At 52.8% G+C, this 50040-nt stretch carries 42 protein-coding genes and 3 pseudogenes; 12 read left to right on the top strand and 33 right to left on the bottom strand.

Annotated features, from left to right (window positions below):
- The 6 genes and pseudogenes from DPA2511_RS22265 to DPA2511_RS20640 all read right to left on the bottom strand — a co-directional run.
- A pseudogene (locus tag DPA2511_RS22265) lies at window positions 1-586 on the bottom strand (formyltransferase family protein); the annotation flags it as partial.
- Window positions 583-1563: an undecaprenyl-phosphate 4-deoxy-4-formamido-L-arabinose transferase gene (gene arnC / locus DPA2511_RS20660; protein ID WP_015855659.1), complete on the bottom strand. Its 981-nt coding sequence runs from the start codon at window positions 1561-1563 to the stop codon at window positions 583-585. The gene arnC and the pseudogene DPA2511_RS22265, both read right to left, overlap by 4 nt.
- A gap of 3 nt (window positions 1564-1566) precedes the next feature.
- Entirely contained in the window at window positions 1567-2706 is a 1140-nt protein-coding gene (arnB, locus tag DPA2511_RS20655; protein ID WP_015855658.1) for a UDP-4-amino-4-deoxy-L-arabinose aminotransferase, read from the bottom strand.
- 743 nt (window positions 2707-3449) lie between these two features.
- Complete coding sequence (locus DPA2511_RS20650) at window positions 3450-4109, bottom strand: DUF799 domain-containing protein (RefSeq protein ID WP_015855657.1); 660 nt, start codon at window positions 4107-4109, stop codon at window positions 3450-3452.
- A 3-nt stretch (window positions 4110-4112) separates the two neighbouring features.
- On the bottom strand, window positions 4113-4466 hold the full coding sequence (locus DPA2511_RS20645) for a DUF4810 domain-containing protein (RefSeq protein ID WP_015855656.1): 354 nt from the start codon (window positions 4464-4466) through the stop codon (window positions 4113-4115).
- Between the two features lie 18 nt (window positions 4467-4484).
- Window positions 4485-5156: a CsgG/HfaB family protein gene (locus DPA2511_RS20640; protein WP_015855655.1), complete on the bottom strand. Its 672-nt coding sequence runs from the start codon at window positions 5154-5156 to the stop codon at window positions 4485-4487.
- An 813-nt stretch (window positions 5157-5969) separates the two neighbouring features.
- Between DPA2511_RS20640 and aegA the strand changes: the two genes are divergently transcribed.
- The 3 genes from aegA (at window position 5970) to DPA2511_RS20625 (ending at window position 9819) form a co-directional block, all read left to right on the top strand.
- Complete coding sequence (gene aegA, locus DPA2511_RS20635; RefSeq protein WP_015855654.1) at window positions 5970-7985, top strand: formate-dependent uric acid utilization protein AegA; 2016 nt, start codon at window positions 5970-5972, stop codon at window positions 7983-7985.
- The gene (locus DPA2511_RS20630) at window positions 7982-8512 is read left to right on the top strand and encodes a 4Fe-4S dicluster domain-containing protein (RefSeq protein ID WP_015855653.1); all 531 of its coding nucleotides are present in this window, start codon (window positions 7982-7984) and stop codon (window positions 8510-8512) included. Before aegA ends, DPA2511_RS20630 begins: the two co-directional genes overlap by 4 nt.
- Before the next feature lie 566 nt (window positions 8513-9078).
- Complete coding sequence (locus DPA2511_RS20625) at window positions 9079-9819, top strand: 4'-phosphopantetheinyl transferase family protein (protein WP_015855652.1); 741 nt, start codon at window positions 9079-9081, stop codon at window positions 9817-9819.
- A 68-nt stretch (window positions 9820-9887) separates the two neighbouring features.
- Here the strand turns inward: DPA2511_RS20625 and DPA2511_RS20620 are convergent, their stop codons facing one another.
- Complete coding sequence (locus DPA2511_RS20620) at window positions 9888-11225, bottom strand: NCS2 family permease (protein WP_015855651.1); 1338 nt, start codon at window positions 11223-11225, stop codon at window positions 9888-9890.
- A gap of 229 nt (window positions 11226-11454) precedes the next feature.
- Between DPA2511_RS20620 and yieH the strand changes: the two genes are divergently transcribed.
- Window positions 11455-12123 carry a 6-phosphogluconate phosphatase gene (gene yieH / locus DPA2511_RS20615; RefSeq protein WP_015855650.1) on the top strand — a complete coding sequence of 223 codons (669 nt, stop codon included), beginning with the start codon at window positions 11455-11457 and terminating at the stop codon, window positions 12121-12123.
- Window positions 12124-12132: 9 nt separating this feature from the next.
- On the opposite strand, the gene DPA2511_RS20610 is transcribed toward yieH, so the two are convergent.
- The 11 genes and pseudogenes from DPA2511_RS20610 to DPA2511_RS20560 form a co-directional block, all read right to left on the bottom strand.
- Window positions 12133-12867, bottom strand: a complete 735-nt coding sequence (locus DPA2511_RS20610) for an amino acid ABC transporter permease (RefSeq protein ID WP_015855649.1) — start codon at window positions 12865-12867, stop codon at window positions 12133-12135.
- A gap of 1 nt (window position 12868) precedes the next feature.
- Window positions 12869-13609 carry an amino acid ABC transporter permease gene (locus DPA2511_RS20605; protein WP_015855648.1) on the bottom strand — a complete coding sequence of 247 codons (741 nt, stop codon included), beginning with the start codon at window positions 13607-13609 and terminating at the stop codon, window positions 12869-12871.
- A gap of 285 nt (window positions 13610-13894) precedes the next feature.
- The gene (locus DPA2511_RS20600; RefSeq protein WP_015855647.1) at window positions 13895-14731 is read right to left on the bottom strand and encodes an ABC transporter substrate-binding protein; all 837 of its coding nucleotides are present in this window, start codon (window positions 14729-14731) and stop codon (window positions 13895-13897) included.
- A 303-nt stretch (window positions 14732-15034) separates the two neighbouring features.
- Window positions 15035-15769, bottom strand: a complete 735-nt coding sequence (phoU, locus tag DPA2511_RS20595; RefSeq protein WP_015855646.1) for a phosphate signaling complex protein PhoU — start codon at window positions 15767-15769, stop codon at window positions 15035-15037.
- Window positions 15770-15782: 13 nt separating this feature from the next.
- Complete coding sequence (gene pstB, locus DPA2511_RS20590) at window positions 15783-16559, bottom strand: phosphate ABC transporter ATP-binding protein PstB (RefSeq protein WP_015855645.1); 777 nt, start codon at window positions 16557-16559, stop codon at window positions 15783-15785.
- A gap of 52 nt (window positions 16560-16611) precedes the next feature.
- On the bottom strand, window positions 16612-17499 hold the full coding sequence (gene pstA / locus DPA2511_RS20585) for a phosphate ABC transporter permease PstA (RefSeq protein ID WP_023638539.1): 888 nt from the start codon (window positions 17497-17499) through the stop codon (window positions 16612-16614).
- Window positions 17499-18458 carry a phosphate ABC transporter permease PstC gene (gene pstC, locus DPA2511_RS20580; RefSeq protein ID WP_015855643.1) on the bottom strand — a complete coding sequence of 320 codons (960 nt, stop codon included), beginning with the start codon at window positions 18456-18458 and terminating at the stop codon, window positions 17499-17501. Before pstC ends, pstA begins: the two co-directional genes overlap by 1 nt.
- Window positions 18459-18574: 116 nt before the next feature.
- Window positions 18575-19615, bottom strand: coding sequence for a phosphate ABC transporter substrate-binding protein PstS (gene pstS / locus DPA2511_RS20575; protein ID WP_015855642.1), 1041 nt, complete (start codon window positions 19613-19615; stop codon window positions 18575-18577).
- Window positions 19616-20042: 427 nt separating this feature from the next.
- A complete protein-coding gene (gene glmS, locus DPA2511_RS20570; RefSeq protein WP_015855641.1) occupies window positions 20043-21878 on the bottom strand; it encodes a glutamine--fructose-6-phosphate transaminase (isomerizing) in 1836 nt (611 codons plus the stop codon).
- A gap of 259 nt (window positions 21879-22137) precedes the next feature.
- Window positions 22138-23502 (bottom strand): annotated as a pseudogene (gene glmU, locus DPA2511_RS22260) (bifunctional UDP-N-acetylglucosamine diphosphorylase/glucosamine-1-phosphate N-acetyltransferase GlmU); the annotation flags it as partial.
- 113 nt (window positions 23503-23615) lie between these two features.
- Complete coding sequence (locus DPA2511_RS20560) at window positions 23616-23807, bottom strand: hypothetical protein (RefSeq protein WP_023638537.1); 192 nt, start codon at window positions 23805-23807, stop codon at window positions 23616-23618.
- A 142-nt stretch (window positions 23808-23949) separates the two neighbouring features.
- Here DPA2511_RS20560 and pelX point away from each other — a divergent pair, with 142 nt between their 5' ends.
- Window positions 23950-26154, top strand: coding sequence for a pectate disaccharide-lyase PelX (pelX, locus tag DPA2511_RS20555; protein WP_015855639.1), 2205 nt, complete (start codon window positions 23950-23952; stop codon window positions 26152-26154).
- 465 nt (window positions 26155-26619) lie between these two features.
- Here the strand turns inward: pelX and DPA2511_RS20550 are convergent, their stop codons facing one another.
- From DPA2511_RS20550 to ravA, 15 genes and pseudogenes are all read right to left on the bottom strand, one after another.
- Window positions 26620-27042: a F0F1 ATP synthase subunit epsilon gene (locus tag DPA2511_RS20550; RefSeq protein ID WP_015855638.1), complete on the bottom strand. Its 423-nt coding sequence runs from the start codon at window positions 27040-27042 to the stop codon at window positions 26620-26622.
- A 20-nt stretch (window positions 27043-27062) separates the two neighbouring features.
- On the bottom strand, window positions 27063-28445 hold the full coding sequence (atpD, locus tag DPA2511_RS20545) for a F0F1 ATP synthase subunit beta (RefSeq protein WP_015855637.1): 1383 nt from the start codon (window positions 28443-28445) through the stop codon (window positions 27063-27065).
- A gap of 48 nt (window positions 28446-28493) precedes the next feature.
- Entirely contained in the window at window positions 28494-29357 is an 864-nt protein-coding gene (gene atpG, locus DPA2511_RS20540) for a F0F1 ATP synthase subunit gamma (protein WP_015855636.1), read from the bottom strand.
- 53 nt (window positions 29358-29410) lie between these two features.
- Window positions 29411-30952, bottom strand: coding sequence for a F0F1 ATP synthase subunit alpha (gene atpA, locus DPA2511_RS20535; protein ID WP_015855635.1), 1542 nt, complete (start codon window positions 30950-30952; stop codon window positions 29411-29413).
- Between the two features lie 12 nt (window positions 30953-30964).
- Window positions 30965-31498, bottom strand: coding sequence for a F0F1 ATP synthase subunit delta (gene atpH / locus DPA2511_RS20530; RefSeq protein ID WP_015855634.1), 534 nt, complete (start codon window positions 31496-31498; stop codon window positions 30965-30967).
- A gap of 14 nt (window positions 31499-31512) precedes the next feature.
- Entirely contained in the window at window positions 31513-31983 is a 471-nt protein-coding gene (atpF, locus tag DPA2511_RS20525; RefSeq protein WP_015855633.1) for a F0F1 ATP synthase subunit B, read from the bottom strand.
- A 66-nt stretch (window positions 31984-32049) separates the two neighbouring features.
- Entirely contained in the window at window positions 32050-32289 is a 240-nt protein-coding gene (gene atpE, locus DPA2511_RS20520; RefSeq protein ID WP_004093904.1) for a F0F1 ATP synthase subunit C, read from the bottom strand.
- Between the two features lie 48 nt (window positions 32290-32337).
- Window positions 32338-33120 carry a F0F1 ATP synthase subunit A gene (gene atpB, locus DPA2511_RS20515; RefSeq protein WP_015855632.1) on the bottom strand — a complete coding sequence of 261 codons (783 nt, stop codon included), beginning with the start codon at window positions 33118-33120 and terminating at the stop codon, window positions 32338-32340.
- Between the two features lie 22 nt (window positions 33121-33142).
- Window positions 33143-33526, bottom strand: a complete 384-nt coding sequence (gene atpI, locus DPA2511_RS20510; RefSeq protein WP_015855631.1) for a F0F1 ATP synthase subunit I — start codon at window positions 33524-33526, stop codon at window positions 33143-33145.
- A gap of 627 nt (window positions 33527-34153) precedes the next feature.
- Window positions 34154-34774, bottom strand: coding sequence for a 16S rRNA (guanine(527)-N(7))-methyltransferase RsmG (rsmG, locus tag DPA2511_RS20505; RefSeq protein WP_015855630.1), 621 nt, complete (start codon window positions 34772-34774; stop codon window positions 34154-34156).
- A gap of 72 nt (window positions 34775-34846) precedes the next feature.
- A complete protein-coding gene (gene mnmG / locus DPA2511_RS20500; protein WP_015855629.1) occupies window positions 34847-36736 on the bottom strand; it encodes a tRNA uridine-5-carboxymethylaminomethyl(34) synthesis enzyme MnmG in 1890 nt (629 codons plus the stop codon).
- A gap of 378 nt (window positions 36737-37114) precedes the next feature.
- The gene (gene mioC, locus DPA2511_RS20495) at window positions 37115-37558 is read right to left on the bottom strand and encodes an FMN-binding protein MioC (RefSeq protein WP_015855628.1); all 444 of its coding nucleotides are present in this window, start codon (window positions 37556-37558) and stop codon (window positions 37115-37117) included.
- Window positions 37559-37648: 90 nt separating this feature from the next.
- A complete protein-coding gene (asnC, locus tag DPA2511_RS20490) occupies window positions 37649-38110 on the bottom strand; it encodes a transcriptional regulator AsnC (protein ID WP_015855627.1) in 462 nt (153 codons plus the stop codon).
- Between the two features lie 86 nt (window positions 38111-38196).
- Window positions 38197-39676, bottom strand: a pseudogene (gene viaA, locus DPA2511_RS22255) (ATPase RavA stimulator ViaA).
- 5 nt (window positions 39677-39681) lie between these two features.
- Complete coding sequence (gene ravA / locus DPA2511_RS20480; RefSeq protein ID WP_015855625.1) at window positions 39682-41181, bottom strand: ATPase RavA; 1500 nt, start codon at window positions 41179-41181, stop codon at window positions 39682-39684.
- Between the two features lie 256 nt (window positions 41182-41437).
- Between ravA and kup the strand changes: the two genes are divergently transcribed.
- From kup to rbsR, 7 genes are all read left to right on the top strand, one after another.
- Complete coding sequence (gene kup / locus DPA2511_RS20475; RefSeq protein ID WP_015855624.1) at window positions 41438-43306, top strand: low affinity potassium transporter Kup; 1869 nt, start codon at window positions 41438-41440, stop codon at window positions 43304-43306.
- 407 nt (window positions 43307-43713) lie between these two features.
- Window positions 43714-44133 (top strand): D-ribose pyranase, encoded by a 420-nt coding sequence (gene rbsD, locus DPA2511_RS20470; protein ID WP_015855623.1) that lies wholly within the window; start codon window positions 43714-43716, stop codon window positions 44131-44133.
- Window positions 44134-44140: 7 nt separating this feature from the next.
- Entirely contained in the window at window positions 44141-45646 is a 1506-nt protein-coding gene (rbsA, locus tag DPA2511_RS20465; RefSeq protein WP_015855622.1) for a ribose ABC transporter ATP-binding protein RbsA, read from the top strand.
- A gap of 7 nt (window positions 45647-45653) precedes the next feature.
- Complete coding sequence (gene rbsC, locus DPA2511_RS20460) at window positions 45654-46622, top strand: ribose ABC transporter permease (protein ID WP_015855621.1); 969 nt, start codon at window positions 45654-45656, stop codon at window positions 46620-46622.
- 25 nt (window positions 46623-46647) lie between these two features.
- A complete protein-coding gene (rbsB, locus tag DPA2511_RS20455; RefSeq protein ID WP_015855620.1) occupies window positions 46648-47538 on the top strand; it encodes a ribose ABC transporter substrate-binding protein RbsB in 891 nt (296 codons plus the stop codon).
- Window positions 47539-47606: 68 nt separating this feature from the next.
- Entirely contained in the window at window positions 47607-48533 is a 927-nt protein-coding gene (gene rbsK, locus DPA2511_RS20450) for a ribokinase (protein ID WP_015855619.1), read from the top strand.
- Between the two features lie 3 nt (window positions 48534-48536).
- Window positions 48537-49553 (top strand): ribose operon transcriptional repressor RbsR, encoded by a 1017-nt coding sequence (rbsR, locus tag DPA2511_RS20445; RefSeq protein ID WP_015855618.1) that lies wholly within the window; start codon window positions 48537-48539, stop codon window positions 49551-49553.
- The last annotated feature ends 487 nt before the right edge of the window (window positions 49554-50040 follow it).

The raw sequence follows: 50040 nt of genomic DNA, 5'->3' as shown, positions 1-50040 counted from the left end.
CGCCAGGCTTTTCATCCTGCGCATGCTCTTCAACACGGCCGGCGGCAATGGCGGGCAACGCCTGAGCCAACAGTTGAGCGGCACTCTCACGCAGTTTGTGGTGCAGACTCAGCGCGGTATCGGCGTCGTCAATCGCCACCTGCTGCTGCGCCACGATATTGCCGGCATCGGCGCGGGACACCATGCGGTGTAACGTCACCCCGGTTTCGGTTTCACCGTTAACCAACGCCCAGTTCAACGGCGCGCGTCCGCGGTAACGCGGCAACAGGGAACCATGCAGATTAAACGCGCCGTGCGGCGCGCAGCGAAGGATGTCGTCGCTCAGCAGGTTGCGGTAATAGAAAGAGAAAATCATGTCCGGCGCCATGGCCGCAATACGCTCCACCCATAACGGGTGATTGACGTCTTCCGGTGCAAAAACCGGAATGCCCAGTTCGGCCGCAGTACGCGCTACCGACCCGAAAAACTGATTTTCCGACGGATTATCCGCATGGGTAAAGACCGCTTCAATCGTATAACCGGCCGCAGCCAGCGCGCGAAGACCGACACAGCCCAAATCGTGATAGGCAAAAACGACAGCTTTCATTCTTCATTATCCTGTTTAGAGAATCGTGGATCATTGCCAACAATACGTTGAATAAAGTAACGGGGACGCGCGCGAACATCGTTGTAAATACGGCCGATGTACTCCCCCAGCAACCCCATGCCGACAAACTGGGCGCCGATAAAAGAAAACAGTACGGCAAACAGCGTAAACACGCCGTCCGCCGCCCAGGCGGCGCCGAAAAACAGCCGCAGCGCAACCAGAACCACCGCCAGCGCGAAACCGGCGATGGCGATCACACTGCCGACCACGCTCAACAACCGCAACGGCGTGGTGGTCAGGCACGTCACCAGGTCATACATCAGATTGATCAGCTTCATAAAGCTGTATTTGGAATCGCCGAACTCACGTTCGGAGTGACGCACCAGAATTTCCGTGGTACGGCGGGCAAAGGTGTTGGCCAGAATCGGGATAAAGGTGCTGCGTTCATGGCAGTGCAGCATCGCTTCCACGATATGCCGGCGGTAAGCACGCAACATGCAGCCGTAATCGTTCATGGCCTTGCCGGTGGTGCGCTGGATCAAGTGGTTGATCATGCGGGATGCGGTTTTGCGAAACCAGCTGTCCTGACGGTTTTCCCGAATCGTGCCGACCACGTCGTAACCCTGCTCGGCGGTATCCACCAGCCGGGGGATCTCTTCCGGCGGATTTTGCAGATCGGCGTCCAGCGTAATGATCACATCGCCGGATACATGGCTGAACCCCGCCATGATCGCCGAGTGTTGGCCGTAGTTGCGGTTCAGGATCACCGCCACGACATGGCTGCCCGGTGTTTGCGCCGCATCCGTCAGCATCTGGGCGGAATTATCGCTGCTGCCGTCGTCCACCAGCAGAATTTCATAATCCCGGTGCAACTGCTCGCACGCTGCCGTTGTACGCCGAATCAGCTCCGGCAGACTATCCTGTTCGTTGAAAACCGGGATCACCACCGACACTTTGTTGATAGCTTCATTCTGCATATTTTATTTTCCCGCCAACTCCGTCAGTGCCGCGACTACGCGGTCAACATCGTCATCGTGCATGTCCGGGAACAGCGGCAGCGAACAGATACGCGCCGAGTTCCAGTCCGTGTTGGGCAGATGCGGATTCGGGAAGCGCTCACGGTAATATTTTTGAGTGTGGGCCGCGCGGAAATGCAAACCCGTGCCGATATCGCGTTCTTTCAGCGCCTGCATCAACCCGTCGCGGCTGATGCCGCAACGCGCTTCATCCACGCGGATGATGAACAGGTGCCATGCATGCTGGTGCGGCCAGTCAGGCAACGCCAGCGGTTGATAGGGCAGCGCCGCCAGCTTTTGCAGATAACGCTGCGCCAGCGCTTCGCGGCGAGCATTGTTGGCCGCCAGTTTTTGCAGTTGTACCAACGCGATGGCGGCGCTGATGTCCGGCAGGTTGTACTTGAACCCGGGTGAAATCACTTCCGCCTGCGGCGCGCGGCCTTGCACCATACGATCGAACGCATCTACGCCCAACCCATGAAATTTAAGGCTACGAATCCGGCTGGCCAGCGCGTCATCGTCAGTAACGACCATTCCCCCTTCGGCGCAGGTCATGTTCTTGATGGCGTGGAAAGAGAAAATCGCCGTACCGCTGCCGCCAACGTGGCGACCGCGATAGTAGGTGCCGGCGGCGTGGGCGGCATCGTCAATCACCGGGATGCCATGACGGCGGCCGATGTCGTGAATGGCGTCGATATCGACAGGCGCGCCGGCATAATGCACCGGAATAATCGCTTTGGTGCGCGGCGTAATGGCGGCTTCAATCGCTTCCGGCGTCACCATCAGCGTATCTCTGTCCACATCCACCATGACCGGCTCAGCGCCCAGAAGTACGATCATGTTCAACGTCGAGACCCACGTCAGCGAGGGCGTGATCACCTCATCGCCAGCGCCAATCCCCAGCGCCATTAAGGTAACGTGCATCCCCCCGGTTGCCGAACTGACCGCAATGGCCTGTTTAGCCCCAGTCAGAACGGCAAACTGTTGCTCCAGTTCCTGATTTTTGGGGCCAGTGGTAATCCATCCGGAACGAAGAACCTGCCCGACCGCGACAAGTTCTTCCTCACCTAACGCGGGGCGTGAGAAAGGTAGAAAATCAGCCATGTAAAAATTCACTCTCAGGTTAAATCGATGATTATTGGTGTGGCGAGATAATTTTTTGAGCACTCGGGTCACATCGCCGTCCCGCCATCAGAATCGGATATGGGGATAAATACGTCAGGGAAAACCGCTCCTTAGTCCTTGCGAGGGATAAGTAGAAAAGCAATTAATGACAGTAATATGATCATCAATAATATTGTTCATCTGACCTTGGTAGATGAGCATAACGAAGATTTCTTAGGTGAATATTAAGATGCTTCTTTTTAGCCGATGTTCAATCCGCGAGAAGAATAACAAGCGATGTTTAAACTCATCATCAATAAAATGGTGTTCAACGACAAACATTTCATCCATCCTCACCATATATAAACACACGAAAAATAAGATTTTTTTTCGTGATACAAATCACACTGAAATCAAAACGACAAAAGAATTACGATTTCTTGCAAAATAATTAAAACTATCAACGTGGGAATAAATCCCATTCATACAAATTACTTATCTTGCTATAAAATATGAGCGGAGATAACCGTGCGTTCTTGTTCATCACTGACTCGCCCCCCTCTGCACCTCCTCATATTCTTTAATTATCATGAACAAAGCATAGTAAGATTTTCTGATATGGCAACAGAACAGGTCCCCATTTGGGGGATATAACATCAGAAATGATATGCATAAAAAGCAAAAAAACCGCCCATGCAGCCATGGACGGTTTTCTAGGTTGTACGTTTAAGAAAATAATATAATTACTTAGCTTCTTTCCCGTACATCGGTGAACGTGGACCATATAACAGGGAAGAAGAACCACCAGCCGTCAACAGACGTACACTGGTAATACCCGCAATATCGTGGCCTTTATCAGCAATAGTATCGGCAATCTGTGTAACTGCCGCCTGAACTAGCAAGCCGATAACGCCTCCGTTAGAATTCGACTGCTGTTCGCTACTGGAAGCAGTCGCACTGCCTTTCCATAACTCCTTGCCATTACGCAAATCAACCAAGCGCGCATTAGCAGTAACACGAGTTTCACTATTTATGACCATGTATTTTGAACCATAGTCAGTGATATCAAGATACAGAGCCGCATCCGCTCCGAAAATCTGGTGCAGCTTCGCTACGCTAACTGCCTGAATATCCTGAGCTGTTGTCAAACCATTCTGTTTAAAAGTCTCGTCCGTTACCGCAACAGGCAGCACGTAGTATCCTGATTCAGCTAACGGGTACGTCACTTGACTAAGGAAGCTGGTCCCTGCTTTCACATCCGGAGAGTGGTTCAGTGGTGGCAATACCAGAATCGTTCTCGGTTTGCTCTGCTTGAACGCAGTATAATCATAGGGTTGCGGCTTGGCACAACCAGTAAGAACCAGCACACCCATCAAACTGATTAATGCTAAAAAACGGTTCATTGCTTATTTTCCTTTATTCTTGCTCAACAGAAAGTCCATGAAAGGGGCGGATTCGGGGAATAATGATTTTTCCGTCTCGAACTGCTGACGAGCATCCACACCGTGGCCTGTTTTTGCATACAGCAGACCCAATTGAGCATGTAATCCTGGGGGCACGGGTTTGTTCTGCGATTTGGCAACCTCTACTGACTTCTGCAAAGAAGCAATCTGCTCTTCAGGGCTGCTTTTATCCTGCTGATAATATTGATAAAGTGTAGTCTGGTAATTACCCCAGCTATAAATGGTCTTGGGCGCTGAAGCACACCCAGCCAGTAAAGTTGTGGCCAATAACAGCGCTGTCTTTTTATTGAATAACATTATTATTTTCCCATTCCTTTAATTTGATGGACGCCATGCGCCGCTCTCAATACCTGCAACCAGGTTGTTAACCGCTTCACGAATCGCCAAATCCAGTACTTTGCCATTCAGCGTCGAGTCATAACTGGCTGTACCGCCAAACCCGACAATCTCACGATTGGACAACGCATATTCACCAGCCCCCTGCACGGAATACACGACTTCAGATGTCTGGACATTTACGATATTCAATGTGGTCTTAGCGTAGGCGATCTGTGATTTGCCTCTGCCAAGAATGCCCCACAGTTGATGATCGCCAACTTCCTTACGACCAAACTCAGTTACATCCCCTGTCACAACGTAATTTGCGCCTTTTAAGGTCTGAGTCTGACCTTTAATACCTGCTTCTGTTTTCAACTCGTCCATGTTGGTGCGATCCAACACATTAAAGCGGCCAGTTTGCTGTAAGTGGCTAACAAGAATGGTTTTTGCTTGATTTCCCAAACGGTCTACACCATCAGAGAAAATACCATTCATATAGTTGGAGCGATTTTCAAATTTCCCTACCGAAATGGGGCTGCGGACGCCTTGATAAGGCGTGCTGTAGGACGCAACTTTAGGAGTTTCCACGGTACGTGAAGATTCTGTGGCACATCCGCCCAACAGGGTGGCGGCAATGACCATAGAACAAAAAACGACCTTTTTATTCATAGACCAATCCCTTACTAAATTATTGTTATACCGGTCAGCGTTTCTCATGAATGAGGTAGATGCCTGATAACGCCAGCATCCAGCCAACGGCGGGAGTTATTATGCTTAACGTTAAGATAAGTAACCACATATTTCACATCTAAAACTAAATTAAATATCCCGAACAAACATAAATATTCTCACGATCATTTTTCGATTAATAAAACTCTCATCATGTATTGCTGCGAATGGCTGCTTTTGTCTTTTTTGATAACTGCATGAAAAATTTTGGTTATTTTTACCCCACATTATCTGTTCTATATCAAGATTCATGCTGACCCGAGTCGTTAGGATAACCCTCAATAATTGAAGGGAACGTTATTTTTTCTCCTGACGAGACAAGTACCCACCCCCTTCCAGAATCACTTTCTAAGAACCTTTCTCAATAGGCGCAATTGGCGTAGCCAGTTTGGACTCGGACAGCGCGGAGACAACATGCAACGCATGTTGAACGGGCAATTGCTTTGTCCGGCCCTACGGGCGAACGCAGCGAGCAAACCAGAGCGTACACGTAGTACGTGAGGGTTTCGAGCACTGCCCAGGTTCAAAATGGCAAGTGAATTAGCCTTATTGGGATAGGCTCTAAGTGACCCGCTCAGGCTGGTTTCGTTATTTCTCGCCTGCCCGGCAGGCAGTTCCGGCGCAACACAGCCTGTAATCACAACAGACACCCCATTAATTAAGTGAGTACACACTTACTTAATTAATGGAGGCACGCCTGAAAATGACCGGCGGGTTATACGCACACCCATGCTGTACATGTCGGGAGAGGATATGAATCAGTTTGTTATCGCAAATACAAAGGATTGTATGGGCTGCAGAGCCTGCGAGATCGCCTGCGTTATTTCCCATAACCAGGGGGTTTACCCGGAAAGTAAAGAGCACTTCAAACCCCGCATCAGGGTGTTCCACCAGGCCGAACGTCACACCGCCGTGACCTGCCGCCATTGTGAAGATGCGCCGTGCGCCAGTGTTTGCCCAACTCAGGCGCTGGTTAGAAAAAACGAGAGTATTCAACTTATTCAGGAAAAGTGCATCGGTTGCAAAACCTGTGTACTGGCTTGTCCGTTTGGCGCGATCAGCGTTGAAACCCAGCAAGGTACGGCCACCGCGCACAAATGCGATCTGTGTGCTGACCGCGCTGAAGGCCAGGCGTGCGTAGCAGCCTGCCCGACTCAGGCTCTCCAGCTAGTCAGTGAGCGTTCACTAGAAGAACAACGCAGGGAAAAACAGCGCCGCAGCGCATTGAGCGCCGGGCCGGGGATACAACGGCCACTGCCGACCCTGACAGACATAACCCGTCATCCGCACCCGTTGGAAAAACGTAAAAACTGGCCAAGACTGGATGCGGAGAAAAAGCCGCTTACCGAGCGCATTTCCACTTTTAATGAGATTTATCGGGGCTTTACCCCCGTCCAGACGGAAGATCAGGCCAGCCGCTGCATGCGCTGCGGCAATCACGCCGTTTGCGAATGGACCTGCCCTCTGCACAACAATATTCCAGAGCTATTGAAGCTAGCGCGGGAAGGAAAAATCATGGAGGCGGTGGAGCTTTCCCATCAAACCAGCAGCTTGCCGGAAATCTGCGGTCGGGTTTGCCCGCAAGACAGGCTATGCGAAGGCGCCTGTACGCTAGGTAAAAACTATGGCGCGGTTACGGTGGGCAACATCGAGCGCTACATTACCGATACCGCGCTGAAAATGGGCTGGAAGCCCGACCTTAGCCAGGTCAAATCGACCGGGAAACGCGCCGCCATCGTCGGCGCAGGGCCTGCCGGCCTGGCCTGTGCCGATGTGCTGGCGCGCCATGGCGTTCAGGCGGTAGTGTTCGATCGTCATCCGGAAATCGGCGGATTGCTGACCTTCGGTATTCCGGCATTCAAGCTGGATAAATCCCTGTTGATTCAACGCCGGGCGCTTTTTTCGGCCATGGGCATCGAATTCCGCCTGAATACCGAAGTCGGACAAGACATCAGCATGGCGCAATTGCTTGATGAGTTTGATGCCGTCTTTCTGGGCGTAGGTACCTATCGTTCGATGAAAGCCGGTATCGATAATGAGGACTCTCCCGGCGTTTACGACGCACTGCCCTTTCTGATCGCCAACACCAAACAGGTGATGGGATTGCCGGAACTGGAACACGAACCTTACATATCCATGGCGGGTAAACGAGTCGTGGTTCTGGGCGGCGGCGATACCGCCATGGACTGCCTGCGCACGTCGGTTCGGCAGGGGGCGGCTTCCGTGACCTGCGCCTACCGCCGTGATGAAGCCAACATGCCGGGTTCGAAAAAAGAGGTAAAAAATTCTCGTGAAGAAGGCGCTGAATTTCTGTTCAACGTGCAACCACAAAAAGTCTGCCTGAATGAAAACGGCGAAGTGTGCGGCATCAGCCTGATCCGAACCGAACTGGGTGAGCCGGATGCCGGCGGCCGACGGCGGCCGCGCCCGATCCCCGGCTCCGAGTTCATCCAGCCGGCGGATGCCATCATTACCGCCTTTGGTTTCCAGACGCACAGCATGCCTTGGCTGCAGGAAGCGCAGATCGGTTTAGATAAATGGGGCCATATCACCATTCCGGCACCGGGCAGCAATGGCAAACTGGCTTGCCAGACCAGCCACCCGCGCGTCTTCGCCGGCGGCGATGCCGTGCGCGGCGCCGACCTGGTGGTGACAGCCATCGTCGACGGCCGTAAAGCGGCGCTGGGCATGATTCAGGTGATGGGGATAGAAGAGCACGCCGGGGCACCCGCCGGCATAAACGCCGTTGCGGGAGCGACACAGTTATGAATCAGTTTGTTATCGCCGACTCGTCAAAATGTATCGGTTGCCGCACTTGTGAGATCGCCTGCGCCGTCGCGCATGCCGGCCGGGATCAGCGCGTATTGAGTAAAACCGCGTTTTTCCCTCGTCTGAAGGTCATCAAAAGCGCCAACGTCAGCATGCCCGTACTGTGCCACCAGTGTGAAAATGCGCCCTGCGCCAGCGTGTGCCCGCATGATGCGCTCATTCGGCATCGGGATAGCATTCAGGTGATCCAATCCCGGTGGATTGGTTGCAAAAGCTGCGTCATTGCCTGTCCGTTTGGCGCCATTGATGTGGTGAGTACACACTCACAATCAGAAAATGGCACAACACAAACCGGGAGCGAGGTGCATAAATGCGACCTGTGCGTCGATGTCGCAGACTCGCCGTCCTGCGTCAGGGTATGCCCGACATCAGCATTAACGCTGGTTACGCAGCAGGAATTGCACCAGAAGATCGCCGCGAAGCAACAACAATCCGCCTGGAGTCAGGCGGATATTCGGCTGAGCTGAAAACATCCTGCCCAGGGGCAGGCTGTTTTCATTCCTCACGCTTTGTTCGCAACCCAACGCCGCGAACAAGGTGGCGCAGTGAACACAGGATAATCCCTGAGCGCTTAAACGAAGTTTTTTAGGGGCACGCAAGCAGGGCGAAAGGTTTTACTACGTTCCAGCACAGTTTGTCGGGATCCCGCCAGGCTGTGCGGCCGCCGCCGGCGTCCCCCTATCATTGCCCATCGTGGTGAGACACGCCTTTGCGCCGCTGGCTCAACATGGAGCCCAACCCCATTTACCGGCGATAAAGTCAGAGACCTTCACGGGCATGTCTGGACGACACCACGAAAAACTCCTCATAATGAGGCGATACACACCTGAGACGGTTTCAGCAGAAATAAAATCAAGTTCAATAGAAAGTGTTTTTTGACGTATTCTTTTCAGGGAAGGATAATCGTCGCCGATTTATCCACCAGTTTTTCTTTAGATCATATATTAGTCTGATAATATGCAGCTGTAATATTCTTAATACAGCAGTTATTCCATAAATAATTATTAGGTTTCGTTGTCATCATGGAGTGAATATGACCTGCCATTTCGTCAGGTGGACAAGCACGGAAGCGCTACCCGATCTGCAGCGGTTATCGGATGACCTTATACTATCCACGCACAGCTTTTCAGTGAAACGCCGGGAACGTTATCTGAAAAGCCGCGCGCTGCTAGCAGAAATGATGTTCTATTTTTTTGGCTATCCGGTTCTCCCACCTTTAATGATTTCCCCTAATGGAAGACCTTGTTTTGTTGATCCCCACCTGCCCGATTTCAGTCTGGGCTATGCCGGCAATACCATTGCGATCCTGCTCAGCGAGGAAGGGAAAGTCGGGATGGATGTGGAGATAGTCCGCTTTCGTTCCCAGCAAACGCCGCCCGAACCGCTGCAACCCTTATCGCATGCGGAGAAAGCCTGGATCGATGCTCAATTAGATCCGCTAGAGGCCGCGACACAACTGTGCACGATCCGCCAGTCGGTGTTGAAAATCCCCGGTTTTCGCAACGGCCCAGAATCACTGAAACTTCATCCGGCTTCTGGTCGGCTGCGCGCCAGGCATATTCCGGACGTGGAAGTCATCAGCGATGTCGATGACTACCTGGCCTGGGCTTGCGCCCACACGCCCAGACTCAGCCGTCTGGTGTTGTGGAACTACACCTCGGCCTACGGTATGCGGAAATCGGGAGAGATTGTCCATCAGCAGCATCAGTCCAGACGCTACATGCGGCTTATCAGCCATTCGGCGGAGAAAGTCTCGCCGCAGTACGTGATCTGAACGCCGCTACGCCGGCTCAGGGCAACACATTTCGGCGCCGTATCCCGCGATCGAGATACGGCCCGTTATCAGTGCGCGTCGATAAAAACGATTTTCAGCAGGAATAATGCGGCGACCACCATGACGCACGGGCTGATTTCACGCCAGCGTCCGGTTGCCGCCTTCATTACCGCATAAGAGATAAAGCCCAGCGCAATCCCTTCGGTAATGGAAAAGCTGAACGGCATCATAACGGCGGTTACAAACGCCGGTACGGCGTCGGTCAGATCGTCCCAACGCACACGCGCCAGGCTGGACGTCATCAGCACCCCCACATAGATTAACGCGCCGGCGGCGGCATAAGCCGGAACCATTCCCGCCAGCGGCGACAGGAACATCACCAGCAAAAACAGCAGCCCGACGACGACTGCGGTCAGGCCGGTGCGCCCGCCGATGGACACGCCGGACGAACTTTCGACATAGGCTGTAACGGAAGAGGTGCCGATGAAAGCGCCAACGACAGAGCTGATGCTGTCGACATACAGCGCCCGCTTCATGTTCGGGAATTTGCCGCGAGCGTCAGTAAGACCCGCTTTATCGGTGACGCCGATCAACGTACCGGAGGAATCGAACAAATTAACCAGCATGAAGGAAAAAATCACACCGGACAGCCCCAGATTTAGAGAGCCCGCCAAATCCACCTGACCCACCACGTTGTTGACGCTCGGTGGTACCGAGAAGATCCCGGTATAGTTCACATCGCCCAGCGCCAGACCCAGCATGGTGGTAACGGCAATGGAGATCAGTACGGCTGCATGAATATTACGGGACGCCAACACCACAATGATGAAAAAACCCAACACACCCAGCAATACGCGATGAGACATCAGTTTCCCCACCGCCACAATGGTTTCCGGATTAGGAACGATAATGCCGGCATTTTTCAGGCCGATCATCGCAATAAACAGACCGATACCGCTGGCGATCCCCAGACGCAGGCTCTGCGGGATATTGGCTACCATCCAGTAACGCACCTGGAAAATCGTCAGCAACAGGAAACCGATCGCCCCCCAGAACACAGCGCCCATCGCCACCTGCCACGGCAGCCCCATCGTACCGACCACCACAAACGCAAAGAAAGCGTTCAGCCCCATCGCCGGCGCCAACGCGACCGGAAGGTTAGCCAGCATCCCCATGAAAATACTGCCAAATGCAGCAATCAGGCAGGTAGTGACAAACACGGCTTGCGTGTCCATACCGGCCACGCCCAGAATTTGCGGGTTAACAAATACGATGTAGACCATTGTCAAAAAGGTAGTAAACCCCGCAATGATTTCCGTGCGTGCCGTAGTGCCGTGTTGTTGCAATTTGAACATGCGCTCCAACAGCCCTACCCCAACGGCAGAGCCCGTCTGCGATTTATCCATGATTAAGACCTAAAGAAAGGAAAGAAAAACGCCGGGTATCCTATAACAAAAGGTAAGGACGTTAACATGCATCCCGGCTTTTTTTACAGCCGACGGATAGGGCTGCGAGTCGTCGCCAATTCCCGGCAGGAAACCGTTTTTCGCGCCCGGCCATGCCGTTGTTGAACGCATCGCCTCTGGGGTAAAGTGGCAATCTGTTTCTGTCCATCCCTCCACAAAGGCAACAGCCATGTCCCACATTGAGTGCGTTTTTTTCGACTGCGACGGTACGCTGGTCGATAGCGAAGTGATTTGCTGTCAGGCATACGTGAATATCTTTATTCCACATGGCATCGAGCTGCCGCTGACGGACGTCATCAAAGAATTCAAGGGAATGAAACTGTATGACATCATCGATCGCGTCAGCGCCCGCTTCGGTCTGAACGCCTCGGTAGAACAACTGGAGCGTCATTTCCGGCAGGAGGTGGCCCGTTTATTCGAAGAATCGCTCGAACCGATCCCCGGCGTGCGCCAGGTATTGGAAAAATTGCAGGTGCCGACGGCGGTGGTATCCAACGGGCCGGTAAGCAAAATGCAGCACTCTCTCGGGCTGACCGGTCTGCTGAGCTTTTTCGAAGACCGGCTATACAGCGGTTACGATATTCGTAAATGGAAGCCCGACCCGACATTGCTGTACCACGCAGCGCAAGCGATGGGCGTAACAACCGAAAACTGTATTTTGGTGGAAGACTCGGTATCCGGCACCCAGGCGGGCATCGCCGCCGGCATCCCGGTGTTTTATTACTGTGCTGATGAACACAATGCCCCCATTCATCACCCGCTAGTAACCATGTTTGACGATATGCACCAGCTTCCGACGCTCTGGCAAGAAAGGGGCTGGCGCATTACCGCGAACTGATCGCGCAGCTCAACCGCCCTGCGGGGCCGGTTGAACAGGCGCCGTCGACTGCCGACTCTGCCGAAGGCGATGGTGAAAGCGGCGGCTGACGGCGTTGGCCGCCAGATCGAGCGTCAGACAAAGCAGGAAGTAAACCAGCGCGACAAACAGAAACACCTCCATCGGATACACCATGCTGCGATTGTTGACCTGCGTCGCCAGAAACGTCAGTTCACCCACACCTACGATGTACGCCAGCGACGTATCCTTGATCAGCGAAATCCACTGATTGATAAAGGAAGGCACCATCATGCGCAGCGCTTGCGGCAGGACGATATAACGCAAAACCCGCCAGCGACCAAACCCCAGCGACAACCCCGCCTGCCACTGGCCGCGACCTATTGCCGCAATGCCGGCTTTGACGCCATGCGCCAGATAAGCAGACGCGATCAGCGCCAGCGCGCAAACTACCGTGGTTATTTCCGGGATATCCACGCCAAATAGCATCGGCAACAGGAAATACGTCCAGAAAATCAGCATGATGACTGGAATAGCGCGAAAAAATCCCAGTACCGCCGCCAGCGCCGCGCCGGGCCAGCCTCGGCTCATCGCCAGCGCAACGCCCAGCAGGGTTCCCAACAGCGCCGACGCCGTACCGGCCATCAGGCTAAGCGCCAACGTCAACGCCGCACCGCCTAACGGCCCATCGGGGAAAGTGCCCCACATCAGATAGCCAACGTTATCGCGGATAATGGTGAAATCCATCTCAGTGCCCCTTTATCGGCTGCCGGTGCTGACGCCACATCCCCCACCCTTCCAGACAGGCGATGACGGCAATGTATAACACGGTGGCGACGCCAAACGCCTGGAACGTGCGCAGCGTTTCGGTTTCCACCTGGCGGGATGCGTAAGACAGCTCCGCTACGCCAATCGCCATCGTCAGCGACGAGTTCTTGATGATATTCATGTACTGTCCCAGCAGCGGCGGCAACGCAATCTTCAACGCCTGCGGCAGCACCACATAGCGCATCGCCTGCCAGTGAGTTAACCCCAGCGCGCAGGCAGCGTACTTTTGCCCACCAGCGACACCGGCGATCCCGGCCCGAACCTCTTCGGAAATAAACGCGGCGGAATAGAGCGTCAGGCCAAACAACCCGGCCAAAAACTCAAACGATGGCCAGCTCAGAAAGGAAAACAATAAGGTATGAGGCGTATTCAGCCACTGCATCAGGCATTCCGGCAACAGTTGCCCGGCACCGAAATACCAGAAAAACAGCTGCACCAGCAACGGCGTATTGCGAAACAACGCGCAGTACGCCACGACCAGCCAACGCAGCGGCAGCCACTGGCTGTCACGAACGGCGGCCAGCGCCAGCCCCAGCAGGGTAGCCAGCACGACAGTGCCGGCAGCCATCCCCAATGTCATCAGAAAACCCTGCCATAACCACAGCAGGTACTGCGGAGCCAGCAGCCATTCAACAATGTGTTGTGCGGATTGAGTCAGCATAATCAGAAAAAAATAAGGCCCCCACGACGGGGGGCAAAGCCACGACAATCAATGACGGCGTGTTTACATTCATACCCAAACACTTCGGGTTGCGGGAAAACGGTGGCCTTACACCTCTCCAGACGTCGATGAAAAGACGCTCGGGAGCGGATTTACTCGCATTGGCCCCAAAAGGACGAGTCATAAAGCCAATCACCTGCAACATTCGATATGACGGGTACATATAAACAACAGAAGGAAAACGTTAACCGCGCCGCGCTGACGATCTCACGAGGCGCGCGCCCATCAGGCTTTTGGCTGCTGATCCAACGGTGCGAATTTGAAATCGCCGCGCGGCTGGGCAGATTTAGTGTCCGGCCCGAACCAGCGGTTGTAAATTTTCACGGCATCACCCTGTTTTTCCAGATTCAGCAGTACCTCGTTGATTTTTTGGGTCAGGCGATCTTCCCCCTTCGGCACGCCAATACCTTGATATTCTTTGGTAATGCTGAACGGAGAAATTTCGAAACCGGCTTTCTGATCGGCGGGCAGGTTCCCCAGCAACCCGACCAACTTGGCGTCGTCCTGAGTAATCGCCTGAACGTTGCCGTTACGCAGCGCGGCGAATGCCAGTGGGGTATCGTCGTAGGAAATCACCTTCGCGCTGGGGAAATGCTCACGCAGCGTAATTTCCTGCACGGTGCCTTTATCTGCGCCGATACGCAGGGTTTTGATATCGTCCGGTGTTTTCAGCGCACCTTTGCGGGCAATGAATTTTTGCCCGGTTGCAAAGTAGGGAATGCTGAAGTTCACCTGTTTGGCGCGCTCATCAGTAATGGTGAAATTGGCGGAGATCAGATCCACTTTTTTCGACGTCAGCAGTGGGATGCGGTTTGCCGGATTGGTGGCGCGCAATTCGACCTTGACGCCCAGCGCCTTGCCGATGGCCTCTGCGACATCCACGTCATAACCCACCAGTTTCTTGCTTTGCGGATCCACATAACCGAACGGCGGATTGCTGTCAAAGACCGCCACCTTCACCACACCCGCTTTCTGAATATCATCCAGTTTATCTGCCTGCGCGGCGCCAGAGAGAAAAACCAACCCCGCCAAAAGCGTTAATGCAAAAACCTGCTTCTTCATTTTTATTCGCCTCTAACCTGCTGTTAATTTGTCTAATTGCAGGCTATCAGCGGGGAATATACGCAGGAAATAACATAAACAGCCATAATATAACCTTATGTTATATCCAGAAGGCGACGACAAAGCATGGCGACGCGGTCGTGCATCACACACCGACGACAAGCCCGCGGCATCGGCTGACGGTCGTTATAACCAACCGGCACGATCGGAAAACAATCACCACCTCCCGAGGAGGTGGTTTAACGCTGACAATAAAAAAAACACTCTGCGGAGCAGAGTGTTTTTAGTCACTTCGGCAAAAGATTATTCCGGCGTTTGCCCGCTATCTTGCCGCGACAGCAGTTTCTCCAGTGCATCGCCGCCCAGATGCCGGAAATCCTGCCCTTTCACGAAATAGAAAATGAATTCGCAAATATTCTGGCACCGGTCGCCGATGCGCTCGATGGAACGGGCGCAGAACAGTGCAGTCAGCACGCTGGGAATGGTGCGCGTATCTTCCATCATGTAGGTCATCAATTGACGGACGATACCCTCGTACTCTTTATCTACCTTTTTATCTTCCAGGTAGATCCGCTTGGCTTCATCCAGATCCATGCGGGCGAATGCATCCAGCACATCGTGCAACATCTGGACAGTGTGGTTGCCCAACGACTCCAGGCTTACCAACAACGGCTGATGCTGATGGGAGAATTTCTCCAGTGCGGTACGGCAGATTTTATCCGCCACGTCGCCGATGCGCTCCAGTTCAGAAATGGTCTTGATGATCGCCATCACCAGCCGTAGATCGCTGGCGGTTGGCTGACGCTTGGCGATGATACGCACGCACGCCTCGTCAATGCTCACTTCCATCATGTTGACTTTGGCGTCGCCTTCAACCACTCGCTGCGCCAGTTCTGCATCCTGGTTGTGCATCGCGGTGATGGCGTCTGTCAACTGCTGCTCCACCAGCCCGCCCATGGTCAACACTTGGGTACGAATGCTTTCCAGCTCGGCGTTGAACTGACCGGAGATATGTTTGTTCAGATTAAGATTGTCCATGGTACTCCCGTAATCAACCGTAACGACCGGTGATGTAATCTTCGGTCTGTTTCTGCCGTGGCGTGGTAAACAGGGTGTCGGTATTGTTGAACTCAATCAGCTCACCCAGATACATAAACGCCGTATGGTCGGAACAACGCGCCGCCTGCTGCATGTTATGCGTCACGATCACCACGGTGTAATCTTTCTTCAATTCGGAGATCAGCTCTTCGATGCGGCCCGTTGAGATGGGATCCAGCGCCGAACAAGGCTCATCCAGCAACAACACTTCCGGGCGGATGGCGATACCGCGGGCGATACACAACCGCTGCTGCTGGCCGCCGGACAAACTGTAGCCGCTCTGGTGCAGTTTATCCTTGGTTTCCTGCCACAACGCGGCCTTCGTCAGCGCCCACTGTACGCGCTCGTCCATTTCCGCACGGGACAGCTTTTCAAACAGGCGAACCCCGAAAGCGATGTTATCGTAAATCGACATCGGAAACGGCGTCGGCTTCTGGAACACCATGCCGACCTTGGCGCGCAACAGGGCAATATCCTGTTTGTCGGTGAGGATGTTGCTGCCATCCAGCAGTATTTCCCCCTCAGCGCGCTGCTCCGGGTAGAGCTGGTACATTTTATTCAGGGTGCGCAATAGCGTGGACTTGCCGCAACCGGAAGGGCCGATAAAAGCCGTCACCTGATTTTTAGCAATCTCCAGCGAAATATTCTTCAGCGCGTGAAACTTTCCGTAATAGAAATTCAGATCGCGCACCTGGATTTTACTGGTGGATGTCTCGGTAGCCATACTCATTAAGACGTCTCTCTTTTTTAGCGAGTGCTGCTCGGCAACACGTTAAAAATCATCAATATTTTTTATTGGCAAACAGCACGCGCGCCAGAATATTCAGCAGCAGCACACACAGGGTAATCAACAATACGCCTGCCCAGGCCAGCCCCTGCCACTCCTTGAACGGGCTCATAGCAAACTTGAAGATAGTGACCGGCAGGTTGGCGATCGGATACATCAGATCCGTGCTCCAGAACTGGTTCGACAACGAGGTGAACAGCAGCGGCGCCGTTTCACCGGCGATACGCGCCACCGCCAGCAACACCCCGGTGAGAATCCCAGACACCGACGCTTTCAGCGTGATGGCGGAAATCATCTTCCACTTCGGCGTCCCCAGCGCATAAGCCGCTTCACGCAGGCTGTCCGGTACCAGTTTGAGCATGTTTTCCGTGGTACGAATCACGATCGGCACCTGCAACAACGCCAGCGCAATCACCCCGGCCCAACCGGAGAAATGCTCCATTTTGGCCACGACCAGGGTATAGACGAACAACCCGACCACGATGGACGGCGCCGACAGCAGAATATCGTTGATAAAGCGGATGACTTCGGCAATCAGCGATTTGCGGCCATACTCCGCCAGATAGACGCCGGCCAGGATCCCCAGCGGCGTACCGAACAGCGTCGCCCACAGGATCAGCAGCCCACTGCCGACGATGGCATTCGCCAGACCGCCGCCCGCCGTATTGGGCGGTGGTGTCATTTCGGTAAACAACGACAGCGTCATACCGTCCACCCCTTTGGTCAGGGTGGAAAACAGAATCCAGATAAGCCAGAACAACCCAAAGGCCATGGTCAGCATGGACATACACAGCGCGATACGGTTCTTCTGCCGCCGCCAGGCCTGCATTTTGCGGCGCGTTTGCGCCACTTCGGCGCTATTTTCAATGCCAATCGATGCCATCATCGCGTTCCTTCATTTTTCGCCAGACGCATGATCATTAACTTCGAACACGCCAGCACGATAAAGGTGATCACGAACAGAATCAGCCCCAGTTCCATCAACGCGGCGGTATGCAGACCGGTATCCGCCTCAGCGAATTCATTAGCCAGCGCCGAGGTGATGCTATTACCCGGCATGTATAGCGAGATACTGTCCAGTTGGTAGGTGTTGCCGATGATAAAAGTCACCGCCATGGTTTCACCGAGCGCGCGCCCCAATCCCAACATGACGCCGCCAATCACCCCGTTTTTGGTGAACGGCAGTACGATGTGCCAAATCACTTCCCAGGTGGTGCAACCGATGCCATAGGCCGACTCTTTCATCATTACCGGCGTCTGCTCGAACACATCACGCATCACCGCAGCGATGTAAGGAATGATCATGATGGCCAAAATGACCCCAGCGGCCAGAATGCCGATGCCGAAGGCCGGGCCGGAAAACAGCGATCCCACCAGCGGGATGCTGGAAAGTACGTTGCCAACCGGTTGTTGAAAATATTTAGCGAACAGCGGCGCGAAGACGAACAGCCCCCACATGCCGTAAACGATGCTGGGAATTGCCGCCAGCAGCTCAATGGCCACGCCCAACGGGCGCTTCAGCCAGCCCGGCGCCAGTTCAGTCAGAAACAGAGCGATGCCGAAACTGATGGGAATGGCGATGATCAACGCAATCAACGATGTCACCAGCGTACCGTAGATAGGCACCAGTGCGCCGAACTGCCCGGCGGGGGCGTCCCACTCTTTGGTCCACAGGAACGATAGCCCGAAGGTTTTGATACTCGGCCAGGAAGCAAAAATCAGGGAAACGATAATTCCGCCCAGCAGCAGCAGCGTCAATAACGCCGCCAATCTGACCAGCGCGCTAAAAATCATATCGCCCTGTTTTCCCGGAGGAGTAATGGTTGGCTTGTATTCAGCCATACGTCTCTCTTCTTTCCAATATGGGGTTTCCCCCCCAAGCGTTTCAGAGGCGGATACCCCTTTTCGGTTTATCCGCCCCTGTGACTTACCTAACAACCCTGTCGCGTCCGTCAGAATCAGTACAGAGGCTTACCGCTGCTATCCTTGATTTGGGTTTTCCATGCAGCGCGCACCTGAGATACCACCTCTTTCGGCAGTGTCGCGTAATCCAGCGCAACCGCCTGATCGCCGCCCTTGTTGTAGGCCCAGTCGAAGAATTTCAGCACTTCCGTGCCCTGCTCCGGCTTACTCTGCTCTTTTTGCAGCAGGATGAAGGTGGTTGAGGTGATCGGCCATACATCCGCGCCTTTCTGGTTGGTCAGGTCTTGAGCGAAGGATTTGCTCCAGTCAACGCCCTTGGCGGCATTGCTGAACGTGACGCCGGTCGGGCTCACTGCTTTGCCATCGGCAGAGATCAGTTTGGTATAGGTCAAATTGTTCTGTTTGGCGTAGGCATATTCCACATAACCGATGGCGCCCGGCAGACGTTGAACGAAAGCCGCGATGCCGTCGTTGCCTTTACCGCCCAGACCAGTCGGCCAGTTTACGGTGTTGCCCGCGCCAATCTTCTCTTTCCACTCGGCATTGACCTTAGCCAGATAGCTGGTGAATACGTAGGAAGTACCGGAACCGTCGGCACGGCGCACCACAGCGATATCCTGATCCGGCAGTTTTACGCCCGGGTTCAGTTTGGCAATCGCCGCATCGTTCCATTTCTTGATGTTGCCCAGGTAGATATCACCCAGCGTTTTGCCATCCAGCGTCAGTTCACCCGCTTTCACGCCCGGCAGGTTGACCGCCAGAACGATACCGCCAATCACAGTCGGAAACTGGAACAGGCCGTCCTGAGCCAGTTTGTCATCAGCCAGCGGCGCATCGGAAGCACCAAAGTCAACGGTTTTGGCGGTGATTTGTTTTACGCCGCCGGAAGAACCGATGCCCTGATAGTTAACCTTATTACCCGTTTCTTTTTCGTAGGAATCAGCCCACTTGGCATAAACCGGAGCGGGGAATGTCGCACCTGCGCCAGTGAGGTTTGCTGCAGCAAAAGCAGAAACCGCAGTCAGAGAAAGGCTTGCAGCAACAATACTGGCAACAGTGGTACGCATGAGTTTCATAATCCCTCCTGTGGGATACGTAGGCGTGTAGACCCGGAGCTATTGTTTAATCAGAGTGTAGTTTGCTGGTGGAGAAAATAGGTCAATTTAGTGACACTAAAATGTATGAAGTGTGACGGTTTTATGACACACAGAGAAAGGACGGTGTAATGAGCCGTAAACCTCCCGGTGATGGAAGGTGAAACCTGTAGCGAGATAAACCATTAAAACAAATAAAAACATAATGTTATAAAAATAACCACCACCAGGAATGATAGCCTTTCCATTGATAACGCCGCTTTTATTTTTGTCGCTTATCCAGTGAGAACAACCATAAAAAAACCTCCTGCGCATGCATATGATGACAGGAGGTTTGAGTTAACGATCAGGAATAAACACTGCCATTTACCCTGACACGGTACAGTCAGCAGTACCCTTCAAAAATCGGTTACTCCACTGTCACCGATTTCGCCAGATTACGGGGTTGGTCAACGTCCGTCCCTTTGATCAACGCCACATGATAAGACAGCAACTGCAACGGTACGGTATAAAAGATCGGCGCAATCATGTCTTCCACATGCGGCAACTGAATGATCTTCATCAGCTCGCTGTCCGAGGTGAAGCCGGCGTCCTCATCGGCAAACACGTACAGTTCCCCACCCCGGGCGCGGACTTCTTCGATGTTGGATTTCAATTTTTCCAACAGATCGTTATTCGGCGCCACCACCACCACCGGCATATCGGCGTCGATCAGCGCCAGCGGGCCATGTTTCAACTCGCCTGCCGCATAGGCTTCCGCATGGATATAGGAAATCTCCTTCAGCTTCAGCGCCCCTTCCATCGCGATCGGGTACTGGTCGCCGCGCCCCAGGAACAGCGCATGATGCTTGTCGGAGAAACCTTCCGCCAGCGCTTCAATCAGCTTGTCCTGAGATAACATCTGTTCAATGCGCGCCGGTAAGGCCTGCAAAGCATGTACGATATCCTGCTCGATGCCGGCATCCATTCCACGCAGACGGCCAACACGCGCCACCAGCAACAGTAACACCGTCAACTGAGTCGTAAATGCCTTGGTAGACGCCACACCGATTTCAGCGCCTGCGCGGGTCATCAACGACAGATCGGACTCACGCACCAGGGATGAACCCGCCACGTTGCAAATCGCCAGCGATCCCAGATACCCCAGTTCTTTCGACAAACGCAGCGCCGCCAGCGTATCGGCAGTTTCACCGGACTGAGACAGGGTGATCATCAAACTGTTGGCGCGCACTGCCGGTTTGCGGTAACGGAATTCCGAGGCGATTTCCACATCACAGGGAATACCGGCCAGCGACTCAAACCAATACCGCGACACCATACCGGCATTGTAAGACGTACCACAGGCAATAATTTGAATATGCTGTACTTTCGCCAGCAGGGCATCCGCCTGCGGCCCCAGCTCAGACAGATTGATTTCACCATGGCTGAAACGCCCTTCCAGCGTATTCTTGATAGCCATCGGCTGCTCAAAGATCTCTTTCTGCATGTAGTGACGGTAAGCGCCTTTGTCGCCAGCGTCATACTGCACGTTCGATTCGATCTCTTCGCGTTTGACGTCCTGCCCTTGACGGTTAACGATACTCACCGTGCGGCGAGTAACTTCGGCGATATCGCCCTCTTCCAGAAAGATAAAACGACGAGTAACCGGCAGCAGCGCCAGTTGATCGGAGGCAATAAAGTTTTCACCAACGCCGCGACCAATCACCAACGGACTGCCAGAGCGCGCCGCCACCAATACGTTGGGATCACGGCAGTCCATCAGCACCATGCCATATGCACCACGCAACTGCGCGATCACGCGCAGGACGACATCCCGTAGAGAGCCCCCGTTCTGTTGCTGTTCCCAATGCACCAGATGGGCCACTACTTCGGTATCTGTTTCAGAAACAAAATGATAACCACGGGAAACCAACAGCTCTCGCAGCGATTCGTGGTTCTCAATAATACCGTTATGCACCACGGTGATATGTTCGGATACATGCGGGTGAGCGTTCTGCTCGGACGGCTCGCCATGCGTCGCCCAGCGGGTATGAGCAATCCCAGTTCCCCCTGACAACGGATGATCTTGTACCGCCTCGGCCAGCACCTGAACTTTCCCCAGACGACGTAAACGGGACACCCGCCCCTCACTATTTACGACTGCCAGGCCAGCAGAGTCATAGCCACGGTACTCAAGGCGACGTAACCCCTCCAGCAGGATCTCGGCAATATCTCGTTGCGCAACTGCGCCTACAATTCCACACATCGGTTGTATTCCTGTAGATGTGACATATTGTGTCACTATGATGTCTTTAGACCTGATAGTTCCGGTTAATTCCGGGTTCCCCGAGCCGGGTAGAGTGGGGATATTGTATTTTTGTTCTGTACTCGTCCGCCGAATACAGAACAAAAACGCCCTGACCGGGCTATCGTCGCTCAAGCCACTACCAATCAAATTTGAGAACCGCCACGTTCCGTTTACCCGCCACCACAGCCATGGCGGATAAACGGGCAAACACGCTATTTTTCTTCACCGGGCGCTGCCAGCCCGTGAAATGTGTTTGTTTGACGCGGCTGATGACCAGTTCATTTTCACCGACATTGCGGGTCACTGTCGTTCCTGCGCCAATAGTGGCGCCGTTGGCCACCGTCACCGGCGCCACCAGTTGGGTATCGGAGCCAACAAACACATCATCGCCAATCACGGTTTTATGCTTATTGGCGCCATCATAGTTACAGGTGATAGTGCCTGCGCCAATGTTCACCCCGGCGCCAATTTCCGCATCGCCAAGGTAGGTCAAATGTCCAGCTTTGGAACCTTTGCCCAGACGCGCTTTTTTCATTTCCACAAAATTGCCGACATGCGCGCCCTCGCCCAGTTCAGCCCCTGGACGCAAACGGGCAAACGGGCCGATAGTGCATTGCGCCGCCAGCTCAGCCTGTTCCACCACAGTATAAGGGCTAATCTCGCAATCACTGCCAATCACGCTGTCGCGAATCACGCAACCCGCACCGATTTTCACCCGATCGCCAAGCGTTACCCGACCTTCCAGTATGACATTGGCGTCGATAGTCACATCCCGACCGTGCTGCAACTCGCCGCGTAAATCGAAACGAGAAGGATCAAGCAACATTACGCCGGCAAGCAGTAGACGTTCTGCCTGTTCATGCTGAAAGACACGCTCCAGCGCAGCCAGTTGCAACCGATTATTGACGCCTTCTACTTCGCTCAAACGCGCCGGATGAACTGCTGCCACGCGACGACCTTCCTGATAAGCCATCGCAATGATATCGGTGAGATAGTATTCGCCCTGCACATTGTTATTGCTTAACCGGCCCAACCAGCGCTTCAAATCGCAACCGCCGGCGACCAGAATACCGGTATTGATTTCCTTGATCCGGCGCTGCTCCTCGCTGGCGTCCTTATGTTCAACAATCCCGACAATTTCACCGTTTTCCCGAACGATACGGCCATATCCTGCCGGATCATCCAATTCCACCGTCAGCAGGCCAATACCCCCTTCCGGTTTGGCGTCAACCAGACGCAATAATGTCGCCGGAGAGATCAACGGCACATCGCCGTACAGAATCAGGATGTCCTCATCGTCAGCAAAACCGGCCGCCGCCTGCTGAACTGCATGCCCCGTACCCAGTTGCTCAGACTGTATAACCCAGTTAACCCCGGTATCGCCCAATGCCTCCCGCAGCTGATCGCCGCCGTGGCCGTAAACCAAATGAACGCGCTGCGCCCCCACCTGCATGGCGGCATCAATCACATGTCGAACCATGGGCTTACCGGCAAGTGGATGAATAACTTTAGGAAGGTCGGAATACATGCGTGTACCCTTGCCGGCGGCAAGAATCACCACGCTCATTGCGCTGTTTGACATAGGCATCCTGACTAAAAACAGAGTAATGTCCCATATAAATGGACGAACAAAAGTAAACCCGTTATCACACCGGATTACTACATATTTTTCAACGAAACATACCGAACTAAAAGTTATTTCGGCTGAAAAATGTCGACAATTCCCCCCTGAAACAATGGGCGTCCGGCGATATCTCTCTCCCTGAGTTCGTTAGCCTGGAAAAAGAACGGGCTCAGATCTGATCGACGGATATTGCCGCTGGCGGCAATATCGATAACGATCGACCGCCGTCGCCGATCGTTAACGTAAATCTCATTGTTTTGCATGATGTTTCATAAAATCCGTTCGGTATATAGAAACCATTAAGGAATCTCGGACAGCGTTCGGTTTGTGAGCCACGCAAAAGAAACAATGTTTCATTTTTTGTAATAATACGTTCTCAAATAACAAATAATGATCGAGGAAACTATGAGATATCGGGTTCCCGGGTTGATTACCATCGCCCTTCATTCTTTTCTGCTTCTGGGTACAAGTCCTTCATTTGCTGCAGACAACAACGCAGCACCGGTCTGGCATAGCATCACTTTCGGCCAGTCCACCGACGTCAATTTTTCTTCCAATGTTCTACCGGAAAAAATAGGCGTTAACGATGTCACCATCAACGGCAAGAAACTGACGCCTGAAGATAAAGCCGATTTGTCGGCACCTATCACCATCGAAAGCCGTGGCGGCAAAATCGCCAACACGCATGATGGCTTGACCTTCTTTTATACCCGTCTGCCTGCCAACGTGAATTTCGTTCTGCAATCAGAAGTCACCGTTGATCAGTTCGGGCCGGAAAACAATGCTAAACCGGCGGCGCAGGAAGGCGCTGGTCTGCTGGTTCGCGATGTGTTGGGCGTCCCACGCCAGAATCCGCTGCAAGAGGGTTATGAAGAATTTCCTGCCGCATCAAACATGGTGATGAACGCCATCATGACGCAGGACAAAAAGTCCAAAACAGAGGTGAAACTGCAGGCGATCGTGCGTAATGGCGTAACTCAACCCTGGGGAAATCAGGGTGCGCAGATTTTCCGAAATAGTTATCAGGAAAAAATCAATCTGGAGCAGACACCTTCCTTCCGCCTGAAGCTGGAGCGCACCAACGAAGGGTTCGTGACTGCCTATGCGCCTACTGGCAGCGATCAATGGGTAACGAAAACGGTTAAAGGCGCAGATCTGGTGACTCGTCAGGACAAGGATTATTACTACGTTGGATTTTTCGCGTCCCGTAATGCCAAAATCACTGTCAGCAACGCCAGCCTGACCACCAGCCCGGCCCAAACCGCATCTTCGCCGGTATTCACAGCCAAAACTTACACGCCGCTGCTACAGGTCGCTTCATCGACGCAGTCCGCCAGCGATACCTACCAGCTTCAGGCCAGAGTGAACTATCGCGGTACGGTGGAGGCGTTCCAGGACGGCAAACCGCTGGGTAAAGCCCAGAATATCAATGCCGGCGACTTGTTTTCGCTGTCGACAAAACTGACCCAACAAAAATCGGACTTCAAGCTGGTCTATACCCCCACTGAAGGAGAAGATAAAACCGTTCGGGAAGCGGCTTTCAGCGTAGAAAAGATCGCGCTGGCCGATGCAAAGACCATTTATGTCGCTCCGGACGGTAAGCCGACCAACAAAGGCAGCAAGGCGTCTCCGCTGGATATATCTACGGCAATCAATGCGCTGGCCGCTGGCGGAACGCTCTGGCTGGCCGATGGCGACTACAGCGCAACTGAAATCCCTGTCAGTGCCAGCGGTCACGCTAAAGGTTACAAAAATCTTTATGTATCAGGTAAAAAAGCCGTTATTCATGGCTTAAAACTCAATGCCAGTTACTGGAATGTGAAAGGCATCGAGATTACCGAGAAAAACTTCCGCATCGAAGGGAGTCACAACCGTATTGAACGTGTTCTCGCCCACCACTGTGACGATACAGGTATTCAGGTTGCATCATCTGATGCTGTAGGCAAGCCGCTGTGGGCAAGCTATAACCTGATCTTGAACTCTGAATCACACAGCAATCAGGATCCGGGCAAAATCAACGCGGATGGTTTCGCCGTTAAAATGCGAGTCGGCGAAGGCAACGTTATCCGCGGCGCCTTCTCTCATGACAACATTGACGATGGTTTCGATCTGTTCAACAAAATTGAAGACGGCCCGAACGGGGTTGTAGTGATCGAGAACTCCATTGCGCTCAACAACACCAGCAATGGTTTCAAAATGGGTGGCGAAGGCCAGCCGGTCGCACATCAGGTGAAAAACAGCATCGCTATCGGCAACCAGTTGGATGGTTTTACCGATAATTTCAACCCTGGCGCGCTGGCAGTTTCAAACAACATTGCACTGGATAACCAACGCTTTAACTTCATTTTCCGCCCCAGCCCGTATTACGGCCCGGAAAAACAAGGGATTTTCAAAAACAACGTTTCTCTGCGCACCAAACCCGGTAAATATGATGATGCAGTGGTGGGACGAATCGATGCCAGCAACTACTTCATCAAAAACGGTCATTCGGTAAACAGTCAGGGCAAAGAAATCACGGTAGCGGCCTATAAATCAGTTCAGGTTCCGCAGACGTTTAGCCGCGATGCCAAAGGCAACCTGCAGTTGGGGGATTTTCTGAAGAAGAAGTAATTCGCTAAACCGACGCCCAGAAAAAGGTGTCTCACCTAATTGAATAACCCCATGTTTTAGCATGGGGTTATTTTTTGGGGGGCCGTGATTATTTTTGTACGATTATTTATCTCTACAAAGACGTACATGCGCCAGCGCAGTGAGGATTGTTTTATCTTCTTCCCCCAGAAATGGACTCATTTCGCACGCTAAAAGGCATTTTCACGGTGTTCCCCAAACGCCCTGGTCGACCGACTGCCGCGTTATTCTGACATTAAGGACGGCTCGGCCATCTTGCCTTCTCAGACCTGTTCAACGACGGCTATTTTAAAAGATAGAGGGTAATCATGTGGGGTGTGTTTGAACTCAGTCATCATCACGTTCTCGGGATTTAAGCCAGGAACGTGTCAACGCTATTCAGGACGGATCATCGACATAAAAAAGCCAGCCGGGCAACCCCGCTGGCTTTTTTGACAACCCATACTGTTACATCGCTTTCTTGGTCAGCTCAATGACACGCAGCTTGGCAATCGCTTTAGCCAGTTCAGCCGAAGCCTGGGCATAATCCACATCACCATGCGTGTTGTGAATATGCGCTTCCGCTTTGCGTTTTGACTCCAACGCACGCGCTTCATCAAGATCCTGCCCACGAATGGCGGTATCAGACAATACGGTCACCATATTCGGCTGTACCTCAAGGACACCGCCGGACAAGTAGATATATTCTTCTTCACCGTACTGCTTAACGATACGCACCATACCAGGCTTAATGGCAGTGAGCAGGGGGGCGTGGCCAGGGTAAATCCCCAGTTCGCCTTCGACACCAGTTACCTGGATCTTCTGTACCAGACCAGAAAACAGCGCCTGTTCCGCACTGACGACATCCAGATGGTAAGTCATAGCAGCCATATCACCCTCCTATCAAGGCGTTACAGTTTCTTGGCTTTTTCCACGACTTCGTCAATGGAACCAACCATGTAGAACGCCTGTTCCGGCAGGTGATCATATTCACCGTCCATAATGCCTTTGAAACCACGGATGGTGTCTTTCAGCGTCACGTATTTACCCGGAGAACCGGTGAACACTTCAGCTACGAAGAACGGCTGAGACAGGAAGCGCTGGATCTTACGCGCACGGGATACGACCAGCTTGTCTTCTTCAGACAGCTCATCCATACCCAGAATCGCGATGATGTCCTTCAATTCCTGATAACGCTGCAGAATAGACTGCACGCCACGCGCTACATCATAGTGTTCCTGTCCCACAACCAGCGGATCCAACTGACGGCTGGTAGAATCCAGCGGGTCAACGGCCGGGTAGATACCCAGAGACGCGATCTGACGACTCAGCGTTACCGTTGAGTCCAAGTGCGCAAACGTGGTCGCCGGCGACGGGTCAGTCAAGTCATCCGCAGGCACGTAAACGGCCTGAATAGAAGTGATTGAACCCGTCTTGGTGGAGGTAATACGTTCCTGCAGCACACCCATTTCTTCGGCCAGTGTCGGTTGATAACCTACTGCGGACGGCATACGACCCAACAGTGCGGACACTTCGGTACCCGCCAGGGTGTAACGGTAGATGTTGTCGACGAACAGCAGAACATCACGGCCTTCATCACGGAATTTTTCCGCCATGGTCAGGCCAGTCAGCGCTACGCGCAGACGGTTGCCCGGCGGCTCGTTCATCTGACCATACACCAGCGATACTTTATCGATAACGTTGGAATCGGTCATTTCGTGGTAGAAGTCGTTACCCTCACGAGTACGTTCACCCACACCGGCGAATACGGAATAACCGGAGTGCTCGATTGCGATGTTACGAATCAGCTCCATCATGTTGACGGTTTTACCTACACCGGCACCACCGAACAGACCCACTTTACCGCCTTTCGCGAACGGACAAATCAGGTCGATAACCTTGATCCCGGTTTCCAGCAGTTCCTGAGAGTTAGACAGATCTTCGTAACTCGGCGCAGCGCGATGAATCGACCAACGTTCTTCTTCGCCGATCGGGCCTTTCATGTCGACCGGATCACCCAGGACGTTCATGATACGTCCCAGCGTCGCTTTGCCGACCGGCACTTCAATCGGGTGCTCAAGGTTAACCACGCTCAGACCACGACGCAGACCGTCTGAAGACCCCATTGCAATACAACGAACAACGCCGCCGCCCAGCTGCTGCTGGACTTCCAGCACCAGTTTCTCAGCACCGTTTTCTACCTCAAGGGCATCGTACACATTCGGTACGGCATCCTGAGGGAACTCGACGTCCACCACGGCGCCGATAACCTGGATAATCTTTCCAGTTGCCATCTTGAATCCTCTACGTAATTCGACAATACGTAATTCGTAAAACCTAATTTAAACCGCGGAGGCTCCCGATACGATTTCGGTGAGTTCCTGAGTGATGCTTGCCTGACGCGCCTTGTTGTAAACCAACTGCAGCTCTTTGATCAGGTTGCCGCCGTTATCCGTCGCGGCTTTCATCGCTACCATTCGCGCGGCCTGTTCACTGGCCAGGTTTTCTACGGCGCCCTGATAAACCTGAGACTCCACATAGCGGCGCAACAGGGTATCCAGTAGCGACTTAGGATCGGGTTCATACAGGTAATCCCAGGATTTCTTCGTCAGTTCGCCTTCTTCCGCCGCTGGCAGCGGCAGCAACTGAACAACTTGTGGAACCTGAGACATGGTATTGATGAACTTGTTGCTCACGACATACAGCTTGTCCAAACGACCTTCGTCGTAGGCCTGCAGCATGACTTTTACCGGACCGATCAATTCGGACAGCGACGGGTTATCACCCATACCAGTAACCTGAGCAACAATGTTTGCACCTACAGAACCAAAGAAGGATACGCCTTTGGAGCCGATCATCGCCAAATCAACATCGACGCCTTTTTCGCTCCATCCCTTCATGTCGCCCAGCAGTTTCTTGAACAGGTTAATGTTCAAACCACCACATAGACCACGGTCGGTAGACACCACCAGATACCCGACGCGCTTGATTTCCCGCTCTTCCAGGTATGGATGTTTGTATTCCAGATTCCCTAACGCAAGGTGACCAATCACTTTGCGTATGGTTTCCGCATAAGGACGGCTGGCCGCCATACGATCCTGCGATTTACGCATTTTGGAAGCGGCGACCATTTCCATCGCTTTGGTGATCTTCTGCGTGTTCTGGACGCTTCCGATCTTACTACGTATCTCTTTTGCGCCGGCCATCTTAGCTTCTCCTCAATGCCTAGCGGCCTGCCGTTAAGGCAGGCCACAGGGCGTTACCAGGACTGGGTTGCCTTAAAGGTATCGAGGATGGCTTTGAATTTACCCTCGATCTCGTCGTTATAAGCGCCAGTCTGGTCGATACTCTGCAGAAGCTCACCGTGTTCACGGCTGGCATATGCCTGCAATGCGGCCTCGAAGCTGCCGACTTTCGCCAGTTCAACGTCTTCCAGATAACCACGTTCCGCCGCGAACAACACCAGTGATTGCTGTGCAACCGACAACGGAGCGTACTGCTTCTGTTTCAGCAGTTCGGTCACTTTCTGACCGTGGCTCAACTGTTTGCGGGTCGCATCATCCAGATCGGAGGCAAACTGGGAGAATGCCGCCAGTTCACGATACTGCGCCAGCGCGGTACGAATACCACCGGACAGTTTCTTCACGATCTTGGTCTGGGCGGCGCCGCCCACACGGGATACGGAGATACCAGGGTTAACCGCCGGACGAATACCGGAGTTGAACAGGTTGGATTCCAGGAAGATCTGACCGTCGGTAATCGAAATTACGTTGGTCGGAACGAACGCGGAAACGTCGCCAGCCTGAGTTTCAATGATCGGCAGTGCGGTCAGAGAACCGGTTTTCCCTTTCACTTCACCCTTGGTGAAAGCTTCGACGTAGTCGGCGTTGACACGCGCAGCACGTTCCAGCAGACGGGAATGCAGGTAGAAAACGTCGCCAGGATACGCTTCACGACCAGGCGGACGACGCAGCAGCAGGGAAATCTGGCGATAAGCAACCGCCTGCTTGGACAGATCGTCATAAATGATCAGTGCGTCTTCGCCGCGATCGCGGAAGTATTCGCCCATCGCGCAACCGGCATACGGCGCCAGATATTGCAGCGCAGCAGATTCGGACGCGGTAGCCACCACGACAATGGTATTAGCCAGCGCACCGTGTTCTTCCAGCTTGCGTACCACGTTAGAGATGGTGGAAGCTTTCTGGCCGATAGCTACATACACGCATTTGATGCCAGAGTCGCGCTGGTTGATGATAGCGTCGATTGCCAGCGCGGTTTTACCGGTCTGACGGTCGCCGATGATCAGCTCACGCTGGCCTCGACCGATTGGGATCATGGCGTCGACGGATTTGTAACCCGTCTGCACCGGCTGATCAACGGACTGACGCTCGATAACGCCCGGCGCAATCGCTTCAACCGGAGAGAAACCGTCGTTGTCGATCGGGCCTTTTCCGTCAATCGGCTCGCCCAGGGTGTTAACTACGCGGCCCAACAGACCACGACCGACCGGAACTTCCAGAATACGGCCGGTACATTTTACTTTCATACCTTCGGCCAGATCCGCATACGGACCCATGACCACAGCACCTACGGAGTCGCGCTCCAGGTTCAGTGCAATCGCATAACGGTTGCCCGGCAGAGAAATCATTTCCCCCTGCATAACATCGGCAAGACCGTGTACACGGATGATCCCGTCGCTGACGGAAACGATAGTACCTTCGTTGTGAGCTTCACTCACAACATTGAACTGAGCAATCCGCTGCTTGATCAGTTCACTGATTTCGGTGGAATTCAGTTGCATGCTCCAGTCCCCTTAAGACTGCAAGACGTCTGCCAGGCGTTCCAAACGGCCGCGAATACTGCCGTCGATCACCAGATCGCCAGCGCGGATAACCACACCAGCGACAACAGACTTATCAATTTTGCAATTCAGCTTCACTTTACGTGACAGACGTTGTTCCATCGCCGCGGTAATCCGCGATAACTGCTGCTCGCTCAACGTAGCTGCAGAAACCACCTCGACATCCACCGTCGACTCCAGCTCCGCACGCAGTTGAACAAACTGTTCCAGTACTTCAGGCAGTACCGGCAGACGTCCGTTTTCAGCCATGACCCGGATCAGGTTCTGGCCCGCTTCATCCAGTTGATCGCCACACACCGTAATAAACGTCTTCGCCAGCGTTTGGGGCGCAATAGCCCCGGCAAGCAAACCAGCGATATGTTCGTTACGGGAGACTTCGGCAACAAATGCCAGCATTTGTTGCCAGCGCTCAACTGCCTGGTGTTCAACGGCAAAGTCAAAAGCTGCTTTGGCGTAGGGGCGAGCTACCGTGACAAATTCAGACATCAGCCCCTCCCTCCTTAAAGTTCAGCGACCAGTTTATCAACGATGTCGCTGTTAGCAGCTTCATCCACAGAGCGCTCAATGATTTTCTCGGCACCGGCAATCGCCAACATAGCAACCTGCTTACGCAACTCTTCGCGGGCACGTTTGCGTTCGGCTTCAATTTCAGCCTGAGCCTGCGCCACGATTTTGTTGCGTTCAACTTCAGCTTCAGTTTTGGCTTCTTCCAGAATCTGAGCACGCTGCTTGTTCGCCTGCTCAACAATATGCTGAGCGTCGGCTTTGGCTTTTTTCAATTGGTCGGTCGCATTGGCCTGCGCTAAGTTCAGATCTTTTTTGGCACGTTCTGCGGAAGCAAGACCGTCAGCAATTTCTTTCTGACGCTTTTCAATGGCAGCCATAATCGGCGGCCATACATACTTCATGCAGAACCAGACAAACAGGACGAACGCAATGGCCTGGCCGAGGATTGTTGCGTTAAGATTCACAGCACAATGCCTCTTTCATGAGTTAAATAAGTCGATGTTTTTTATGCCTGAACAAGCTTCCGCTTGTTAGGCCACCGCAAACATCACATACAGCCCCAGACCTACCGCGATCATCGGGATAGCATCCACCAGACCCATAACGATAAAGAACTGTGTACGCAGCAAAGGGATCAGGTCAGGCTGGCGGGCAGCGCCTTCCAGGAACTTACCACCCAAAATGCCGATACCGATCGCAGCACCGATTGCCGCCAGGCCCATCATTACAGCGGCAGCCATGTACAGCAGATCCATACTCAGGTTTTCCATGACAGTCTCCAGTTTTGTTTCAGTTAAAACGTTGTAGTGTTGATAAAATCAATGTTCTTCAGATGCTATCGAAAGATAGACAACTGTCAGAACCATGAAAATAAACGCCTGAAGCGTAATAATCAGGATGTGGAAAATGGCCCATGGAACATTCAGAATCCACTGAGACCACCACGGCAGCAAGCCGGCAATCAGAATAAAGATCAGTTCGCCCGCATACATATTGCCAAACAGTCGCAAACCAAGAGAAACCGGCTTGGACAGCAGGCTGACACCTTCAAGAATGAGGTTGATAGGAATAAAGACCGGGTGGTTGAACGGCTGCAGAGTCAGTTCTTTCACAAACCCGCCAACACCTTTCATCTTGATGCTGTAAAACAGGATCAGGATGAAGACGCCCAATGCCATAGACAAGGTAATATTAACGTCGGCAGATGGCACAACGCGAAGCGCCGGCAGCCCCATAACATGCTCGCCGATATACGGCAGCAGGTCGATAGGCAGCAAATCCATCAGGTTCATCAGGAAAACCCAGACGAATGTGGTCAAGGCCAGCGGGGCTATCAGCTTGCTTTTACCATGGTACATGTCACGGACACTGCCATCGACAAAACCGACAACCAGCTCGACGGCGGTTTGCAGCTTGCCGGGCACACCACTGGTAGCATTTTTGGCAACTTTACGGAAGATAACCAGAAAGAGCCCGCCAAGAACCAGAGAGAAAAAGATAGAGTCGATATTAATCGACCAGAACCCCGATCCCACCTGTAAATGGGTCAGGTGATGGCCGATATACTCCTGTGGAGTAATGGTTTCTCCTGATGCAGACATGATGTCTCTTACCCTTTTGTTGTTAACTACGGTAACGGTTAATTACGGCCGGCGCTGCAATTTGCATAACCAACACAAAAAAATACGTCAGGCCAAGCGGGAAAAACGTGGCATGAAAACCACCCAAGGCCACCACCAGCAACGCAATGGTGAACAGCACTTTCAGCGCTTCCCCAATAACAAATGACCAGGCAATACGTCCTTCCGATGGGTTATGTGCCTGATGACGCAAGGCAAACATCATAAACACCATATTTGGCAACCAGGCTGCCAATCCTCCTCCCAGCGCAGACATCGCCGCTCTGGAGCTAACAGTCCCAAACGCTGCGCTGATGACGAGCAGCGTGACCATCTGCACCAGCAACGACCACCGAGCAAGCCTTCCACTATAAATATATACAGACATGATATTTGCTCTCTAAAGCACCGTTCAGAGGTATGCTGAATGACCGTATAAAACTGCCTTTGAAGTGACGAGTCAAGCAGCGAAAAACGAGCAAATTATACGGGTCAGCCAAGCGAATTCAATCAATAAGTAGCAAAAAGGTGAATGATTATTTAAATCTGTTTCCGAAGCCTTATTTTTACTAACTATCTTCAATACACACCGCGGAACACGCCGCTATTCAATCACCGGTAATATGTGATACCTCTCACATAAAACAAAGATGATGCATTTATATATGAATTGATTTTTTATTGTCTTTAGCAAAAAAAGGGATTTATCTTTTTTAATTTCAATACTTTAAAAACAAACATTAAGAAAACAGCCAACATGCACTATTAAAACCATCTATTGACAAGCAAGATAATTTTTTTCCATTTTTTTTAACAATCTTCACTAAAAAAAACAGCGAAAGAAATCCTATTCGCCGCACGAAAACGAAACACTAAAAAAGCCGACTACGCACAGATATACAACAGGCTTGTAAATATTTCGTGAATACACTCATTGCGGCCAACACTATTTCATCAAAAGCTATAAGCATGATAATCTTAAAAATATTTATAATTTTTTTGATAAATGACAAAATTAGTTTGGTTTAAGCACCACTAAATGGCGCTCGCCTTCTAACTCAGGAACGGATAAGGGAACGATTTTATCCAGCACAACGCCTTCAGAAAGCCGTTCCAGCTCGTCGTGAGGCACTCCCCCTTTCAGAGCGTAAAATCGCCCGGTCGAATGCGCAGGCAGGTGTTTACACCAATCAACCATATCCTGTAACGAAGCAAATGCGCGGCTGATAACGCCGTCGAATGGCGGCTCGGAAGGATAATCCTCAACCCGACTTTGAACCGGTTCGATATTGGTCAGTTGCAACTCATGCTGAACCTGACGTAAAAACCGCACGCGCTTACCCAGGCTATCCAGCAGAACGAAATGAGCATCGGGGAGAACAATGGATAACGGCACACCGGGTAATCCCGGCCCGGTTCCCACATCGATAAAGCGCTTTCCGGCAAGATACGGCGCCACGACCAGGCTATCCATGATATGACGAATCAACATCTGCTCAGGCTCACGCACGGACGTCAGGTTATAGGCTTTATTCCACTTGTGAAGCAAACCGACATACCGGATAAGCAAATCTTTCTGCTTATCGGTCAACGCCATACCGGCAAGCTGTAACAAGCGGTCGAGTTTCTGGAGCACGGGAAATCCTGATTGTTGGTTGATAATAAGCGACAGGCCGCGTCGCCGCGGCCGTAAAAGCAAAGGGGATAATCAGGCGCTGCGACGCAGCAAACCCTGTTTTTTGAGCCACACCAGCAAAATGGAGATTGCTGCAGGCGTGATGCCCGATATCCGGGATGCCTGACCAATAGAACTTGGTTTATGGTCGTTCAACTTGGCGATCACTTCGTTGGATAATCCACTTACCTGTCGATAATCAAGATCGGCCGGCAACAGAGTATTTTCATTCCGTGACTGTTTATCGATCTCATCCTGCTGCCGGGCGATATACCCCTCGTACTTGACCTGAATCTCCACCTGCTCAGCCGCCTGGGCGTCAACAAGTGCGGGTGAAAACATCGGTAAGCGGGTCAGCATTGCATAGTCGATTTCAGGGCGACGCAGTAAATCTTCGCCGCTGGCCTCACGGGACAACGGCGTTTTCAGCAACACATTGACCTGCTCGATCTGCCCGGACTGCGGATGGACGAATATTCCACGCAATCGCTGACGCTCTTTCTCGATGTTTTCCAATTTCTCGTTGAAACGAGCCCAACGCTCATCGTCCACCATCCCCAGCTGTCGTCCAATTTCAGTCAGGCGAAGATCGGCGTTATCTTCCCTGAGCATCAACCGGTATTCCGCTCGTGAAGTAAACATGCGATACGGCTCGCGTGTTCCCAACGTACAGAGATCGTCGACGAGAACCCCCAAATACGCCTGATCGCGACGCGGCGTCCATCCCTCTTGATCGAATGCCAAACGTGCGGCGTTCAGGCCGGCAAGCATCCCCTGGGCAGCGGCCTCTTCGTAGCCGGTAGTGCCGTTAATCTGCCCGGCGAAAAACAGGCCGGCGATATATTTGCTTTCCAGCGTTTGTTTCAAATCACGCGGATCGAAATAGTCATACTCGATCGCATACCCAGGGCGAACGATCCTGGCGTTTTCCATTCCCTGCATAGAACGGACAATCTGCCACTGAACATCAAACGGGAGGCTGGTGGAAATACCGTTCGGATAAATCTCGTTGCTGGTCAGCCCTTCAGGTTCAAGAAAGATCTGATGCGCATTGCGGTCGGCAAACCGCATGACCTTATCCTCGATTGAAGGGCAATAACGTGGCCCGATACCTTCAATAACACCGGCGTACATTGGGCTGCGATCCAGATTATTACGAATCACTTCGTGAGTATGTTCATTGGTATGCGTGATGTAACAAGGCATTTGCGCCGGATGCTGGCTGGCATCCCCCAGAAAGGAGAACACCGGCATTGGATTATCGCCGTGCTGTTGGGTCAGTACGCTGAAATCGATAGTACGCGCATCAATACGCGGAGGAGTACCGGTTTTGAGGCGGCCTACGCGCAGCGGCAGTTCTCTCAAACGACGTGATAGGGCAACCGATGGAGGATCGCCGGCGCGACCGCCGCTGTAGTTGTCCAAACCAATATGGATCTTACCGTCAAGAAAAGTACCGACCGTCAGCACGACGGTTCTGGCGCGAAATTTCAACCCCATCTGGGTCACTACGCCCACCACACGATCGTTTTCCACGATCAGATCATCGACAGCCTGCTGGAAGATCATCAGATTAGGCTGGTTCTCCAGTGCTGTACGTACTGCCTGGCGATAAAGCACCCTATCCGCTTGGGCGCGGGTGGCGCGAACGGCTGGCCCTTTGCTGGAGTTTAGTATCCTAAACTGAATCCCGCCCCTGTCGATGGCGCGCGCCATCAGGCCGCCCATGGCATCGATTTCTTTTACCAGGTGTCCCTTTCCGATACCGCCGATCGCCGGGTTGCAGGACATTTGCCCCAGCGTATCAATATTGTGGGTTAACAGGAGGGTTTGACGTCCCATACGGGCGGAAGCCATAGCGGCTTCGGTACCTGCATGGCCACCGCCGATCACGATGACGTCAAAAGGATCCGGATAAAACATGGTACTGCACCTCGCGTGGTTGCGAATGATCGTTACTCGCCCTGGGGTGGGGGATTCTACTTGAGTTTGAACCGGCGACCAACCCTGTAGGATCGTCGGGTAGTTAAAGAAAGATCTTTTTTATTTAAAGATCTCTTTATTAGATCTCTTATTAGGATCGTCCCTTGCTGTGGATAACGCGGGATCCGGAATGAAGATCAATGAGTTAAAACCGATCACTCTCTGTGAATGATCGGTGATCCCAGCCCGTATAAGCTGGGATCAGAATCGGTGATTATGCACAACTCAAAAAACGAACAGCAGTTATCATTTGGATAACTACTGGTTTTACCCGTGATCTTAAAAGATTTATCCACAGGGAGAGCGAAAAAATATTTTTTATTTGAGTTGTTCGATCCACGATCCCAACCAGACTTCGGCGGGATCTTCCGGTATCTCATGCCTGGTTATGTCGACTTGTAGCATATCGCCGATCCGACGAGCCTTAAGATCCTGAAGCAGTCGATCCATCTTGACGATCGCGCCGCAGAACGTGTCGTATTCACTGCTGCCGATCCCGATCGCACCGAAGGAAACCTGAGAAAGATCGGGCTTACCGGCAACCAGTTCGTCATAAAGCGATTGCAGGTTATCGGGAAGATCGCCGGCGCCATGCGTGGACGTCACCACCAGCCATAATCCCTGCAGCGGGATATCGTTCAATGCCGGGCCGTGCTGCACGTTGGTGGAAAACCCGGCTTGTTGCAGCAGTGTTTCCAAATGTTCCGCAACGTACTCGGCGCTGCCCAGCGTACTGCCGCTGATAAGGGTTATGTCCGTCATTGGCGATCCCGACTGATAAAAGACGGCACATTGTACGCTGTGATTTTTGTGGGATCTACCTGTGGATAATAAGGGGATAGTAAAAAGCGTTTAAGGCGTGATAGTCCGCATGATCGGGTTCTGCAGGGAGATCAGGGTTTCGGTGGATTGAATTTCATCAATGGTCTGGATCTTGTTGATAAGTACATGTTGCAGCGCATCGATGGAACGGCACATCACCTTGATGAAGATGCTGTAATGGCCGGTGGTGTAGTAGGCTTCCACGACTTCTTCCAGGTTATTCAGCTTTTCCAGCGCGGAAGGGTAGTCCTTGGCGCTTTTCAGTATGATGCCGATAAAACAGCAGACATCGTAGCCCAACTGCTTGGGGTTGATGTCGAGTCGGGTACCCAAAATGATGCCCGCTTGCTTCATTTTTTCTACCCGCACATGAATAGTGCCGGGACTGACTGCAAACTGTTTGGCCAGCTCGGCGTAAGGGGTGCGGGCATTTTCCATCAGCAGGTTTAGAATGCCGCGATCGAGCTCGTCCATTGAATAGATGTCTGCCATGGCATATTTCTCTTTATTGATCGTCAGGGCGTTTTACTGCTTATCACCGCGGTTAGCAATCCCCTGGCCTGATGGAAAGAGAATGCTCAGGCATTCTCATGCTGAAATCGACGCAGCAACCGGCTTTTCAACCCGGTATCGAAACGCCAGATGTGGTCAAAAATACGCAGGATGCCCGGTTTGCCGTGATCGGACATCGCGACCGCGTGAAAACGGTGCTGAGACTGTTGTTGCCGGCGTTTCATTTCGCCGATCAGCGGTTCCGGCAGCCGCTGGGCGATAAAGTCGGAAATCACGACGGCATCGGCGTCATGCCAGGTTTGAGTGTCCAATGCTTTCATCAGCGCGGAAAGACAACTAGCCAGGTCGGTACCGCCGCGGAATGTTTGGCTCAGAAAGCGGGTTGCTTCATCCAGACCATTCGGAGACGTCAATTCGTAACTGACGATGCCGGTGGAAAACAAAATGATGTAGCAACGGCGATTTTCCGCCAGCGCGATGCGCATCAGCGCCAGGCAAAACGCCTTGGCGCAGCGTTCATTGAAACCGCCCATGGAGCCCGACGTATCCACGCAGACGATGAACGGGCCGCGCGGCTGTTGTTCATTGCGCTGGTGCGCGACGTCGTTCCAGCGTTTTTTCCCGCCAGTTATCGCCCTGAAGGCGGTATGTCATCAGGCGGTGCTCCGACAGGCGTCGGTAAAATTCGTATTCCAGTTCGGCGATACCCAGTGTGGACAGCTCTGTGGGTATCAACCTCAGGATATCGTCGCTTTGATGCACGCCGCTCACTTGTTCCGGCATGGCGGCGGGCTCGCGCACCATGACCCGCAATGATTCGACGGGAGCTTCGTGCGCCGGCGCGGATTTGGTTTCCCGGCTGCGGCCTAAGCGTTCAGCCAACCGCTGTAATTGCGGCTGTTGTTTAAGAAATTCAGCGACATCGCACAGCATCTCAAACGGTTGGCTGACCCGTTTACCGGCGGTCAAATCCCACAACCGCCCCGCTGCCGTATCATTCTCTGCCAATACCGGTTCCAGTGCTCCGCTGATCGTCAGGCGTTGCTGGATCTCGTCCAGCAACAGTTCACGCTCCTGCTCGACGATCTGTTGATGCAGATTCATGGTTTGCAAGGTCAGGCTCATGCGCCAGCGCTGCATAAACAAGGAATGTAGCCCGCCAGTGATGGAGAGCACGGCACTGGCGGATGCATTGAGCGGTTTGAGTATCGTTTCCGCCTGGGGCAGAAATGGGGAATCAACGCTCCGGAGCGTTGAAATGACCCCCGGCAGGTTGGACTGAAATGTGCCTTCACCGGAAAACTGCGTCTGCTGGTAGCAGGTGAACTCTTTCTCCAGTTCCGGCGGTGTCTGGGTATCCCTCAGCCGGAGTTTCAGGTTTTCTTTCCAGGCGGACAGGTCTTTGATCACGGAGGTTTTAAGACGCGGATACTTGTCGAAGAACATGACCAACTGCGGGGTAGCCATCATGGTCACGATCAGATCATCGAGCAGATCGTTTTCATCAATGGATAGCAGCATCTCCAAGGATTCCAGCGTCAGCATATCCGTTACTCCCGTTGCGACTGTTCTATCTGTTCGTCGACCTGTTGCAGGCTTTCCTCGATACTGGCCAACCAGTCCCGGGGAACGAACAAACAAGGTTGATGCCGTTCAAATGAACGACGCTGTTCACGCAATTGAATTTTCAGCGTTTCGTATTCCTGAAGTATGTCTTCAGGCAGGTCACGATTGATCTTGCCCGGCAGGGACAAGATGGAACTTTGCAGACTGATGTCCCGGATAATCAGATGCTGGCGATCGTCCACTTCCATGTCGATAGGTTGGGCAAATCCAACGCCGTTAAGCTTGCCCCGTATTTCACCGCCTTTCTGTAACCAGGTTTCCAGCGCCGAGCCAGCGATCACCACATGTGTCACGGTGTGATCGTGTAGGAGTAGAGGTTTTTGTAATACCAGCGTCAGCGCTTCTGATGCAGCGATGCCGTCCGGTAATGAATAATGAGACTTGCGGCCGAAAAGGTTTACCTGCTTCTCTACTGTAAACGCTTGCAGTTCACTTTGTTGTTGCTGATATTGCTGTCGTTTGACATTGAGTTGTTGCAGACGGAACAACAGCGCCCTTTGCTGGTAGGCTTGTTCGGTCATCAATTGGGTCAGTTGCCGTTCCACCAGCGTATGGGAATCCAGGTCGTGCCACAGACAATCTTTAAGTAGGATCAGGTCAATCGGCGTAATGGTTTCTCGCCCGCTAAAAAAGGCGCAAGCCTGCAACAGACGGATGGCTTTTTTCCACCGGCGGTCGGATACATAAGGCGCGTTTGCCTGAGCGTCCAATTGCTGGCGCAGTTGATAAATCAACTCAAAGCAGTATTCCGGTAACGGTATATGATCGATATGTGATTGCCATTCATAATATTCTTCGTCGCTGACGCTCAATGACTGGTTGACCGGGTTGTCGCGTTCGCCGGCGGTAGTGGTGAGCATGGCGCGAAAATTACCTTTATCCTGAACCCGGTCGAGCCACAGGCGTATCAACATGCGGTCATACAATGCTTCCAGACTGCTGTCTGTTTCCGGCAGTTCGTTGGATGCCGTAACCAGCAATCTCATGGGGATGGGTTCTTCACTGTTGCCGTTGCGGAAACGGCGTTCGTTGATGGCGGTCAGCAGGGTGTTCAGTATGGCTGGCCCGGCTTTCCAGATTTCATCCAGAAAGACAATTTCGGCTTCCGGCAGATAACCGCTGGTGAGCCGCTGATAGCGGCCTTCATCTTTCAGCGCCTGAATGGATAGCGGGCCGAATACTTCTTCCGGCGTAGAAAAACGAGTCATCAAATATTCAAAAGCATTGGCGTGTTTAAACGCATATTTCAGACGTCGAGCGATCAAACTTTTTGCTATTCCCGGCGGGCCCAGCAAAAAAACGCTTTCACCGCTCAGTGCAGCCAGTAGACAAAGTCGAATAACGTGCTGTCTTTCATAGAGGCCGTGTTCTAGCGCATGACTCAGGCGAGATATACGGTCAGCCAGTGCTGTGGGTTGCATCATGATTTATCCGTTACTGTTAATTACCGTATCGGGTTTGTAAGAGTAGCCTGTTGGACACTACGGTTTATTTATGAACCATACATTAATTTTTGGCAGGGCCGATATCGATAATCGATTAATAGCGCTTATCTGACGGCACGAAGATGATTTTTAAAATGGGCTTTTAACGTGATTTGTGCATACTGTGCGTTTTCAGGCCACAACAACCAAAATAAGGCCTGACAGGTCAATGAATAGATAACAGAAGATAAGATTTATGAGTTCAGAACATAAACGCTCACTTCCTGCGGTGACGCTGGCGGCAATCGGGGTGGTCTATGGCGATATAGGTACCAGCCCGCTGTATACGCTCAGGGAGTGTCTTTCAGGTCAGTTTGGTTTTGGCGTCGAGCCTGATTCCGTTTTTGGTTTTCTCTCGCTGATTTTCTGGCTGCTGGTGCTGGTGGTCTCCCTGAAGTATCTGTCCTATGTGATGCGGGCGGATAATGCCGGGGAAGGGGGGATCCTGACGCTGATGTCGCTGGCGGGTCGCAATACGTCAGATCGGGTAACTGCCGCGGTGGTGATTATGGGGCTGATCGGCGGCAGTTTTTTCTATGGCGAAGTGGTGATTACGCCGGCCATTTCGGTGATGTCGGCGATTGAAGGCCTGGATATCGTGGCGCCCTCGCTGGATACCTATATCGTACCGGTGTCGATCGTCGTACTCACGTTGCTGTTTATGATTCAAAAGCACGGTACCGGCCGGGTCGGCAGCCTGTTTGCGCCGATCATGATGCTTTGGTTCCTGTCGCTGGGGGTGCTGGGCGCTCGCAGCATTATCGCCAATCCCGAAGTGTTGCGGGCGATGAACCCGATGTGGGCAGTCAACTTTTTTACCCAGTACAAAGCGGTCTCTTTCTTTGCTTTAGGCGCGGTGGTGTTGGCGATTACCGGGGTGGAAGCGTTGTATGCCGACATGGGGCATTTCGGCAAAAAGCCTATCCGTATCGCCTGGTTTTCGGTGGTGTTGCCGTCGCTGGTACTCAATTATTTCGGGCAAGGGGCGTTGTTGTTGAAAACGCCGGATGCCATCAAGAACCCGTTCTTCCTGCTGGCGCCCGATTGGGCGCTGATTCCTCTGTTAGTGCTGGCGACGCTGGCGACCATTATCGCCTCTCAGGCGGTGATTTCCGGTGTATTTTCGTTGACGCGCCAGGCGGTGCGCCTGGGCTATTTGCCGCCGATGCGAATTGTGCACACCTCGGATATGGAGTCCGGGCAAATCTATATTCCGGTGATTAACTGGCTGCTGTATATCGCCGTGGTGATCGTGATCGTCAGTTTCGAACACTCCAGCAATCTGGCGGCGGCCTACGGCATCGCCGTTACCGGCACCATGGTGTTGACCAGCATTCTTTCCTGTACCGTCGCGGTGAAAAACTGGAACTGGTACCGCTATCTGGTATGGCTGCTGTTGGCCGCATTGCTGTTCATTGATGTGCCGATGTTCCTGGCCAACGTGGTGAAAATCGTTTCCGGCGGTTGGTTGCCGTTGGCGCTGGGGTTGGTGATGTTCGTCATCATGACCACCTGGAAAAGCGAACGTTTCCGTCTGCTGCGTCGGGTGCATGAGCACGGCAACTCGCTGGATGCGATGATCGTTTCGCTGGAAAAGAATCCGCCGGTGCGGGTGCCCGGTACGGCGGTTTATCTGTCTCGCGCTACCCATGTTATCCCGTTTGCGTTGCTGCATAACCTTAAACACAACAAGGTGTTGCACGAGCGCGTGGTGTTGTTGACCATGCGCACGGAAGATGCGCCTTACGTGCACAATGCCCGGCGTGTGTCGGTTGAACAGCTTTCTCCGACTTTCTGGCGGGTGATCGCCAACTACGGCTGGCGGGAAACGCCCAACGTGGAAGAAGTCTTCCATCGTTGCTGGCAGGATGGTTTGACCTGCCAGATGATGGAGACCACTTTCTTCTTGTCGAACGAGTCGCTGACGATGGGCAAACGCCCCTGGTATCTGCGTATTCGCGGCAAGCTGTTCATGATGCTCAGCCGAAACGCGCTGCGGGCGGCGGATCAGTTCGAGATCCCACCCAATCGGCTGATCGAACTGGGTATTCAGGTTGAGATCTAAGCAAGAGGCCGGTTTCCGGCCTTTTTTATTGTCAGCTGTAAACCACCTCCTCGGGAGGTGGTGATGGTTGTCGGTGGTTGCTTTATGCGTAGGGTTCCGTCAGGTGATTAAAACCTGCTGGTAACGCGCAATTTCATCGCCATTCAGGCGTTGACCGTGTTCGAAATCATGACTTCATGGCATGCAAGCTGCTCACCTCAATGACGCCTAACGGAATAGGTAATAAGCGGCTTCTTCGTGTCATCGTCGCCTTCTTTTTCTGCTGCTGATGTACGTTTTTTATTCTTTTGTCATATAAGCGAAACGTTTCGATAGCGATCACATTTTTATCAGCTCGACATTGCCTTTTGTTATGGCTTTTTTACACTCATGTATAAGCGAAACGTTTCGCTATCGGAGTGATGAAAATGAAAAAAGGCGTGTTACTGAATGCAGAGGTGTCTGCCGTGATTTCCCGGCTGGGGCATACCGACCAGCTGACGATCGCTGATGCGGGGTTGCCCATTCCTGATAGTACGGTTCGAATCGATCTGGCGTTGACGCACAACGTTCCCGGTTTCATGCAGGTGCTGGACGTGGTGACGGCTGAAATGCAAGTGGAAGCCGCCATTTTGGCTGAAGAGATTATCGATAAAAATCCACAGCTTCATGACGCAATACTTAATCACTTGCAACAACTCGAACAACATCAGGGAAATTCCATTTCTATCGATTATGTCAGCCACGAAGCGTTCAAACAGCAAAGTGGCGAAAGCCGGGCCATTGTCCGCAGCGGCGAATGTTCGCCGTATGCGAATGTGATCCTTTGTGCGGGTGTAACTTTCTGAGGCATTAATGCAACCTTTACTGCAACTGCAAGGTATCACCAAATCGTTTCCTGGCGTGAAGGCATTGGCTGGCGCTGCGCTCAATGTCTATCCGGGAAAGGTGATGGCGCTGGTGGGCGAAAACGGCGCCGGTAAATCCACCATGATGAAAGTGCTGACCGGGATTTATCGTAAGGATGCCGGCAGTATCCATTTTATGGGTAAAGAGGTGGATTTCAGCGGCCCTAAAGCCTCTCAGGAAGCGGGTATCGGTATTATCCATCAGGAACTGAACCTGATTCCCCAGATCAGCATCGCGGAGAATATCTTTCTCGGACGCGAATTTACCCATCGCATTGGCCGTATCGACTGGCCGCGGATGTATGCCGAAGCGGATAAGCTGTTGGCGCGTCTGAATCTGAACTACGACAGCCGGCGTCTGGTCGGGGAGCTGTCCATCGGCGAGCAGCAGATGGTCGAGATTGCCAAAGTGCTGAGCTTTGAATCCAAAGTGATCATTATGGATGAGCCGACGGATGCGTTGACGGATACCGAAACGGCATCGTTATTCAGTGTGATCAAAGAGTTGCAATCGCATGGCTGCGGCATTGTTTATATTTCCCACCGCCTGAAAGAGATTTTTGACATCTGTAACGACGTCACGGTGTTCCGCGACGGTCAGTTCATCGGCGAGCGTCCGGTGCGTGAATTGCAGGAAGATACGCTGATTGAAATGATGGTGGGCCGTAAGCTGGAAGAGCAATACCCCCGGCTCGATCAGGCGCCGGGCGATGTGCGGTTGAAGGTGAGCGGGTTGTGCGGCCCGGGTGTGGACAATGTCAGTTTCACGTTGCGCAAAGGCGAGATTCTTGGGGTCGCCGGGTTGATGGGGGCCGGGCGAACTGAGCTGATGAAAGTGTTGTACGGTGCGTTTCCCCGTACACAAGGCTCCGTATGGCTGGACGGCAAGGACATCACGTCGAACAGTGCCCAGGAAGGTCTGGCCAACGGTATCGTTTACATTTCGGAAGACCGCAAGCGCGACGGGCTGGTGCTCGGCATGTCGGTGAAAGAAAACATGTCGTTGACCGCATTACGCTATTTCAGTAATCAGGCCGGTTCGCTGCGCCATGAAGACGAGCGCATCGCGGTGGAAGATTTTATTCGTTTGTTCAATATCCGCACGCCATCGATGGACCAAACCATAGGGCTGCTTTCCGGCGGCAACCAGCAGAAAGTGGCGATTGCCCGCGGGTTGATGACGCGCCCTAAAGTCCTGATTCTGGATGAGCCGACTCGCGGCGTGGATGTTGGGGCGAAGAAAGAGATCTATCAATTAATCAACCAGTTCAAGCAAGAAGGGTTGAGCATCATTCTGGTGTCTTCGGAAATGCCGGAAGTGCTCGGCATGAGCGATCGCATCATTGTGATGCATGAGGGTCGCCTGAGCGGTGAATTCCCTATTGAGCAAGCAACCCAGGAAACGCTGATGGCCGCGGCCGTTGGTAAGCAATACGGCGCAACGCAGGAGTAAGCCCCATATGAGTTCTCAAACTATCCCGGCTAAGCGCCGGTTCAGCAAGCAGTGGTTGATGGAGCAGAAGTCCCTGATCGCCTTACTGGTGCTCATTGCCGTGGTCTCTTCCATGAGCCCCAATTTCTTCACGCTGAATAATTTGTTCAATATTCTGCAGCAGACATCGGTCAACGCCATTATGGCCGTCGGGATGACGCTGGTGATCCTGACTTCCGGCATCGATTTGTCCGTTGGGTCGGTGTTGGCGCTGACGGGCGCGGTGGCCGCGTCTATCGTCGGGCTGGAGATCAATGCGTTGGTGGCGGTGTTCGCCGCTCTGGCGCTGGGTGCCGTTATTGGCGCCGGTACCGGGATTATCGTCGCCAAAGGCCGGGTTCAGGCGTTTATCGCCACGTTGGTCATGATGCTGCTGTTACGTGGCGTCACCATGGTTTATACCAACGGCAGCCCGGTTAATACCGGATTTTCCTCAGCAGCGGACACTCTGGGGTGGTTCGGCATCGGTCGTCCTTTTGGCGTACCTGCGCCAATCTGGATTATGGCAGTGGTGTTTTTGGCGACCTGGTACATGCTGCACCATACCCGTCTCGGGCGTTATATCTATGCGCTTGGCGGCAATGAAGCGGCAACACGCCTTTCCGGCATCAGTGTTGATAAGGTGAAGGTGGTGGTGTACTCGCTGTGCGGCTTGTTATCGGCGTTGGCGGGCATTATTGAAGTGGCTCGCTTGTCGTCGGCGCAGCCAACGGCAGGGACAGGTTATGAACTGGATGCCATCGCTGCGGTGGTGCTGGGGGGGACGAGCCTGTCCGGTGGTAAAGGGCGCGTGGTGGGAACGTTGATCGGGGCTCTGATTCTGGGGTTCCTGAACAATGGGCTTAACCTGTTAGGTGTTTCTTCTTACTACCAGATGATCGTCAAGGCTGTCGTTATTTTGCTGGCGGTTTTGGTAGATAACAAAAGCAGTAAATAACCTTCATTCACACAGGAATAGAGATATGAATTTAAAGAAGATTGCTACTCTGGTTTCCGTTGTCGCGCTGAGTGCTTCCGTCAGTGCTAATGCGTTGGCAAAGGATACTATTGCTCTTGTTGTTTCTACACTGAATAACCCGTTCTTTGTGACGCTGAAAGACGGCGCTCAGAAGGAAGCGGACAAACTGGGTTACGATCTGATTGTGCTGGATTCCCAGAACAACCCCGCTAAAGAGCTTTCCAACGTACAGGACTTGACGGTTCGCGGTACCAAACTATTGCTGATCAACCCGACCGACTCCAACTCCGTGGGTAATGCGGTGAAACTGGCTAACCAGGCCAAGATCCCGGTTATTACGCTGGATCGCGTGGCGGCGAGTGGTGAAGTCGTTAGCCACGTCGCTTCCGATAACGCCTTCGGCGGTAAGGTCGCCGGGGATTTCATCGCCAAAAAATTGGGTGAAGGCGCCAAGATTATCCAGCTGGAAGGCCTGGCCGGAACTTCCGCTGCGCGTGAGCGTGGGGCTGGTTTCATGAAATCCGCTGAAAAGAACAAGTTTGTTATTCTGGCTAGTCAGCCAGCGGATTTTGATCGCACCAAAGGGTTGAACGTGATGCAGAACCTGCTGACCGCACACCCGGATGTGAAAGCCGTGTTCGCGCAGAATGATGAAATGGCGCTGGGCGCACTGCGTGCGTTGCAGACGGCAGGCCGTGATGACGTGATGCTGGTGGGTTTCGATGGTACGGCTGACGGCATGAAGGCGGTTGAAGGCGGTAAAATGGCGGCTACCGTGGCGCAACGCCCCGAACAGATTGGCGTCATTGGTGTTGATACTGCTGATAAGGTTCTGAAAGGCGAGAAAGTTCAGGCCATTATTCCGGTCGACTTGAAATTGGTGACGAAACAATAAGCGTAATACGCAGGGTCAGCGCCACCTGATATGCGGGTGGCGCACAATTGATATCGGGGTTCATGCGAATGAAATCAGGCAAGCTGGTAGTGTTGGGCAGTATTAATGCGGACCATATTCTGAATCTGGAACAGTTTCCACGCCCTGGTGAAACGGTGATCGGTAAACAATATGGCGTAGCGTTTGGCGGCAAGGGTGCAAATCAGGCGGTAGCTGCTGGGCGTAGTGGCGCGGATATTTCCTTCATTGCCTGCGTTGGCGAAGATGACATCGGTACCCGTATTTGCCAGCAATTGACCCGCGATCGGATCGATGTTTCCGCTGTTGAGGCTGTTTCCGGTCACACCACCGGTGTGGCGCTGATTTTCGTTAATGGCGAAGCAGAGAATATGATCGGTATTCATGCAGGTGCCAATGCGGCGGTTACTCCCGCTTATATGATGCGCCATCAGCAGCATATCGTTGATGCTTCCGCGCTTCTGATGCAGCTTGAGTCCCCGCTGGATACGGTTGTCGAGGCGGCGCGTTTGGCTCATCAGCATGGAACTAAAGTGATTTTAAACCCGGCTCCTGCTTGCCCCTTGCCTGATGAACTGCTGGCGTTGGTGGATATGATCACCCCGAATGAAACCGAAGCGCAGATCCTGACCGGTGTGACCATTAACACGGAGGACGATGCTCAGCGGGCGGCGCAGGTGCTGCATGATAAAGGCATAGCTACGGTTTTGATCACGCTTGGCAGCCGCGGTGTCTGGTTGAGTGAAGATGGGCAAGGGGTGCGTATTCCGGGATTTCGTGTGAAAGCTGTCGATACTATCGCAGCCGGCGATACCTTTAACGGCGCGCTGGTCACTGCGTTGCTGGAATCAAAACCGATGACGGACGCGGTTAAATTTGCGCATGCCGCCGCCGCGATTGCGGTTACTCGCCGTGGTGCTCAACCGTCGGTACCCTGGCGGGAAGAGATAGATGCTTTCCTGAATGGACAGGAGTGATTTTTGGCTACGATGAAGGATGTAGCGCGTCTGGCTAGGGTGTCTACGTCAACGGTTTCTCACGTTATCAATGACAACCGCTATGTCAGCGATGCGATTCGCGACCGAGTGATGAAGGCGGTTGATCAGCTCAATTACGCGCCATCGGCGCTGGCGCGTAGTCTTAAAATCAATCAAACCAGAACCATCGGTATGCTACTGACAGCCAGTAGCAACCCATTTTACGCGGAGGTGGTTCGCGGCGTTGAGCGCTGTTGCTATGAGCGTGGATATAGCCTGATTCTGTGTAATACGGAAGGCGATCACCATCGTATGAGCCGCAGCCTAGAAACGCTGTTGCAAAAAAGAGTGGATGGTTTATTGCTGATGTGTACCGAGAGTCGGATGCCTTCTCCCGATATTATTCGCCGATATCCTTCAATTCCGGTGGTGATGATGGATTGGGCACCTTTCGACGGTAACAGTGATGTGATCAAAGATAACTCTCTGCAAGGGGGTGAAGCGGCAACGCATTATCTGATTTCCCAGGGATACCGCAAAATTGCCTGTATCGCCGGGCCGCAAGATAAAACAACCGCGCATAACCGGCTGGAAGGTTATCGCAAAGCTATGCATCAAGCGGGGTTAGTTATTCCCGAAGGGTATGAAGTTACCGGTGACTTTGAATTTGAAACCGGTTTTCGTGCGATGGAGAGTCTGCTGGCATTGCCCGAACGGCCCCATGCTGTTTTTGCCTGTAATGATGCTATGGCGGTCGGCGCTTATCATGCGCTATATCAGGCTGGGTTATCCGTTCCGCATGATATGGCGGTTATCGGTTATGACGATATCGAATTGGCTCGTTATCTATCGCCGCCGCTTACGACTGTCCACCAACCGAAGGATGAACTGGGTGAGCTGGCGATTGATACGCTACTTCACCGTCTGGAGCATCCAGGAGCAGAGCCTGCATTATTAGTCCTGACACCTGAGTTGGTCATCCGGGATTCTGTTGGTCAGGGCCCTTCGATCGGTGTCTGATATCCCCGTATTCATCGTGCAGTGGTTAGTGGCTATCATTGCACTAAAAATGTGACGCGGTTAAAAAAAAGACGAACAGTAAGTTTTTTTCAATTAACGCTTGTCAGGTGCGGATAAGTCCCTATAATGCGCCACCACTGAGACGCGCTGATGCACAGCACAACGCGGTTCAGGACGGAGAAAGGCTAAAAAAAGTCGTTGACTCCGAATGAGGAAGGCGTAGTATACGCCACCTCGCGACAGCAGGCTGAGGCCGGTCGCAGCGCTCTTTAACAATTAATCAGACAATCTGTGTGGGCACTCGCATGACATTTCGGAACGAAAGAACTGAAAGTCTTGAAGAGTGAACAACAGTTAATTCATTACGAACTAACAACAGTAAATTCTTTGAGCACCGCTTCTCGAGTAGAAGCAAATCAAACTTTAAATTGAAGAGTTTGATCATGGCTCAGATTGAACGCTGGCGGCAGGCCTAACACATGCAAGT

Origin of the sequence: Musicola paradisiaca NCPPB 2511 (assembly GCF_000400505.1) — a bacterium.
GTDB classification, from domain to species: Bacteria; Pseudomonadota; Gammaproteobacteria; order Enterobacterales; family Enterobacteriaceae; genus Musicola; species Musicola paradisiaca.
The sequence above is the reverse complement of the archived record's forward strand: the minus strand, read 5'-3'. Positions and strand labels throughout refer to the sequence as shown.

What these genes read in the sequence shown, in the direction of transcription:
- DPA2511_RS20550 (WP_015855638.1), bottom strand. Translation starts at nt 27,042, where the DNA reads ATGGCTGCTATGACTTACCATCTGGATGTCGTCAGTGCGGAACAGGCG.
- DPA2511_RS20630 (WP_015855653.1), top strand. Translation starts at nt 7,982, where the DNA reads ATGAATCAGTTTGTTATCGCCGACTCGTCAAAATGTATCGGTTGCCGC.
- DPA2511_RS20605 (WP_015855648.1), bottom strand. Translation starts at nt 13,609, where the DNA reads ATGCTGACTCAATCCGCACAACACATTGTTGAATGGCTGCTGGCTCCG.
- atpI (WP_015855631.1), bottom strand. Translation starts at nt 33,526, where the DNA reads ATGTCTGTATATATTTATAGTGGAAGGCTTGCTCGGTGGTCGTTGCTG.
- yieH (WP_015855650.1), top strand. Translation starts at nt 11,455, where the DNA reads ATGTCCCACATTGAGTGCGTTTTTTTCGACTGCGACGGTACGCTGGTC.
- arnB (WP_015855658.1), bottom strand. Translation starts at nt 2,706, where the DNA reads ATGGCTGATTTTCTACCTTTCTCACGCCCCGCGTTAGGTGAGGAAGAA.
- DPA2511_RS20650 (WP_015855657.1), bottom strand. Translation starts at nt 4,109, where the DNA reads ATGAACCGTTTTTTAGCATTAATCAGTTTGATGGGTGTGCTGGTTCTT.
- DPA2511_RS20640 (WP_015855655.1), bottom strand. Translation starts at nt 5,156, where the DNA reads ATGAATAAAAAGGTCGTTTTTTGTTCTATGGTCATTGCCGCCACCCTG.
- mnmG (WP_015855629.1), bottom strand. Translation starts at nt 36,736, where the DNA reads ATGTTTTATCCGGATCCTTTTGACGTCATCGTGATCGGCGGTGGCCAT.
- ravA (WP_015855625.1), bottom strand. Translation starts at nt 41,181, where the DNA reads ATGATGCAACCCACAGCACTGGCTGACCGTATATCTCGCCTGAGTCAT.
- atpH (WP_015855634.1), bottom strand. Translation starts at nt 31,498, where the DNA reads ATGTCTGAATTTGTCACGGTAGCTCGCCCCTACGCCAAAGCAGCTTTT.
- kup (WP_015855624.1), top strand. Translation starts at nt 41,438, where the DNA reads ATGAGTTCAGAACATAAACGCTCACTTCCTGCGGTGACGCTGGCGGCA.
- atpA (WP_015855635.1), bottom strand. Translation starts at nt 30,952, where the DNA reads ATGCAACTGAATTCCACCGAAATCAGTGAACTGATCAAGCAGCGGATT.
- atpG (WP_015855636.1), bottom strand. Translation starts at nt 29,357, where the DNA reads ATGGCCGGCGCAAAAGAGATACGTAGTAAGATCGGAAGCGTCCAGAAC.
- DPA2511_RS20620 (WP_015855651.1), bottom strand. Translation starts at nt 11,225, where the DNA reads ATGGATAAATCGCAGACGGGCTCTGCCGTTGGGGTAGGGCTGTTGGAG.
- rbsA (WP_015855622.1), top strand. Translation starts at nt 44,141, where the DNA reads ATGCAACCTTTACTGCAACTGCAAGGTATCACCAAATCGTTTCCTGGC.
- arnC (WP_015855659.1), bottom strand. Translation starts at nt 1,563, where the DNA reads ATGCAGAATGAAGCTATCAACAAAGTGTCGGTGGTGATCCCGGTTTTC.
- atpE (WP_004093904.1), bottom strand. Translation starts at nt 32,289, where the DNA reads ATGGAAAACCTGAGTATGGATCTGCTGTACATGGCTGCCGCTGTAATG.
- pstB (WP_015855645.1), bottom strand. Translation starts at nt 16,559, where the DNA reads ATGAGTATGGCTACCGAGACATCCACCAGTAAAATCCAGGTGCGCGAT.
- atpD (WP_015855637.1), bottom strand. Translation starts at nt 28,445, where the DNA reads ATGGCAACTGGAAAGATTATCCAGGTTATCGGCGCCGTGGTGGACGTC.
- glmS (WP_015855641.1), bottom strand. Translation starts at nt 21,878, where the DNA reads ATGTGTGGAATTGTAGGCGCAGTTGCGCAACGAGATATTGCCGAGATC.
- pstC (WP_015855643.1), bottom strand. Translation starts at nt 18,458, where the DNA reads ATGGCTGAATACAAGCCAACCATTACTCCTCCGGGAAAACAGGGCGAT.
- rbsB (WP_015855620.1), top strand. Translation starts at nt 46,648, where the DNA reads ATGAATTTAAAGAAGATTGCTACTCTGGTTTCCGTTGTCGCGCTGAGT.
- atpB (WP_015855632.1), bottom strand. Translation starts at nt 33,120, where the DNA reads ATGTCTGCATCAGGAGAAACCATTACTCCACAGGAGTATATCGGCCAT.
- pstA (WP_023638539.1), bottom strand. Translation starts at nt 17,499, where the DNA reads ATGGCATCGATTGGCATTGAAAATAGCGCCGAAGTGGCGCAAACGCGC.
- DPA2511_RS20600 (WP_015855647.1), bottom strand. Translation starts at nt 14,731, where the DNA reads ATGAAGAAGCAGGTTTTTGCATTAACGCTTTTGGCGGGGTTGGTTTTT.
- DPA2511_RS20625 (WP_015855652.1), top strand. Translation starts at nt 9,079, where the DNA reads ATGACCTGCCATTTCGTCAGGTGGACAAGCACGGAAGCGCTACCCGAT.
- DPA2511_RS20610 (WP_015855649.1), bottom strand. Translation starts at nt 12,867, where the DNA reads ATGGATTTCACCATTATCCGCGATAACGTTGGCTATCTGATGTGGGGC.
- DPA2511_RS20560 (WP_023638537.1), bottom strand. Translation starts at nt 23,807, where the DNA reads ATGCAAAACAATGAGATTTACGTTAACGATCGGCGACGGCGGTCGATC.
- mioC (WP_015855628.1), bottom strand. Translation starts at nt 37,558, where the DNA reads ATGACGGACATAACCCTTATCAGCGGCAGTACGCTGGGCAGCGCCGAG.
- asnC (WP_015855627.1), bottom strand. Translation starts at nt 38,110, where the DNA reads ATGGCAGACATCTATTCAATGGACGAGCTCGATCGCGGCATTCTAAAC.
- phoU (WP_015855646.1), bottom strand. Translation starts at nt 15,769, where the DNA reads ATGGACAATCTTAATCTGAACAAACATATCTCCGGTCAGTTCAACGCC.
- pelX (WP_015855639.1), top strand. Translation starts at nt 23,950, where the DNA reads ATGAGATATCGGGTTCCCGGGTTGATTACCATCGCCCTTCATTCTTTT.
- DPA2511_RS20645 (WP_015855656.1), bottom strand. Translation starts at nt 4,466, where the DNA reads ATGTTATTCAATAAAAAGACAGCGCTGTTATTGGCCACAACTTTACTG.
- pstS (WP_015855642.1), bottom strand. Translation starts at nt 19,615, where the DNA reads ATGAAACTCATGCGTACCACTGTTGCCAGTATTGTTGCTGCAAGCCTT.
- aegA (WP_015855654.1), top strand. Translation starts at nt 5,970, where the DNA reads ATGAATCAGTTTGTTATCGCAAATACAAAGGATTGTATGGGCTGCAGA.
- rbsC (WP_015855621.1), top strand. Translation starts at nt 45,654, where the DNA reads ATGAGTTCTCAAACTATCCCGGCTAAGCGCCGGTTCAGCAAGCAGTGG.
- rbsK (WP_015855619.1), top strand. Translation starts at nt 47,607, where the DNA reads ATGAAATCAGGCAAGCTGGTAGTGTTGGGCAGTATTAATGCGGACCAT.
- rbsD (WP_015855623.1), top strand. Translation starts at nt 43,714, where the DNA reads ATGAAAAAAGGCGTGTTACTGAATGCAGAGGTGTCTGCCGTGATTTCC.